Origin of the sequence: Pseudomonas sp. 3MA1, assembly GCF_029237275.1 — a bacterium.
Lineage (GTDB): Bacteria > Pseudomonadota > Gammaproteobacteria > Pseudomonadales > Pseudomonadaceae > Aquipseudomonas > Aquipseudomonas fluorescens_AP.
Map to the genome: position 1 here is coordinate 55752 of NZ_JAACFX010000009.1, position 55253 is coordinate 111004.

Below are 55253 nucleotides of genomic sequence, written 5' to 3' on the forward strand. Positions count from 1 at the left end.
GCGCCACGGCGGCATTGAGGAAGCCCAGGTCGAAGCTGCTGTTGTGGCCCACCAGGATCGCGCGTTTGCAGCCATTGGCTTTCAGGGCCTTGCGCACGCCACGGAAAATATCGGTGAGGGCGGCTTCTTCGCTGACGGCCATGCGCAGCGGATGGTCGAGCTTGATCCCGGTGAACTCCAGGGCCGCGGCTTCGATGTTCGCGCCTTCAAAAGGCTCGACACGGAAGAAGTAGGTGTGTTCGGGGAACACAAAGCCCTTTTCGTCCATGCCGATGGTGGTAGCGGCAATCTCCAGCAGGGCGTCGGTGGCCGAGTTGAAGCCACCGGTTTCTACGTCGACGACTACCGGCAGGTAACCGCGAAAGCGCGCCGCCATCGGGTGGCGGGGGCCGCCGCTGCTGCCGTCTTGTTCGTCGTCGAAATGGTCGTCACTCACGAGTGATCCTCCAGCAGGCGCCAGCGCAGTTTTTCACCGGCGCGCAGCGGAATGACTGTCAGCTCGCCGAACGGCAGGCTGGCGGGGGCGGTCCATTCTTCACGAACCAGGGTGATGCGATCGGTGTTGGCCGGCAGGCCGTAGAAGCGCGGACCGTTGAGGCTGGCAAAGGCTTCCAGCTTGTCCAGGGCGTTGCGCTGTTCGAACGCTTCGGCATACAGCTCGATCGCGGCGTAGGCGCTGTAGCAGCCGGCACAACCGCAAGCGGCTTCCTTGGCATGCTGGGCGTGGGGCGCGGAGTCGGTGCCGAGGAAGAACTTCTCGCTGCCGCTGGTGGCCGCATCCAGCAGGGCTTCCTGGTGGGTGTTGCGCTTGAGGATCGGCAGGCAATAGAAGTGCGGGCGAATACCGCCCACCAGCATGTGGTTGCGGTTGTACAGCAGGTGGTGCGCGGTGATGGTGGCGCCAACGTTGGCCGAAGCCTCCTTGACGAACTGCACGGCTTCACCGGTGGTGATGTGCTCGAACACCACTTTCAGGCTGGGGAAGCGCTCGACCACACGCCGCATGTGTTCATCGATGAAGAGTTTCTCGCGGTCGAAGACGTCGACCTCGCCGCGGGTCACCTCACCGTGGATCAGCAGCGGCAGGCCGACTTCAGCCATGGTTTCGAGCACCGGGAAGATCTTGTCGATGCTGGTCACGCCCGAATCCGAGTTGGTGGTCGCACCGGCCGGATACAGCTTGGCGGCGTGCACAAAGCCACAGGCCTTGGCCGCGCGGATCTCGTCCGGCTGGGTGCGGTCGGTCAGGTAGAGCACCATCAGCGGCTCGAAGCGGCTGCCGGCCGGGCGCGCAGCGAGAATACGCTGGCGATAGGCGTCGGCTTCCACGGCGTTGCGCACCGGAGGTACCAGGTTGGGCATGATGATGGCGCGGCCAAAGGTGCGCGCGACATCTGCGACTGTATTGGGCAACACGGCACCATCGCGAAGATGAATATGCCAGTCGTCGGGACGCAGCAGGGTCAGGCGGTCGGACATGGGAGGTTCCAGGCGGGTAAAACTCGGGGGAATGCTACCGGAAAAGACTCTTCCAGGCACTCGCTATCAAGTTTTGCGACGAGCAACCGATATCCCGAAGGTATGGCGTATTAACGCCTGTCGATTTTTCTGTTGTACACGTCAGTGGAGCCTCCCGTGCGCCAGCGTTATCTAGCCTTGCTCAGTGTGTTTGCCAGCCTGCCCGCGATGGCTCTCACTTTCCAGACTCGTCTGGAGAGCATTGAGTGGACGGTCGAAGGCGACAAATTCGAGTGCCGCTTGATCCAACCGGTGACCGATTTCGGTTCCGGCGAGTTCGTTCGCCGCGCCGGTGAGCAAGCGATTTTCCGTCTCAAGAGCTTCAACCCGATGCAGGCCGGAGGCTCGGCGACTTTGCTCGCGGCCGCCGCTCCCTGGCAGCCGGGGCGTGGCGACATCAACCTCGGAGCGGTCAAGGCCGGCAGCGATGGGGTGCTGTTCAACAGCAACCAGATGCAGGCCGGACGCTTGATCGTTGGCTTGCTGGAAGGGCGCAGCCCGGTGGTTCGGCATTTCTCTCGCGAGGGCGGGGTTTCCGAAGTGCGCTTGTTGCCTGTGAAGTTCAGCAAGGCCTATGGCGACTATCAAAGCTGCATGGCCAAGTTGCTGCCGATGAACTACGAGCAGGTCAAGCAGGCCGAGATCGGTTTCCCCGGTGGCGGCATTGACCTGGATGCCCGGGCCAAGGCCAAGCTGCAAGTGATGGTCGACTTCATCAAGGCCGACCCGACGGTCAACCATGTCGAGCTCGATGGCCACTCGGACAACAGCGGCAATCGCTTGACCAACCGTGACCTGTCCCGTCGCCGGGCCCTGGCGGTGATGGAGTTCTTCAAGGCCAACGGCCTGGCGGAAAACCAGATCGTGGTGCGCTTCCATGGCGAGCGTTACCCGCTGGCGCCCAACACCAATGCCGCCAACCGGGCGAAGAACCGCCGGGTCAATGTGCATCTGGAGCGGGTCGCCCCCACCGAAAAGCCGGCTCCGGCGCCTCAGGCCGCCTCCGGTTCCAGCGCTGCGGCGACTTCCTGATACGGCTGTCATCGTCGCGCGCTCGACATAATCTGTCGCTTGGTCGTCATAAGCTGTCGCGCCTCTGTAAATTATCGGCGTGGATCGGTAGACTTGGCGGCTTTCCGTACAACCCCGTGGAGTGATGGCATGGCGGACGTTAACAAGGTCGTTCTGGCGTATTCGGGCGGCCTGGACACTTCGGTGATCCTCAAGTGGCTGCAGGATACTTACAACTGTGAAGTAGTGACTTTCACTGCTGACCTGGGCCAAGGCGAAGAGGTCGAGCCGGCCCGCGCCAAGGCGCAAGCCATGGGCGTCAAAGAGATCTACATCGACGATCTGCGCGAAGAGTTCGTGCGTGATTTCGTTTTCCCGATGTTCCGCGCCAACACCGTCTACGAAGGCGAGTACCTGCTGGGTACTTCCATCGCTCGTCCGTTGATCGCCAAGCGTCTGATCGAGATCGCCAACGAAACCGGCGCCGACGCCATTTCCCATGGCGCCACCGGCAAGGGCAATGACCAGGTGCGTTTCGAACTGGGGGCCTATGCCCTCAAGCCGGGCGTGAAAGTGATCGCTCCCTGGCGCGAGTGGGACCTGCTGTCCCGCGAGAAGCTGATGGACTACGCCGAGAAGCATGGCATTCCAATCGAGCGTCACGGCAAGAAGAAGTCGCCGTACTCGATGGACGCCAACCTGCTGCACATCTCCTATGAAGGCGGCGTGCTGGAAGACACCTGGACCGAGCACGAAGAAGACATGTGGCGCTGGACCGTCTCCCCGGAGAAGGCACCTGACACCCCGCAATACCTGGAACTGACCTACCGCAACGGTGACATCGTCGCCATCGACGGCGTGGAAATGACCCCGGCTACCGTGCTGGCGACCCTGAACCGCATCGGTGGCGAACACGGCATCGGTCGTCTGGACATCGTCGAGAACCGTTACGTGGGCATGAAGTCCCGTGGCTGCTACGAGACTCCGGGTGGCACCATCATGCTGCGCGCCCACCGCGCCATCGAGTCCATCACCCTGGACCGCGAAGTGGCTCACCTCAAAGACGAGTTGATGCCCAAGTACGCCAGCCTGATCTACACCGGCTACTGGTGGAGCCCTGAGCGTCTGATGCTGCAACAGATGATCGACGCCTCCCAGGCCCACGTGAACGGCGTGGTGCGCCTGAAGCTGTACAAGGGCAACGTGATCGTGACCGGTCGCAAGTCCGATGAGTCGCTGTTCGACGCCAACATCGCCACCTTCGAAGAAGACGGCGGTGCCTACAACCAGGCGGACGCAGCAGGTTTCATCAAGCTCAATGCCCTGCGCATGCGCATTGCTGCCAACAAGGGACGGACCCTGATCTGATCCTGAGTGGTTGAAAAAAGAGCCCCGCCTTATGCGGGGCTTTTTTTTGCTTCATTGATTAATTCAACCGCTTGTTGCTGCTGGCCAATGCCTGGATAGAAACGTCGATGAGACAAAACCAAACTATGGATGGCGGATTTATCAACGCTTGTCGTTGGAAAAGATAGTTGGGTGTGTGATTTTTTAGTACGAAAAGTAGCTGATTTGAAGATTAATCCTAAGCGTATTTTCCGTTAAACGACCTTTATCTAATTTATTTTGTAAGGCAAATCGGTATTGTTTGTAAGGATCGTCCTCGTAGGGTCGTAGCCCCTTTTGGCACGGTGCCAGAGTCAATTCTCTGGGGTATTGTGCGGGCTCTAAAAAACTCTAAGTACGTGGATGGACCTATGAAAAGAGTATTGATCGTGGACGATCATCCTGTTGTTCGCCTCGCTGTTCGCATGTTGATGGAGCGTCATGGTTTTGAAGTAGTGGCGGAGGCGGATAACGGTACGGACGCATTAAAGTTGGCTCTTGAATATGTTCCCGATATCTTGATTCTGGATATTGGCATACCGCAACTTGATGGACTTGAAGTTATAGCGCGCCTCATGTTCAGAAGTTTGCCGATCAAGATCCTGGTGTTGACGCTGCAAGCGCCCGGGCCCTTTTCCATGCGCTGCATGCAGGCCGGTGCCGCCGGTTACGTGTGCAAGCAGCAGGACATTACCGAACTGATCAGTGCAGTGCGGGCCGTGTTGGCGGGTTACAGCTACTTTCCCAACGAGGCCTTGCACACTTTCCGTTCCAGCCAGGGCATCAGCAGTGAGGAAGAAATGATCGAGCTTCTTTCAGGGCGTGAGTTGATCGTATTGAAACAGCTCACCAATGGCATGAGTAACAAGGAGATCGCTGAAGGTCTGTGTCTGAGCAACAAGACGGTCAGTACTTATAAACGGCGGTTATTGGCCAAGCTCAATGCGCGCTCATTGGTTGACCTGATCGAGTTTGCCCAGCGCCATCAGTTGGCGTGAGTCTTGCCGTTCGAGACGATGCTGGACTGCCAGCTCTGAAAGTACGAATAGGGCCGGTCATGCCCGCAGGCTGATCGGCCGGACGTGACGGCAAGACAGGCACAAAAAAACCTCCTTGTGGAGGTTCTTTTGCGACTTAAAGGTCAAAGTCGTAATCGGCCAGTTGTTTCTGCAGACGCCGCTCTTCCAGAAGATTGTCGATGGTGCGGCGCTTGCTCAGATTGGTTTTCGCCACTTCGACCACCGGTTCGACATCGTCTGTTTCCGCGGCGATGAAGTCTTCTTCTACGTCCAGTTGTTCTTTGCCAGTGCTCATAAGGTCAACTCCAGGCTAAGACTGCCATTGGCGCTCCTTATATCGATATTCTCCTGGCGGGTAAAAAAGATTTTTTCAATCGACTCATCGACAAAATCAATGCTTCCTCAATCGTCGGAAGTCTTCTGCTTGTATTCGCACAGGTCTTCGATTCGGCAGCTGCCGCAACGTGGCTTGCGGGCCAGGCAGACATAGCGCCCATGCAGGATCAGCCAGTGATGGGAGTCCAGCAGGAACTCCTTGGGCACGAACTTGAGCAGCTTTTTTTCCACTTCCACCACGTTCTTGCCCGGGGCCAGGCCGGTGCGGTTGCTGACCCGGAAGATGTGGGTGTCCACCGCCATGGTCAACTGCCGGAAGGCGGTGTTGAGGACCACGTTGGCGGTCTTGCGCCCGACGCCGGGCAGGGCCTCCAGCTCTTCGCGGGTCTGCGGCACTTCGCCGTTGTGGCGTTCCACCAGCAGGCGGCAGGTTTCGATGACGTTCTTGGCCTTGCTGTTGTACAGGCCGATGGTCTTGATGTACTCGGACAGGCCTTCGACTCCCAGGGCATGGATCGCCGCGGGGGTATTGGCCACAGGGAAGAGTTTGGCGGTCGCCTTGTTGACCCCGACGTCGGTCGATTGCGCCGAAAGAATCACCGCGATCAGCAGCTCGAACGGCGAGGAATAGGCCAGTTCGGTCTTGGGCTCGGGGTTGTCTTCATGAAGTCGGCGAAATATTTCCAGGCGTTTGGCGGCATTCATGGGTGGTTCATTTCCTCGAAGACTGTCGTTTGAAGGGCGATGAGGCGGTCCAGGCCCGCTTTGCCGCCAGCAACAGGCCCAGCAGGATAAAGCCACCGGGGCCCAGAGTCAGCAGGCGCACGCCGCCCTGGGGCAGCAGCACCCAGCCGCTGCTGTCGCCGCTCTGGCCGACCAGCCAGCCCAGATGGCTGCCCAAGGCGCCGGTGCCCAGCAGCTCGCGCAGCGCGCCCAGCAGTACCAGTGCGCCACAGAAGCCGACGGCCAGGCGCAGCCGGTCGCGGTGCTGGAAGAATCCCGCCTGTTCCAGCATCACGCATTGCAGGGGCAGCAGGCCCAGGTACAGGCTCAACTGCTGGTGAAGTTCATAACTCAAGGTTTGCAGCGCCAGCCACAGGCAACTGCCGAGGGATGCACCAAGCAGCAGGCTGGCGAGCCACTGCTGCTGGCGTTGCAGGTGCGTTCGCAGCAGGCCCATGCCAGCCCCAAACAAGCCGAGCAGCAGCGCGGATGCCAGGGCCAGGCCCAGGGCCTTGACCCAGGAGTCGGTGGCCCCGATCAACGGTGTCAGCATCAGCAGGCCCGGCAAGGTCAGCGGCTTACTCATGGGCGGCCCCCGCCAGCAGTTGCTGGCGATGTTCGTCGAAGTAGCGCAAGGCGTCGTGCAAGGCGCTGATCACCGCGCGCGAGGTGATGGTGGCGCCGGCGATCTGATCGAACTGGCCGCTGTCCTTCTTCAAGGCCCAGGCGGCATCGCCCGGATCGCTGCGGGACTTGCCGGAAAAGCCTTGCAACCAGGGGTTGGGCCAATCAGCGATCCGTCCGCCCAAGCCGGGTGTTTCATCCTGCCTGAGGGTCTTGCTGCCCAGCAGGCGGCCCTGGCTGTCGATGGCGATCAACAGCTCGATGGGGCCGGCATAGCCGCTGACCTGGCTGCGCAACAGCACGGCGCTGGGCTGACCCTGGCGGGTGGCCAGGTAGCCCTGCAGCAAGCGGCTGTTGTCCAGCTGCACATCCTTCAGGGACAGTGGCTGGTCCAGGGGTTGGTTGTCGTAACTGGCGACGGGCAGCAGGTCGAGCAGCTTGCGCGCCTGCAGGGCCCGTTGCTCGGCGGCGATACGCGGCGCCGCAACCGAGTGCAGCCACAAGGTCGCCCCCACGCCCAGGAAACCGAGCAGGATCAGCAGAAGCAGGCCGCTGGATTTTTTCATGCTCAGGCGTTCTCCGGTTTTGCGGCGCACAGGCGTTCCAGTGCCGGCACCGTCAGATTCATCAGCAGCACGGCGAAGGCGACGCCGTCGGGGTAGCCGCCCCATGTCCGGATCAGGTAGGTCAGCAGGCCGACGCCGACGCCAAACAGCAGCCTGGCTTTTTCCGTCTTGGGCCCGGATACCGGTTCGGTGACGATGAAGAAGGCGCCGAGCATGCTGGCGCCGCTGAGCAGATGAAACAGCGGCGAGCCATGGGAGTCTGAGCCCGTGCCGTTCCAGCACAGCAGGCTGATGACCAAGTGGCTGCCCAGCATGCCCACCGGCGCCTGCCAGCCGATGACCCGCTGCTGCAGCAGGAACAGGCCTCCGGCAAGAAAACCCAGATTGATCCATTGCGCGGCACGTCCGCCGAAGTGGCCGAAGGCGGGGTTGCTGGCAAAGAGTTCGTCGAGGGTCAGGCTCTTGTTGATGCGCAGACTGTCCAGCGCCGTGGCTTGGGCCCAGGCATCCACGTGCAGACCGTCAGTGAGGCCGAAGACCTGTTGCAGTCCCGCGAGCAGATCCATGGCGTGGGGCGCGGGCCAGTGGGTCATCGATTGGGGAAAGCACAGCAAGGCCAGGGCGTATCCAAGCATCGCCGGATTGAATGGATTCTGGCCGACTCCGCCGTACACCTGCTTGCCCAGGGCAATGGCCGCGGCCGCGGCGCTGAGCGGCAGCCACCAGGGGCAGTAAGGTGGCAAGGCCAGGGCCAGCAACGTGGCGCTGACCAAGGCGCTGCCATCGCCAAGGCCGCTTGGCAGCGCACGCTTTCTCAGACGCAGCGCCAGGGCTTCCATGGCCAGGGCGCCGCACGCCGCCAGCAACAGGTTGAGCAGCACGCCCCAGCCGAACCACCAGAGCAACACCAGCAGCCCGGGCAATGTGGCCAGCAGCACGCGCTGCATGGCCTGGCGCAGGCGCGGATCGACGCCGTCAGCGGTCAGCATGGGCCTGCACCTGGCGTTCGGCTTCCTGCAGGCGCGCCTGAGCCTCAGCCAGTTGCTCGGCTTGGGTATCAGGTTGGCGCTGCAGTTTGTTCAGTTCGGCGCGGGCGTAGGCCAGTTCGGTTTTCAGTTGCCGCAGTTGGGGATCGATCGGGCGCTTCTCGATACGCGCCAGGACCGGGGCCGGTTTGCCGCAGGCGTCCTCGGCGGCGTGCAGCGCTTGTTCGGCGGCCGCCAAGGCGGCGCTCAAGGCTTGCAGCTCGGCGTCGGAGGCTTGTGCGGCCTGGGCCTTTTTCAGTTCGGCGCGGCGGCTGGCCAGCTGGATCTTGGCCCGCTTGAGTTCGGCGTCCTTGGCCACGGGGGCCGCCGGGGCGGGCGCCGCCGACTGCAACTGAGCCAGGGCCTGTTCGGCGGCTTCGAACTGACGCTGCAGAACGATGAGCTGCGTTTGCTGCTCGAAGGTCGGTGGATGACCGAAGGCCTTGAGGGATTTGTGCAATTGAGCGCGGCTCATGGCCAGCTCGATCTTGGCTTTTTTCAACGCCGCGTCGGCGGCCGCGGCTTTCTGCGCGCGGACCCGCTCGATGGCCGCCTGCAGCGGATTCTGGCTGTCGTCGACCGCCTGCGCGGCTTTCTGCGCGCGCGCCTGACGCTCGGCCAGGCGTCGGGCTTCTTCGCGTTGCAAGCGCTCGTTGCGCTGTTCGAAGCGCCGTCGCGCCTGCTCGCGCTTGTGGTTGCGGGCCTGCAGTTGCTCGGGGCTGGTGGCCAGGCCGCCAACGATCGGCACCACCTTGGCCTCGGGCAACGGCAGCATATCGATGCAGTCCACCGGACAAGGCGCCACGCACAAGTCGCAACCGGTGCATTGGTCGATCAGCACGCTGTGCATCCATTTGGCCGCGCCGACGATGGCGTCCACCGGGCAGGCCTGGATGCACTTGGTGCAGCCAATGCACTCCGCTTCGCGGATATGGGCGATCTGTGCCGGCGCCTGGCCGCGGCTGTGGTCCAGCTCCAGCACCGGCAACTTGAGCAGTTGCGCCAGGCCGGCAATGGTTTCCTGGCCTCCGGGCGGACACTTGTTGATGGCCTCGCCATTGGCGATGCCCTGGGCGTAGGGCTTGCATCCGGGATGGCCACATTTGCCGCACTGGGTCTGGGGCAGCAGGGCATCGATGCGTTGAATCAGACTCATGTTTTGATCAGTCCGTTGAAGCCGAAAAACGCCACTGCCATCAGGCCGGCGCTGATCAGGTCGATCGGCAGGCCGCGCCAGGGCAGGGGAATATCGTTGGTGGAAATACGCTGGCGCAGGTCGTTGAACAGGCTCAGCACCAGCCAGAAACCCAGTCCGGCCCCCAGGCTCATGGCGCTGAGGGTGGCCAGGTCCAGATCGTCCCGGGTGCCGATCAGCAGCAGGCCGAGCATGCCGGCATTGCCCAGAAGCAAGGGCCAGAGGCCGTCGAATGGCAAGCGCGGCAGGGCGCGGGACAGCAGCCTCAGCAGCGGCTTGATCAGCAACAGGCTCAATGGCAGCCAGATGAACAGTTGCAGCGCCTCCAGCCCCCAGGGCTGCAGCAACCCACGATAAAGAACATGCCCCAGCACGCTGCTGAGCAGCATCAACCCCGTGGTTGCCAGCCCCAGCGCATGAACCCGTTGCCGGTTGCTGTCCGCCTGCAACAGCGGATCGACGCCCAGCGGCCATTGCAACACGAAGTTGTTGATCAGGACGGTGCTGAAAAGGGCGAGCAGGAAGTGGGTCATGGTGGCGGCCGGTGCGAGCAGGCTATCCCTCAAGAGTAGGCAAACTCTGCGCGCACGCAGGGTCGCCAGATATGCAAATCCCCCCGTTGCGCCTGAGCGCGACGGGGGGATAGGGGAGGCAGCGTGGAGGCTTACTTGATCCGCTGGCCTGGCTTGGCGCCGCTGTCCGGGCTCAGCAGGTAGATCTCTTCGCCGCCAGGGCCGGCAGCCATCACCATGCCTTCGGAGATGCCGAACTTCATTTTCCGCGGCTTGAGGTTGGCGATCATCATGGTCAGGCGACCATCGAGCTTGGACGGATCCGGGTAGGCGCTCTTGATTCCGGAGAACACGTTGCGTTGCTCATCACCGATATCCAGGGTCAGGCGCAGGAGCTTGTCGGCGCCTTCCACGGCTTCGGCCTTGACGATCAAGGCGACGCGCAAATCAACGGCGGCGAAGGTGTCGAAGTCGATTTCCGGCGACAGCGGATCCTTGGCCAGTTCGCCGTTGCCTGCTGGCGTGGCGGCACCGGTGTCGGTCTGGCTGGCGGTCAGGTCTTCTTTGGAGGCGTCGGTCATGGCTTGGACTTTTACCGGGTCGATCCGCGTCATCAGCGGCTTGAATTCATTGAGCTGATGGTTGGCCAGCAACTGCTGGTGGTCGTTCCAGGTCAGCGGGGCAACGTTGAGGAAGGCCTCGGCGTCGGCGGCCAGCAGCGGCAGCACCGGCTTGAGGAAGATCACCAGTTGGCGGAACAGGTTGATACCGGTGGCGCAGATGGCCTGCACCTCGGCCTGCTTGCCTTCCTGCTTGTTCAACGACCACGGGGCCTTGTCGGCGATCCAGGCGTTGGCGCGGTCGGCCAGTGCCATGATTTCGCGCATGGCACGGGCAAAGTCGCGGGCTTCATAGGCGTCGGCGATGCTTGGCGCGGCCGCCAGGAAGGCTTCGGTCAGCTCGGGGGCGGCATTGCTGTCGACCATCAGCCCGGCATTGCCCTTGTGGATGAAGCCGGCGCAACGGCTGGCGATGTTGACCACCTTGCCCACCAGGTCGGAGTTGACCTTCTGCACGAAGTCTTCGAGGTTCAGGTCCAGGTCGTCGACGCCACGGCCCAGCTTGGAGGCGTAGTAGTAGCGCAGGTATTCCGGCGACAGGTGCTCCAGGTAGGTGCGGGCCTTGATGAAGGTGCCGCGGGACTTGGACATCTTCTGGCCATTGACCGTCAGGTAGCCGTGGACGTTGATGCCGCTCGGCTTGCGGTAGCCGGCGCCTTCGAGCATGGCGGGCCAGAACAGGGCGTGGAAGTTGACGATGTCCTTGCCGATGAAGTGGTACAGCTCGGCAGTGGAGTCCTTGCCCCAGAACGCGTCGAAATCCAGTTCCGGACGACGGGCGCAGAGGTTCTTGAAGCTGGCCATGTAGCCGATCGGCGCGTCCAGCCACACGTAGAAATACTTGCCCGGCTCATCCGGGATCTCGAAGCCGAAGTACGGCGCGTCGCGGGAGATGTCCCACTGCTGCAGGCCGGCATCCAGCCATTCGGCGATCTTGTTGGCCACGGCGTCCTGCAAGGTTCCGCTGCGGGTCCAGCTTTGCAGCATCTGCTGGAAGTCCGGCAGCTTGAAGAAGAAGTGCTGGGAATCCTTGAGCACCGGGGTGGCGCCGGAGATCGCCGACTTCGGATCCTTCAGATCGGTCGGGGCGTAGGTGGCGCCGCATTTTTCGCAGTTGTCGCCGTACTGGTCCTCAGTGCCGCACTTCGGGCAGGTGCCCTTGATGAAGCGGTCGGCCAGGAACATCTTCTTTTCCGGGTCGAAATACTGGGTGATGGAGCGCGTGGCGATGTGCCCGGCGTCCCGCAGCTTGAGGTAGATCTGACTCGACAGCTCGCGGTTTTCTTCGGCGTGGGTCGAGTGGAAGTTGTCGAAGTCCACCAGGAAGTCGGCAAAGTCGGCGCTGTGTTCGGCCTGGACGTTGGCGATCAGTTGTTCCGGGGTGATGCCTTCCTTTTCCGCGCGCAACATGATGGCCGAGCCGTGTGCGTCGTCGGCGCAGACATAGATGCATTGGTTGCCGCGATGCTTCTGGAAGCGCACCCACATGTCGGTCTGGATGTACTCAAGCATGTGGCCAAGGTGGATGGAACCATTGGCATAGGGCAGGGCGCTGGTGACGAGGATCTTGCGTGGCTCGGACATGGGGCTCGGCTACTTGATGAAACGGAGGTCGGCCACTATAAAGCGCCAGCGCGGATTTTTCACCCTTCCGGACAGATTGTGCGCAGCAGGCTCCCTCGCCACGAAGGAGTCGGCGGCGTAGGATAGCCGGCTGATTTTCCAGTCTTGTTATCGGAGTTGCCCATGAGCGCCGTCAATCGCGCAGCGGTGGAAGCCGTCCTTCGCCAATACACCGACCCTTACCTGAACCAGGACCCGGTCAGCGCCGGCTGCGTGCGGGACATCGACGTCCAGGGCGACCGGGTCACGGTCCGCATGGAGCTGGGGTATGCCGCCGGTCTGTTCAAGAGCGGCTGGGCACAGATGCTGCAACTGGCCATCGAGGGCCTGGATGGCGTGAGCTCGGCCAAGGTCGAGATCACCAGCGTGATCGCCGCGCACAAGGCCCAGGCGCAGATCCCCGGCCTGGCCAACGTCAAGAACGTGGTGGCGGTGGCGTCCGGCAAGGGCGGCGTGGGCAAGTCCACCACCGCGGCCAACCTGGCCCTGGCCCTGGCCCGCGAAGGCGCCAAGGTGGGGATTCTCGATGCCGATATCTATGGTCCGAGCCAGGGCATCATGTTCGGCATCGCCGAAGGCACCCGGCCGAAGATCAAGGACCAGAAGTGGTTCGTGCCTATTGAGTCCCATGGGGTCGAGGTCATGTCCATGGCCTTTCTCACTGACGACAACACGCCGATGGTCTGGCGCGGTCCGATGGTTTCCGGTGCCTTGCTGCAATTGGTGACCCAGACCGACTGGGGCAACCTCGATTACCTGGTGATCGACATGCCGCCAGGCACCGGCGACATCCAGCTGACCCTGGCGCAGAAAGTCCCGGTGGCCGGCGCGGTGATTGTCACCACGCCCCAGGACCTGGCGCTGCTGGATGCGCGCAAGGGTGTGGAGATGTTCCGCAAGGTCAACATCCCGGTGCTGGGCGTGGTGGAGAACATGGCGGTGCACATCTGCTCCAACTGCGGCCATGCCGAGCATCTGTTTGGCGAAGGCGGCGGCGAGAAGCTGGCCAGCCAGTACGACGTCGAGCTGCTGGCCTCGCTGCCGCTGTCGATGCTGATCCGCGAGCAGGCCGACGGCGGCAAGCCGACGGTGATCGCCGAGCCGGAAAGCCAGATCGCCATGGTCTACCAGGAATTGGCGCGGCATGTCGGCGCGCGCATCGTGTTGCAGGAAGCCGCGGCGCCGGCGATGCCCAGCATTACCGTCAGCGATGACTGAAACCCTCGGACGGGCGAGTCATGCAGGAGCCGGCTTGCCGGCGAAGGCGGCCTCGAGATCGCTTTCGCCGGCAAGCCGGCTCCTACCGTTGCGATGACAGGATCAGACCCGCAGGCCGCCATCCAACTCCAGGATGCGTCCGGTGTAGTAGTCGTTCTCGAAGATGTACGCCGCCGAGTGAGCGATCTCTTCCGGCTTGCCCATGCGCTTGAGCGGAATGCCGGAAGTCATCTTCTCCAGGGCTTCAGGCTTCATGCCCAAGGTCATCTCGGTTTCGATAAAGCCCGGGGCAATGCCGGCCACGCGGATGCCATAGCGCGCCAGCTCCTTGGCCCAGGTCACGGTGGCCGCAGCGACCCCGGCCTTGGCCGCGGAATAGTTGGTCTGGCCGATATTGCCGGCGCGGGAGATCGACGAGATGTTGATGATCGTGCCGCTGTTGTTCAGCTCGATCATTTTTGCCGCCACTTCACGGGTGCAGAGGAACACTCCAGTCAGGTTGACGTCGATCACCGCTTGCCACTGGGCCAGGCTCATTTTGGTCATTTCGCCGTCCTTGACCTTGACCAGCAGGCCGTCGCGCAGGATCCCGGCATTGTTGATCAGGCCGTGGATGGCGCCGAAGTCCTCGGCCACCTGCGCCACCGTGTGGCTCACCTGTTCTTCATTGGCGACGTTGCACAGGTAGGCACGGGCCTCGACGCCGAGCGCCTTGCAGGCGGCGACCGCCTGGTCGAGTTTTTCCTGATTGAGGTCGACCAGGGCCAGTCGCGCGCCCTTGGCGGCGAAATACTCGGCCATGGAGCGGCCCAGACCTTGGCAACCGCCGGTGATCATGATTACTTTGTCAGTGAGTTGCATTCGCATGTCCCGCTAGCAGGTCTTGAAAGGTTGTCCTTTTGGCAGAGCCTCGACCGACCGCCGGACCTGATCTGGCTGCAGACGAGAATTGCCCCATTGGCGTAGCTGGAACAATGCTCCAGGCGCCCGTCCGTTTTCGACGGATTTTACAGAAGGAGTCATAAAGTGAGCGTTGAAGCTGCGAAGAATGCACGAGAATTGCTGCTCAAGGAATACCGCGGCGTTTTGTCGACGCACTCCAAGGCCATGCCGGGTTTTCCCTTTGGCTCCGTGGTGCCTTATTGCCTGGATGCCGAGGGGCGGCCGCTGATTCTGATCAGTCGCATTGCCCAGCACACTCACAATCTGCAGAAGGATTCCAAGTGTTCGCTGCTGGTGGGCGAGCGTGATGCCGACGACGTGCAAGCGGTTGGGCGCCTGACCTACCTGGCCGAGGCCGAGAAACTCGCGGATGAGCAGGCAATCGCCGCTGCGGCCGAGCGCTACTACCGTTACTTCCCCGAATCGCAGAACTATCACAAGGCCCACGATTTTGATTTCTGGGTGCTCAAGCCGGTGCGTCATCGCTACATCGGCGGTTTCGGGGCGATTCACTGGGTCGATCAGGTGACCCTGGCCAACCCGTTCGCCGGCAAGGCCGAGTCGAGCATGGTGGAACACATGAACAGCGATCATGCCAAGGCCATCGCCCATTACGTCCAGCTCACCGGGCTGCCTGACAGCGTGCCGGCGCAACTGGTCGGGATCGATGCCGAGGGCATGCATCTGCGCATTGCTCAGGCGCTGTACTGGTTGCCATTCCAGGCGCCTTGCAACACGCCGACACAAGTACGCGAAGCCCTGGTTTTCCTGGCTCACGCCGATCAATGGCCGAAAAAACCAGCCGTTGGCGCTTGAATTCACGAATTGGCGACGTCATTTACGGTCTACTGGAAGGCATTCTTCCGCAGAGGAAACCATTTGATGCGCCCTTTTCTGTTGCTCTTTTTGCTGTTCCCGGTGCTGGAGCTGTTCGTCTTCGTCAAGGTCAGCGCGGCCATCGGGTTTTTCCCGGCGCTGCTGCTGATCATTCTCGGTTCGATGCTCGGTGTGCTGGTATTGCGCGTGGCCGGCCTGGCCACGGCACTGCGTGCCCGTGAAAGCCTCAATCGCGGCGAGCTGCCGGCCCAGCAGATGCTCGAAGGCTTGATGCTGGCCCTGGGCGGCGGCCTGTTGATCCTGCCCGGTTTCGTCAGTGATGTGTTCGGTCTGTTGATGCTGTTGCCGATCAGTCGTCGCCTGCTGGCCAACAAGATGCGCCAGCGCGCCGAGGAGCAGGCCCTGCGCCAACGCGCTTTTGCCGATGACATGCGCGCGGCCCGCGGCGGCCCTGCGCCGCAACAGCCATTGGGCCGTGAGCCCAATGTCATCGAGGGCGAGTTCGAGCATCGCGACTCATAACTCAGCGGCTCCACTGCACGGCACCTTCGGGTGCCGTGTTCGTTTTTGGCGCAAGCCCTGTAAAAAAATCTCCGACCAGCCCTTGTAATAACCTTATGCGCCCTTATGTAACGGTCACCGCAAGGTTTCTGGTGCTTACACCAGACAGACTTCCGCGGCTCGCTTGTCGAGTCGCACCCGGCAAAGCCGGATTTGTTAACCCGCCGGTGTCGACACCGGCCGTTGAAAACCACAATTAGGAGAGATCGACAATGAAGCTTCGTCCTCTGCATGACCGCGTCGTCATCCGTCGCAGCGAAGAAGAATCGAAAACTGCCGGCGGCATCGTTCTGCCTGGTTCGGCTGCTGAAAAACCTAACCGTGGCGAAATCGTCGCTGTAGGTACCGGCCGTGTGCTGGACAACGGTGAAGTACGTGCGCTGGCCGTGAAAGTGGGTGACAAAGTGGTGTTTGGCCCGTACTCCGGCAGCAACACCGTGAAAGTCGATGGCGAAGATCTGCTGGTAATGGCCGAGAACGAGATTCTCGCTGTTATCGAAGGCTGATTTCCCGCGTATTTTCCCGCTACTACACAGTATTTAAGGAATATCGATCATGGCTGCTAAAGAAGTTAAATTCGGCGATTCCGCCCGCAAGAAAATGCTCACCGGTGTCAACGTTCTGGCTGACGCGGTAAAAGCGACCCTCGGCCCGAAAGGCCGTAACGTGATCATCGAGAAGAGCTTCGGCGCTCCGACCATCACCAAGGACGGCGTTTCCGTAGCCAAAGAAATCGAGCTGAAAGATCGCTTCGAAAACATGGGCGCGCAGCTGGTCAAAGACGTTGCCTCCCGTGCCAACGATGACGCTGGCGACGGCACCACCACCGCTACCGTTCTGGCTCAGTCGATCGTCAACGAAGGCCTGAAAGCCGTCGCTGCCGGCATGAACCCGATGGACCTGAAACGCGGTATCGACAAGGCCACCATCGCCATCGTCAAAGAGCTGAAAGGTCTGTCCAAGCCATGCGCTGATTCCCGCGCCATCGCTCAGGTCGGCACCATCTCCGCCAACTCCGACAACTCCATCGGCGACATCATTGCCGAAGCCATGGAAAAAGTCGGCAAAGAAGGCGTGATCACCGTTGAAGAAGGCTCGGGCCTGGAAAACGAACTGTCGGTCGTAGAAGGCATGCAGTTCGACCGTGGCTACCTGTCCCCTTACTTCATCAACAAGCCGGACACCATGGTCGCCGAACTCGACGGCCCGCTGATCCTGCTGGTGGACAAGAAGATCTCCAACATCCGCGAAATGCTGCCCGTGCTGGAAGCCGTTGCCAAAGCCGGCCGCCCACTGCTGATCGTGGCTGAAGACGTTGAAGGCGAAGCCCTGGCGACTCTGGTTGTGAACAACATGCGTGGCATCGTCAAAGTCGCTGCCGTCAAGGCACCGGGCTTCGGCGACCGTCGCAAGGCCATGCTGCAGGACATCGCCGTCCTGACCGGCGGTACCGTGATCTCCGAAGAGATCGGCCTGAGCCTGGAAAGCACCACCCTGGAGCACCTGGGTAACGCCAAGCGCGTGATCCTGTCCAAAGAAAACACCACCATCATCGACGGTGCTGGCGTTGAAGCGGACATCCAGGCTCGTGTGACCCAGATCCGTCAGCAAGTGGCCGACACTTCGTCCGACTACGACCGTGAAAAACTGCAAGAACGTCTGGCCAAGCTGTCCGGCGGCGTTGCAGTGATCAAGGTTGGCGCTGGCTCCGAAGTTGAAATGAAAGAGAAGAAAGCCCGCGTTGAAGACGCCCTGCACGCGACCCGTGCAGCCGTTGAAGAAGGCGTGGTACCTGGCGGTGGCGTAGCCCTGATCCGTGCTCTGCAAGGCATCAAGGACCTGAAGGGCGACAACGCCGATCAGGACGTGGGTATCGCTGTTCTGCGTCGCGCGATCGAAGCTCCACTGCGCCAGATCGTTGCCAACTCCGGTGACGAGCCAAGCGTGGTGGTGGACAAGGTCAAGCAAGGTGCCGGCAACTTCGGCTACAACGCTGCCACCAGCGAATACGGCGACATGATCGAAATGGGCATCCTGGACCCAACCAAGGTGACCCGTTCCGCGCTGCAAGCTGCATCGTCCATCGGCGGTCTGATCCTGACCACCGAAGCCGCTGTTGCTGAAATCGTGGAAGACAAGCCTGCAGCTGGCGGCATGCCAGACATGGGCGGCATGGGTGGCATGGGCGGCATGATGTAAGCCAGCCTTACCCCTGTACTGAAAAAGCCCCGCCGGTGAAAGCCGGCGGGGCTTTTTTATGCCCGAGATATGAGTGATGCGTAGATCTTCGCGGGCCAGCCCGCTCCTACAGAGGTGCATCGTTGTAGGAGCGGGCTGGCCCGCGAACGACTTCAGCGCTGGCTCAGTTCATCCGCCGCTGCCTTGGGCGCCTTCCAGCCCAGCAACTGCTGCTTGAAGCCATAACTGGCGCTCTGGTAGTAGCTGATGCCGCGCTGGATCAGCGGGTCGCTGTCCGGCACTCGGGATTCCTGGCTGGCGCCCAGGGCCTGGTCATGACGACGCAGCCCCTGGCGCGGGCTGAGAATCGCCAGGTCCTGTCCGTCGAACAGCCCCAGGTGCTGATAGTTGCCCACCAGGACCCGAGGCGGCAGTGGGTTGTCCTGCAGCAGGTTGCGCCCGAAGAAGGTCGACTCGTAGTCCAGGTTCAACAGCCCCAGCAGGGTCGGCGCCAGGTCGATCTGACTGGCCAGCTGTGCACTTTCCCGCGCTGGAATCAGCTTGGGGGCGTAGACGAACAGCGGAATCTGATAGTTGCTGATGGGCAGGTCTTCCTTGCCCGCGCTGCCCGCCGTGTGGTCGGCGACGAACACGAAGATCGTGTTGTCGAACCAGGGCTTTTGCCGCGCGGCGTTGAGGAACTCGCCGATGGCGTAGTCGGTGTATTTCACCGCGCCGTCACGGCCATTGCCGGACTTGATGTCGATCCGGCCATCGGGGTAGGTGTACGGCCGATGGTTGGAGGTGGTCATCAGTTGCAGCAAAAAGGGCCGCTGCTGGGCGTAGTCGGCATCGGCCAGCTTCAGGGTCTGGCTATAGAGGTCTTCGTCGGCCATGCCCCAGGCGTTCTTGAAGTGGATCTCGGATTCCTCGACGCTGCTCTGGTCCACCACCCGGTAGCCGTTGCCGCTGAAAAAGGCGTTCATGTTGTCGAAGTAACCGCGTCCGCCGTAGACGAACACGCTGTCGTAGCCCACGGCGCGCAGTTGCTGGCCCAGGCTGGCGAAGCCGCTTTCACGGCCGATGCGTTTGACGATCGAGCGCCCCGGAGTGGGCGGGATCGCCAGGGTGATGGCTTCCAGGCCACGGTCGGTGCGGGTGCCGGTGGCGTAGAAGTTGTTGAAGTACAGGCTCTGTGTGCGCAACGCATCCAGGTTCGGGGTCAGGTTGCGGTCGTCGCCGTTGCTACCCATGTACTTGGCGCTGAAGCTTTCCAGGGTCACCAGGACGATATTGGGCGTGCGTGGGGTGCCCGGGTTATCGATGGCGCGGCGGATATCCAGCGGGTCCTGGCCAATGAAGCGGGCATTGGGCTCGTTCAACTCGGCGCGCATCTGTCGCGCCACGACCTCGGCGGGCAGGCTGCGATAGAACTGCGAGTAGTCCAGCTCGTTGTTGCGAAAGGCGGCAAAGAACTGATACGGGCCATTGCTCGCCAGCTCATTCTGATAGGCGTTGCCGCCCTGGGCGCGCGGGCTGTCCTGGCTGAGCAGTTGCAGACTGGCCGCGGCCACCAGCAACAGTCCCAGGCCGCTGAGTAGGCGGCCGCGCAGCGACGGCAAGGGCGCATCCAGGGCGGCCTCAAGCGGCTTGCGCAGCGCCAGGCTCAGGACGATTGCTGCCAGGGCCAGCAGGCCCATGAACCATCCGATCGGATAGGACTCGAGAATGTTGTTGAGGACTTCGTCGGAGTACACCAGGTAATCGACGGCGATGAAGTTGAAACGCACGCCGAACTCGTCCCAGAACAGCCATTCCGCCACGGCGGTGAAGAGCATGGCGAACAGGCTGATGCTGAACAGGCCCTGCACCAGCCAGCGCAAGCCGCGTCGGCGCCAAAGGCTTGCCGGGCACAGCAACAGGCCCAGCCCCAGGGGCAGGGCGGCGTAGGCCAGGAATCCCAGGTCATAGAGCAGGCCGACGCCGAACACGGGCAGCCAGCCGTTACCGGCTTCGTTGAGGTGGGTCAGCAGGAGGATGCTGCGGGTCAGCAGGAAAATCACCAGCCAGGTGCCGGTCAGCAGCAGCACCAGGCGCGCGGGCGCGGTCTTGAGAAGGTCCATCGAGGGGGTGTTCCTTGTGGGCAAATGCTTCGTAGTTTGAGGTTGTCGCTGTAGTCAGGTTGTGAGCCCTCAGTGAAAAACTCGTTAAGACATTGATCGGGCAACAGGGCTGCGGCAGCGGTCAGACAAGGCTGGCGGCGAGTCGGACTTGGCCTTAAGCTGCGCGAGCCAAGACGGCCGTAACTGTGTAGGGAGAGAGTTCCGATGCGAATTCTACTGGTTGAAGACAACCGCGATATTCTCGCCAACCTGGCTGACTACCTGGGGCTCAAGGGCTACACCGTGGACTGCGCCCAGGATGGTTTGTCCGGGCTGCACCTGGCGGCCACCGAGCATTATGACCTGATCGTGCTCGACATCATGCTGCCGGGAATCGATGGCTACACCCTGTGCAAGCGTCTGCGCGAAGATGCCCGGCGCGACACCCCGGTGATCATGCTCACGGCTCGTGACCAGCTGGATGACCGGCTGCAGGGCTTCAAGTCCGGTGCCGACGACTACCTGCTCAAGCCGTTTGCCCTCTCGGAACTGGCGGCGCGAATCGAGGCGGTGATGCGCCGTACCCAGGGCGGTGGTCGGCGTGCGTTGCAGGTGGGCGACCTGAGCTATGACCTCGACACCCTCGAAGTCACCCGCGAAGGGCGCCTGCTCAAGCTCAACCCGGTGGGCCTCAAGCTGTTGGCGGTGTTGATGCAGAAGAGCCCCCATGTCCTGCGCCGGGAAATTCTCGAAGAGGCCCTGTGGGGCGATGATTGCCCGGACAGTGACAGCCTGCGCAGCCATGTTCACCAACTGCGCCAGGTGATCGACAAGCCATTCGCCAAGCCGCTGCTGCACACCGTGCACGGTGTCGGCTACCGGCTGGCCGAGGGCCGTGATGGAGTTTAAGCAAAGCCTTGCCCAGCGCATCATCATCGCCTTTGCCTTGATGAGCGCATTGGTGGCGGGGGCATTCGCCATGGGCATCGTGGCGACCGTGCACCTGGTGGAGGAAAAACTCATCTCCGCTGGCCTTGGGGGCGACCTGCAACGCTTGTTGCTGATGGATAACGTGGCCGACTGGAGCCACCGTCCCGAGCCCGACCAACTGTTCTACTACAGCGGCGGTCGTGGCGATTTCGAGTTGCCCAAGGACCTGCGCCACCTGGACCCGGGCTTCCATGAAGTGTTTCGCGAGCAGCTGTCCTACCACGCCATGGTCGAAGTGGTGGATGGTCGGCGTTACGTGCTGCTGCAGGATCAGAGCGATTTCGAAGAGCGTGAGCGGGTGCTGTTTGCCGTGGTGCTGGTGGGGTTCGTCCTGAGCCTGGCGCTGGCGGTGTTCCTGGGCTGGATCCTGGCGCGTCGGGTGATGGCGCCGGTGGTGCGTCTGGCCCGTCAGGTACGGCATCGCGATCAGTTGCTGGGGCTGGCGCCGCCGTTGGCGCCGGATTATGCCGCCGATGAGGTGGGCGAATTGGCCATCGCCTTCGACGCCACCCTGGGGCGTTTGCGCCAGGCCTTGAGCCGCGAGCGGCTGTTCACCAGTGATGTCAGCCATGAACTGCGCACGCCGTTGATGGTGTTGGCCACCTCCTGTGAGCTGCTTCTGGAAAACCCCGGGCTGGACCAGCGCGGACGGGCCCAGGTTGAGCGCATTGCCCGGGCCTGCGAGGAGATGCGCGAGCTGGTGCAGACCTTCCTGATGCTCGCGCGTGCCCAGCGGGAAGACGCCGGCATGTCGCCGCAACTGACCCTGACGCAAGCCGCCACTGATTTGATCGGCCTGTGGCGCGAGTCCATCGAGGACAAAGGCATCGAGTTGATCTTCGAGCCCGGCCATCCCGGCGACGAGCGCTACAACGCCACCTTCCTGCATGCGGTGATGGGCAATCTTCTGCGCAACGCCTTGCACTACACCGAGCGGGGCTTTATCCGCCTGAGCCTCGAGCCGGGCGGGTTTGTGGTGGAAGACAGCGGCGTGGGCATTCCCGAGGAAAAACGCGAGGCGATGTTCCAGCCCTTCGTGCGCGGCGACGAAAAGCGCGGTGAAGGCCTGGGGTTGGGCTTGTCCCTGGTTCAGCGCATCTGTGAAAACCAGGGCTGGAGCGTCAGTCTCAGTACCATGATCCCCAATGGCTGTCGTTTTCACGTTCTGCTGCAACCAGCCAAGAGCTGAGTATCTTGATCCGGCCCTGCTCTGCAGGGCCCGTCACTTGTCGTTTTTTGGCCTGCTGTGGCCCTAGGCCATTGCCCGCAGGCTGTAAAAGTCTGAAATATTTTCCCCTTGGACGGTACGAAGTTTTCACAAAGGGATGACCTGTCGCTGACATGCCGCTGCTTAAGGTGGGGCCATCAGCTACAGGAGACCTTGATGATGGCCAAGCCGATCAAGCTGGAATTTTCCGACAAATACGATGCCCAACATGCCCAGGAATACCTGCTGAAGCATCAGGATGGCCTGGCGCGTCGGTTGTCCCACTGGCGTGACGAACACCTGGCCCGCGCGGCCCTGGCCGCTGCCGGTGAGCCCGGTCTGGTGCTGGACCTGCCCTGTGGTGCGGGTCGCTTCTGGCCGTTGCTGGCGCAGAAGGCCAACCGGGTCATTATTGGTGCGGACAATTCTTCGGCTATGCTGAGCACCGCCATGGCGGCCCAGCCCGCCGACGTGGTGAGTCGGGTACGGCCTTTGCAAACGTCCGCCTTTGCCATCGATTTGCCGGACAACGCCGTGGACTGCATTTTTTCCATGCGGCTGTTGCACCATGTGGGTCAGGCCGAGCATCGGATGGCGCTGTTACGGGAGTTTCAGCGAGTGACCCGCGACAGCGTGATTATCTCGCTGTGGGTTGATGGCAATTTCAAGGCCTGGAAACGCAAGCGCCTGGAGCGCAAGCGTTTGTCCGAATCGGGGCCAGAGGCTTACCAGAATCGCTTCGTGTTACCGGCCGCCACCGTCGAAAAAGAGTTCAGGCAAGCCGGTTTTCGTGTCCAGGAGCACCTGGATTTTGTTCCGCTCTACGCCATGTGGCGAGTGTACGTATTACGCAAGAGGTAACGGATGGCTGTTGAATCTGCTTCGCAAATGGATGTTGCACCCTCGGATCGCTTCGATGATTTCTGGAACAGGCAAGGTGAATGGGTCGAGGAACCCAATCAGCGTCGAGGCGGTGAAAGCGGGGTACAGCGCATTGTGAGCAGCAGCGGCCGTCTGCTCTATGCCAAGCGACAGATCGGACACACCTATCGCAGCGTGCTGCATCCTTTCGGGCGACCGACCGTCTTGCGCGAACTCGCCGCGTTGCAAGGCCTGCGGTTGCTCGATGTGGGGGTTCCGGAACTGGTGTTCTGCGGTGCCCGGCGCGATCCGCAGAATCGCTGGCAAGCCTTGCTGGTCACGGCGGCGCTCGATGGCTTTGTGGAAATCGACAACTGGTACGCCGCCGGTGAGCGTGAGCGCCATGGTGAAGCGTTCCATGAGCGGTTGCTGGAGGCACTGGCGGGGACCCTGGCGCGCATGCACAAGGGGCGCTGGCAGCATGGCTGCCTGTACGCCAAGCATATTTTCGTGCGGGTGGTGGGCGAGGGCGAGCAGGCCCGGCCACAGATCGCCTTGCTGGATTTCGAGAAGTGCCGGCAGCGCTTGAGCAGCCAACGAGCAGCCGCCCACGACCTCAAGCAACTGCGCCGCCATTCGTCGTGGAACGACACGGATTGGCAAAAGCTCTACTACTTTTACAAAACGGCGTTTGGCAGCCCCATCAAAGGTTTATAGCTATGAAGCTAGAAATTGCACGAGGTGTTTTCCTGGCAGGAGCCTTGGCAGTTGCTTCCTTGGCCCTGGTTGTCTGGGAGCAGCCGCGAACGCAGGTGCTCAGTGCCGCTCAAGGGGAACATTGCCCTTTGCCACGGGTCGCCAAATCGACAGCCGCCGCCCGGCCCGATCATGACTTGCTGTTGTTCATGTTCGGCATGAGCCAGGGTTTGAAACCCCAGAGCTGAACCTATTCTCCCGCCCAGCCAAAGGCCTCGCCATGCGAGGCCTTTGGCTTTTCTGACGCTTGGGCATCGGCGCCGGCCGCGGGCTGGTCAGACCAGATGCAAATGGTTGTCCCAGAGCCCGGCAGGCAGTTCCAGGGGTTTTGCCACAATCTGCTGCTGGCGACAGTCATAGAAGCGGCAACGGCCTTGGCCCGAGGTCACCACGAAGCCATCGGCCACGGCGCCGACCCCGGCGCAGTCCGGCAGCGGGGCATCGACCCGCACCGCACCGCTGTCCAGATCCCAGATGAAGAAGCGGTTGCCCCGTGGGGCGGTCAGGGCCACCAGGCGCAGGTCGCTGTGCACGGCGACGCTGGCGGTGTAGTGCCCCATGGCCTGCAACTGCTGTTCGGGGACCGGGAAAGCCGTGAAGGGCTGGCCCGGACGCTTGATCGCCAACAGCTCCGAGGACTCGTGGGCGGCGCCCATGAACTGCTGACCGGTGACGATGGTGCCGTCGCTGGCGATGCCCATGTGGCGCACGCTGTTCATCTGCTGGGCCAGGGTTTCCTTGCTCAGCAGGGTGCCGTCGCGCTGCATCAGCACCAGGCTCGGCTCCATGGCGTCGAGGTTCATCTCCACCCGGCTTTCGGCCTCGGTGCGGATACCGCCGTTGGCCACCACCAGGGTTTCGCCGTCGGGCATCCACGACACCTGGTGCGGGCCGATGCCATGGGTGGACAACTCGCCGCTGTGCACCAGGCGTTCGCCTTGAAAACGGTAGACCCCCAGCAGGCCGCGCCCCGGATCACGGGTGTCGTTCTCGGTGGCGTACAGCCATTGGCCGTCCTTGTGGATCACCGCGTGGCCATAGAAATGCCGGTCAGGCTGCGAGCTCAGGGTTTGCAGCAGGGTGCCGTCCCGCAGGTCGATCAGGTAGCTCTCGGTGCCCGGGCGTCGGGCCACGAACAGCGCGATCGGCAGTTGCGGGTGATTGATGATGTCGTGGCAACGCTGGCCGACCTGGGTGGCAAACAGCTGTTTACCGTCCAGCTGATAACCGACGGCGTAGTGCTTGCCGTCCCCATCGTCCCTGGCCGAAAGCAGCAAGGGCTGCTTGCCCTTTTGCTTGAACAGCGTCCAGCCGCCCAAGGTCACCGCACTGAGCAGCAGGCTGCCCAGTGCCAAAGCCTGACGTCGCAGCATCATCAGTCACCGTCGTTGGCGTTGAAGCCCAATTGGATCCCCAGCGCCTTGGCCAGTTCGCCTTCGTGCAGGCGGTGGACCACGTTGAGGCTGTCGTACAGGTCGTTGAGTTGCTGGCGCCCGGCGTCGTCATTGAGCATTTCAGTGAGTGAGCGCTGGGTGCTGGCAAAGAGTTTCAGCGAGGCGGCGTAGGCGGCGTCGATCTTGTCGGCCAACGGCTTCTGCTCGGCGGGCAGCAGGCCACGCAGGCCCTTGTTGTCGACCCCGGCCCAGACCGTCTGTGCGGCGCTGAGGCTGGCTTCCAGGCCTTGCAGGGACGACTGGCTGCGCCAGGCGTCGGCCTGGAACGGCTGGGGGATGCCCTTGGTCTGGCGGCCCATCGGCGTGCCGAGTTTCTTCTTCAGGGTATCCAGGGCGGTGACCTGGACCCGCAGCAGGTCGGCGATGGCTTCGTGGGAGTCGGCGTAGCGCTGGTTGGGGAACTTGCTCATCTGCGCGAGCATGCCGTCATTGGTGTTCCAGCTCGACAGGATCTCTTCGGCCAGTTGCTTCTGGCGTTCACCGATGGCGGTCAGCAGCGGGCAGTAGCGGGCTTTCTGCGCGCTGTCGGCCATGTCGATCTTGCTGTCGAAGAGGATGTATTCGTAGGCCGACAGGCCTTGTACCACCACGCTGGACTTGGCCAGGGTCGCGGCGTCGATCTGCGGGGTGGCGCTGACCAGTTGCTCGACCTGACGGCCCACCAGGTTCTTCTTGTCCGGCCAGAACTGCACCTGCCAGGAGCGGTTGCCCTCGGCCAGCGGACCGATCAGCAGCGGCTGCAGCTCGGCCCAGGCCTTTTGCGCGTGGAGGAAGTCGGCACGGGCGGTGTCCAGGCTTTGCTTGCCTTCACAGAAGGCCAGGGCGCTGATGGCCAGCTGGCGGTCGGCATCGACCCAGCGGCTGTAGGTCGGCAGGATGACCTGCTTGGCAATGGCCGCCGAGGTCACGGCTTGTGGGTCCTGGGGGGCGCAGGCGCCCAGAGCGAGTGCGGCCAGGCTGGTGAACAGCAGTTTGGGGCGGAACATGTTCGGGCTCCCTTTATGGTGGAGAAAACGGTTGAGTCGAGCGTTATAGAGAATTCAGGAAGGCCAGCAACGCAGCGCGCTGCTCGGCGTTGAACGCGAGCACCTGTTGCTTCGCGCCTTCGGCCTCGCCGCCGTGCCAGAGCACCGCTTCCATCAGGTTGCGGGCGCGGCCGTCATGCAGGAACTGGGTGTGGCCACTGACGGTTTCCGTCAGGCCAATGCCCCACAGCGGCGCGGTGCGCCAGTCGCGGCCACTGGCCTTGAACTCGGTGCGGTGGTCGGCCAGGCCTTCCCCCATGTTATGCAGCAGCAGGTCGCTATAGGGACGGATGACCTGGTTGGCCAATTCGGGTTCGGCGGCATTGGCTGCCGTGGTGAAACTCGGGGTGTGGCAGGACTGGCAACCGGCCTTGAAGAACAGGTTCTTGCCGGCCAGGACCTGGGGCGAGTCGACGTCGCGGCGCGCCGGTACCGCCAGGTTGCGGGTATAGAACAGCACCAGGCGCAGGATGTTGTCACTGACCTCCGGCTCGCCGTCCGGACCATTGCCGTTGGGTGCCTGCTTGCACGCGGTTTGCGCCTCGGTGCAGTCGTCGACGGGCCGCAGGCTGGTGGTCAGGCCCATGTCGCCGGAAAACGCGTGAACATTCTGTTGATTGAGATTGGGTTGTCCGGCTTTCCAGCCAAAGCGTCCGAGCACGGTCTTTTGCTGGGCGTCATCCCAGACCCAGTTGGGGCGCCCGGCGATGGCCCGGTTGCCGGCAGCTGGTTGGGCGTTGGCGAGGATCGCCGCTTCGGGAATGGCTTCCAGCAGCCCCAGGCCGATCATCGGCGGCGCCACTCGGGCGGAGAACTGCGTCTCGGGATGCATCGGGCCGTAACCCAGATCGGTGATCTGCAGCCTGGGCTTGCGCAACTCCACCAGGCTGCCGTCCTTGAACCTTACCGGCACGCTGTCGTAATCGACCCGGACCCGGCCTTCGGGAGCGACGCCGGGAATCGCCATGTCCTGCAACTGGCCGCCGTATACCGGTTCGGGCACCACGCCGAGCTGTTCGATGACCTTGGCGTAGGCCGGGGCATCCGGGATCGACAGGCGCACCAGCATGGACACCGCGTTCAGGGCATCCGGTGCGGGCGGATGGCCGCGGCCGTCCTTGATGTGGCAGTTCTGGCAGGCATTGGTGTTGAACAGCGGGCCCAGGCCGTCGCGGGCGGTGGTGGTGGAGGGGGCGATGACCCAGGGGTTGCGAAAGAAACTGTTACCCACGCTGAAGTCCAGGCGTCGGGTGGCCGGCAGATTGGCCGAGGGCAGGGAAAACGCGTTGCGATCCGCCTTGTTGACCGTGGTGGCGCCGCCGGCGCGGGCTTCACCGGGTTCGGCCCGGGTAAAGCGTGGAGCGTCATCGCAGGCACTCAGGCCCAGGGCCATGATCAGAGCGAACCAGCGAAGCTGCGACGAAGGCATCGGACATCCTGCAAGACGAGCAAAACAAGGGCGCAAAGTCTAACAGGCTGCTGAAGTTTGAATAAGAGGAATTATCGTTTGGTTTGACGCAGGACAAGCTTGCCGAGGGACGGCTCACCCCAGGCGCTGCAGTCTCGCTGCGACAAAAAAAGGCGACCCGAAGGTCGCCTTTTTGGCTCACGCGGCGCTGATCAGAACTCGTGATCGGCGTTGTCCGGGTTCAGGTCGCTGATGCCCAGTTTGCCGGCGGCCTGCTCGATCGAACCGGTCTGCTTGACCAGGGCGGCGATGGCGTCGCGCACGATCTGGTTGCCGGATTCGTTGCCTGCGGCGATCAGTTGGTCGTAGTGCTCACCCTTGTTGGCGTGGTCGACCATGATCTGGATCTTGGCTTCGGTAGCGGCCAGATCGGCTTTCAGGGCGGCGTCGGCGGCGGGGTCGGCCTTGGCCACCAGGGACGACAGGCTGGCGCCGGTCATCTTGGTGCCGTCGACACGGGTGTATTCGCCCAGGTAGACGTTGCGAATGCCCTTGGCGTCGTAGAAGTGCGAGTTGTGGGTGTTGTCGCTGAAGCAGTCCTGCTCGTCTTCAGGCGAGTTGGCTTCCAGGGACACTTTCATCCGCTCGCCGGCCAATTCGCCCAGAGACAGGCTGCCCATGCCGAAGAGCATTTTGCGCAGGCCGGTTTCGGCCGGTTCCGCTTCCAGGGTGGCGCGGTAGTTGTCGGCCACGTCCGGTTTCCAGTTGCCGACCATTTCTTCCAGGTCGTTGACCAGCAGTTGGGTCACGGCTTTCAGATAGGCGCGACGACGATCGTTGTGGCCGCCGGTAGCACCTGCGCCCTCCAGATAGTCGGACGCCGGACGCGCGCCGGCGCCGGGACCGGTGCCGTTGAGGTCCTGGCCCCAGAGCAGGAATTCGATGGCGTGGTAGCCGGTGGCGACGTTGGCCTCGGCACCGCCCAGCTCGTTCAGGCTGGCCAGGGTTTCCGGGGTGATGTCCTTCACGTCGATCTTGTCTTCGCCGACCTGGATCTCGGTGTTGGCGATGATATTGGCGGTGGCGCCGGGGTTGCCCAGGGCGTGTTCATAGCTCTTGTCGACGTAGTCGATCAGGCCTTCGTCCAGCGGCCAGGCGTTCACCTGACCCTCCCAGTCATCGATGATGGTGTTGCCGAAGCGGAACACTTCGCTCTGCAGGTAAGGCACGCGCGCGGCCACCCAGGCAGCCTTGGCGGCCTTCAGGGTTTCGTCGTTGGGCTTGGCGAGGAAGGCATCGATGGCGGTTTGCAGGGTTTTCGCGGTGGATTCGGCGTCGCTGTAAACGGCAAATACCATGTCGGCGTAATGCGCGACCACAGCCTTGGCCGCGGCTTCGTCGACCTTGCCCGCGGCGTCGTTGGCCGGGGTGGCAGTGCTGGCAGCCGGGGTCGGCGCTTGAGCGGCAGCCTTGTCGTCTTTGCCTTCGCCACAGCCGGCGAGGGAAATAGCGATGGCCAACAGACTGGCGGTAGCCAGAGGCATACGAATCATGGCGAACATCCTGCTTCGAGAGGGGGAATGGACGGCGCGTGGGGGCGCGCAAAACTGCGACATAATGCGAAAGATTTGCATTATGTGTAAAGGGTCGTACCTGTAAATATTTCTTATTCAGCGGGGGATTGCGTCAACCGAGGGGCCGGCGCAATGCCTGTTCAGAGGATGGCCGCGTTACTGCGCTGCGCCTGTTTCAGGTAGGCGCTCAACTCCCGGGCCGGCAGGGGTTTGCTGTAGTGGTAGCCCTGACCTTCATGACAGCCTTCGGAGATGATGTAGGCCTCCTGTTCGGCGGTTTCCACGCCTTCGGCAATCACTTGCATGCCCAGGCTTTTGCCCAGTTGGATGATGGCGCGCACGATGGTGGCATCGTCGTCGTCATCCAGCAGGTCCTGGACGAAGCTCTTGTCGATCTTGATCTTGTCCAGCGGCAGGCTTTTGAGGTAGCTCAGGGACGAATAGCCGGTGCCGAAGTCGTCGATGGCGATCAGCGCCCCGGAGCGGCGCAGGCTCAGCAGGTGCTGGGCGGCGGTGCTGATGTCTTCCATCAGGCCGGTTTCGGTGACTTCCAGTTCCAGGCTGCGCGGCGGCAGGCGATAGATCTGCAGCAGGTTGTTGACCACCCGCGGCAGCTCGGCGTGGTGCAGTTGCACCGTCGACAGGTTGACCGCCATGCGCAGGTCGGTGAAGCCCATGTCGTGCCATTCCCGCAATTGGCGACAGGCCTGGTCCAGTACCCATTCGCCGATGGCGATGATGGTGCCGTTCTGCTCCGCCAGGGGAATGAACAGGTCCGGCGGCACCAGGCCGTGTTCGGGGTGCTGCCAGCGGATCAGGGCCTCGACCCCCACTACCCGATGGTCGCGATAGCTGATCTGCGGTTGATAGACCAGGAAGAACTGTTCCCGGATCAGGGCCTCGCGCAGGTCCTTTTCCAGTTCCCGGCGCCGGCGCATCTCGCTGTCGACGCTGGCGATGTAGAACTGATAACGGTTGCGTGAGCGGCTCTTGGCCAGGGTCATGGTCTGTTCGGCTTTCTGCAGGAGTTTTTCCGTGCTGTCGCCGTCTTCCGGGAACAGGGTGATGCCGATGGTGGCGCGCAGGCGGATTTCCTGATGATCCAGAGCAAAGGTGGCTTCCAGGTCGTCGAGGATGCTTTGCGCCAGTTCCGCCGCTTCATAGGGCTGTTCGATATCGGCCTGGACCAGGGCGAACTGGTCGCCGCCCAAACGCGCCAGGGCGCCGAGACGGCCGCTGTGACCACGCAGGCGGTCGGCCAGGGCCAGCAGCAACTGGTCACCGGTCTGGTAACTGAACTGTTCGTTGATGCCCTTGAAGTCGTCCAGGCCGACACAAAGCACGGCGACCCGGCGTTGCAGGCGGCCGGCGTCCACCAGGATCTTGTCCAGTTGCTGTTGCAGTTGCTGGCGATTGGGCAGGCCGGTGAGGAAGTCGTATTGGGCCATGCGCAGCAGGCTGTTTTCCGCCTCATGGCGCAAGTGGGTGTTGCGCTCGATGGAGGCCAGCAGCTGGTTGGCGGTATTGATCCAGATGCCCAGCTCGTTCTTTTCGTGGCCCTTGAGCAGGGGCAGTTGGTGTTCGCTGGGGCGGTCGGGGTTGATGGTGGTCAGGTGCTCGATGATCCGTGACAGCGGCTTGGTCAGCAGCCAGTGATAGACCAGGTACAGCACCAGGCCCATGGCCAGGGCGCGCAGGACTCCGGAGATAAAGATGATCACCGAACTGATGATGAAATCCTGGCCGTAGGTGGCGGTGTCGAGGGTAATGCTCAGGTCGCCGTAATACTCGCTGTAGGGGCCACGGCCAACCAGTTGGGTGGTGAAGGTGCGTTCCTGGCCAAGGATCAGATCCGTGAGCCAGCGACTGGGGGAATGCTGCAGCTCGCGGGATTTCTCCGCCAGCATGGTTTCGTTGGGGTGGCCAATGGAGGCCATGCGCACCGCGTCATCCTGGAACAGGCCTTCGATGACTTGCATGCCCATTTCCCGATCCAGGCTGTAGACCGCCTGTGTCGATGGGTCGCGAAACATGTCGAGAATGCGCTGGGCATCGTTAGCGACCGCCTGCCGCGTCTTGTAGGCGTCGAAGACGATCTGGGCGCAGCTCAGAACCACGCCGACGATGAGTGCCGACAGCAGCACAACCCGGAGCAACTTCACCGACAAGCTGTTTTTGAGTTCCAGCTTCAAAGGGCTATTCCTTGTTCCGTGCGTGTAGCGTCAAGTTGCCATGAGTATTGGCAATCCCGTGATAGCCGTCAAAGTGACATCAGCGCCGAAAACGGGACGTCTGCGGGCCAGGCCCGGGTGATCAGATTCAGGATTGCTATAGCTGTGGATAGTGTGTCGGTAGCGACGCCTTGCAACTTGAGGGGCGGCGTTGTTTTTTACATCAGATGAATCTTAGCGTCTCGGCTGCGCGGGACAAGATGCCAGCTTTGTCAGAGGCAAAAAAAAACCCGGCCAGGCCGGGTTTTTTGCACTGCAAACGGACTTAAGCGACGAAGTTCTTGCCTTCGAACTGCTCAGCCACGAATTTCCAGTTGACCAGGTTCCAGAACGCTTCGACGTACTTCGGACGAACGTTGCGGTAGTCGATGTAGTAGGCGTGTTCCCAGACGTCGCAGGTCAGCAGCGGGGTGTCGCCGCTGGTCAGCGGGTTGCCGGCGCCGATGGTGCTGGCCAGGGCCAGGGAACCGTCAGCCTTCTTCACCAGCCAGCCCCAGCCGGAACCGAAGGTGCCAACCGAAGTCTTGGTGAATTCTTCTTTGAACTTGTCGAACGAACCGAACGCCGCGTTGATGGCGTCGGCCAGTGCGCCGGTAGGTTGGCCGCCGGCGTTGGGGGCCAGGCAGTTCCAGTAGAAAGTGTGGTTCCAGACCTGGGCTGCGTTGTTGAAGATGCCGCCCGAAGAGGTTTTGACGATCTCTTCCAGAGTCTTGCCTTCGAACTCGGTGCCTGGCACCAGGTTGTTCAGGTTCACGACATAGGTGTTGTGGTGCTTGTCGTGGTGGTATTCCAGGGTTTCCTTGGAAATGTGCGGCTGCAGGGCGTCGTGTGCATAAGGCAGCGGCGGCAATTCGAAAGCCATGATGATTCTCCTAATCAGGTCAGTTGCGGTGAGCGCAAGGCCGATCACGGGCGGCCGGACATGCGCCGGGGAGTTTGTACTCTTTGCGGCGCAGGGACCGGATCATAGCACCGGGGGGGCGGCTTAACCACGCAACAACTGTGTGGGATAGAGGTTCCAGAGCCTTTTGGAATAAGTCACGCAGCGCTGATCAACTGCAACGCCACGCTGAACATCATCACCGCCACCAGCAGGTCGAGCATCCTCCAGGTGCCCGGGCGAGCGAGCCAGGGCGCCAGCCAGGCGGCGCCCAGGGCCAGGGTGAAGAACCACAGCAGCGAAGCGCTCGCCGCGCCGACCACATAGGCGCCTGGTTCAGTCTGCTGCGCCCCCAGCGAGCCGATCAGCAGCACGGTGTCCAGGTACACATGGGGGTTGAGCAGGGTCACCGCCAGGGCGCTGAGCATCACCGCCCGCAGCGAGCGCACGGTCTGGCCTTCGCCCTGTTGCAGGCTTTGCTTGGAGCAGGCCCGGCGCAGCGCCTGGGCGCCGTACCAGATCAGGAACGCCGCGCCGCCCCAGCGCGCCACGGCCAGCAACATCGGACTCTGGGCGAGCACGGTGGCCAGGCCGAATACGCCGGCGGCCACCAGCAGGGCATCGCAGGTGACGCACAGTGCCGCCACCGGCAGGTGGTGCTCACGGCGCAGACTCTGGGCCAGGACGAAGGCATTTTGCGTACCGATGGCCATGATCAGGCCGGCGGCCACCAACAGGCCGTTTACATAGCTTTGCCACATGATTACTGCTCCTCGCCGGCGGCCAGTTGTTGCAGGACCTGCATGGCCCGCCGGGCATCCGCCTGACCGACAAACAGGTGATCGTGGTAGTAGCCGGCGATCACGTTGCAACTGATCCCGGCCCGACCCAGCGCGCCGGCAAAGGCCGCCGTCAGGCCCACCGCTTCGAGTGCCGAATGCACATTGAGGGTGATCCAGGCGGCGACGTAATCGAAGACCAGTCCCAGGCGTTCGGCTTCCTGGCGCTGGATGATCACCGTCAGGCCTTCCTGTTCGCGAAAGCTGCCCAGCACCTCGGCGCCCTGCAACAGGCGCTGGTCAGCGAGGGAACAAAACACGTATTCGCCGTCGTTGAGCTGCGGGCTCATGCTGCGCAGCAGGGTTGCGAGGGAAGTTTCACCGGCCATGAACAGGATCCTTGAACGAAGAGGTATTACCGAAGCTTGAGGCTGGCTATTTTCCGGTTGTATGCCGTATAAGAAAAACCAATATTGCTGATCGCTCATTAGGAAAACTGATGTTTGACTATAAGCTGCTTTCTGCCCTGGCTGCGGTGATCGAACAGGCCGGCTTCGAACGGGCGGCCCAGGTGCTGGGGTTGTCGCAGTCGGCGATTTCCCAGCGCATCAAACTGCTGGAGGCCCGGGTCGGGCAGCCGGTGCTGGTGCGGGCGACACCGCCGGCGCCCACGGAAATTGGCCGGCGCCTGCTCAACCATGTGCAGCAGGTGCGCTTGCTGGAACGGGACCTACAAAGCCTGGTGCCGGCCCTGGATGAAGAAGGGCTGCCGGAGCGCCTGCGCATCGCCCTCAACGCCGACAGCCTGGCCACCTGGTGGGCCGAGGCGGTGGGGGACTTCTGCGCCGAGCACCATTTGCTGCTGGATCTGGTGGTGGAGGACCAGACCGTGGGTCTCAAGCGCATGCGTGCCGGGGAAGTGGCCGCCTGTGTCTGTGCCAGCGAGCGGCCAGTGGCGGGGGCCCGCAGCCTGTTGCTGGGGGCCATGCGCTACCGGGCCCTGGCCAGCCCGGCATTCATCGCTCGGCACTTTCCCCAGGGCGTGCGTGCCGAGCAACTGGCCCGGACCCCGGCGCTGGTGTTCGGCCCCGACGACTTCCTGCAGCATCGCTACCTCGCCTCCCTGGGCGTCAACGGCGGTTTCGAGCATCATCTGTGCCCGTCGTCCGAGGGCTTTATCCGCCTCACCGAAGCCGGCCTGGGCTGGGGCCTGGTGCCCGAGTTGCAGGTTCGTGAGCAACTGCAGCGCGGTTCGTTGGTGGAGCTTTTGCCGGATAAGCCCATCGACGTGCCGTTGTACTGGCATCATTGGCGCAACGGCGGGCAGTTGCTCGGCTTGTTGACCGAGCACCTGGCCCGTTTATCTGCACAATGGTTGGTGCCCTGGGAGCAGCCATAAGCGTCAAGCGACAAGCTGCAACTGGACAACGGCTAACGTGCAGCTTGTCGCTCGCAGCTTGCCCCTGCTTTTCTGTAGTTCGTCACTGCTTTTCTTAGGAATATTTCATGAAGATTCTGGTTACCGGCGCAAGCGGCTTCATCGGCGGGCGCTTTGCTCGCTTTGCCCTTGAGCAGGGCCTGGAGGTGCGGGTCAATGGCCGGCGTGCCGAAGCGGTGGAGCATCTGGTGCGCCGTGGCGCGGAGTTCATCCCGGGCGACTTGAGCGATGCCGATCTGGTCCGCGATTTGTGCCGCGACGTCGACACCGTGGTGCATTGCGCCGGTGCCGTTGGCCTGTGGGGACGCTATCAGGATTTCCATCTGGGCAATGTATTGGTCACCGAGAATGTGGTCGAAGCCTGCCTCAAGCAGCGGGTGCAACGCCTGGTGCATCTGTCTTCGCCGTCGGTCTATTTTGATGGTCGCGATCATCTGGGGCTGACCGAGGAACAAGTGCCCAAGCGCTTCAAGCACCCGTATGCGGCCACCAAGTACCTGGCCGAACAGAAGGTCTTCGGCGCCCAGGAGTTCGGGCTGGAGGTGATTGCCTTGCGCCCGCGCTTTGTCACCGGCGCCGGCGACATGAGCATCTTTCCGCGGCTGCTGAAGATGCAGCGCAAAGGCCGTCTGGCCATCGTCGGCAATGGCCTGAACAAGGTCGACTTCACCAGTGTGCACAACCTCAACGAGGCCCTGTTCAGTTGCCTGCATGCCGGCGGCTCGGCCCTGGGCAAGGTCTACAACATCAGCAACGGCGCGCCGGTGCCGTTGTGGGACGTGGTCAACTACGTGATGCGCCAGATGCAGGTGCCACAAGTCACCCGCTATCGCTCCTTTGGCCTGGCCTACAGCGTTGCGGCGCTCAACGAGGGGTTCTGCAAACTCTGGCCCGGGCGCCCGGAGCCGACGCTGTCGCGCCTGGGCATGCAGGTCATGGACAAGAACTTCACCCTGGACATCAGTCGCGCCCGGCATTACCTGGGCTATGAGCCCAAGGTCAGTCTGTGGAGCGCCCTGGATGAGTTCTGCACCTGGTGGAAGGCTCAGGACATCAGCTGAAATCAAAGACTGAACCCCGTTTGCCCGGTCCGGTCCATTGGCCGGGCTGATTAGCGGTTTATACTCGCCGCACTCAGCCATCACCGCGGTCCATAAAGGTTGCCCCATGCGTAACGATGCACACGATGAGTTCGATGACGTTCCAAGTCTGCGCGCCGATCCTCTCGACGACGATGTCTTCCCCACCACCCACGCTGCCCGCGAACGCACCACCGTGCATTCGCGCAGCACCCCGGTGGTCAAGGTCAAGGGGCCCGGCACCGGTCCTTTGTGGGCATTGGTCGGCGCGCTGTTCTTTGCCTTCATCGGTCTGGCCTGGTGGAGCTTCCAGCAGATCTCGCTGATGGAGCAGCAACTGGTGGCGACCCAGGAGAGCTTCGCCAGGATCAGCGAAGAGGCCGCCGGACGCTTGCAGGACATTTCCGGCAAGGTGGTGGCCAGCCAGACCAATGTCACCACCGACAGCGAAGCGTTGAAGCTGCAGATCAAGCAGCTGGAAAACCGCTTGCAGGACCAGAGCCGACAGCAGCAGGGCGTTGCAGGCCAGGCCACCGACCTGGACAAGCGCCTGGCGCAGATGAGTGCCCAGACCACTGAACAGCAGGCGGCCAACAGCCAGTTGCAGGCCCAGGTCAAAGCCCTGAGCGCGGAGCTGGCGAGCCTCAAAGGCGCCCAGACCGATACCGGCAAGCTCGACGCCCAGCTCAAGAGTCTGAATGCCGATCTGGCTGCGTTGAAAAAGCAAGGCAACCCGAGCGCCGCCATCGAGCGCCTGGAGCAGGAACTGGTGGTGCTCAAGAGCGAACAGGACAATCGTCCCGCTGCCGCGCAGAGCGGCGCCAGCACCGCCGAGTTCGATGCCTTCCGTGGCCAGGTCACCCGCAACATCAACACCCTGCAAAGCCAGATCCAGAACCTGCAGCAACAGATCAACAACCGTCCTTGAAGGCTCAGCCCTCCCGCCGCCGGTAGCGTCGGCGGAGGGCCAGCCCGGGTCTGCTGAATACTCGACCCTTTCCTGCCGCCGTCTACGCTCTTCACACGCCAACCGGAACGAGGAGTGAGCGATGAGGCGAGTACAGAAAACCACCTGGCTGGGATGGTTGTTGTGCCTATGCATGGGATCTTTGCAGGCGGCGCTACCGGCGGCCGATGATGGGGGGGCGGCCCGCGCGCTGCTGGAGAAGGCCCTGCGCTATTACCACGACCAGGGTGACAAGGCGTTCGCGGCGTTCAGTCGCCAGGGCGAATTCGTCGATCGTGATCGCTATGTGTTCGTGGTCGATACCCGGGGCGTGATGCTGGCCAGTGGCGGTCCTTCGTCGGCGCTGATTGGCCGTGATGTCTCCGAGGTCCTCGGGCCGGACCTGCGCAAGGCATTCAAGGACGCGCTGAAGATTCCCGAGGCCAACGGCATCCAGCAGGCCGAATACCGCTGGCAGAACTGGGCCGACGGCAAGATCGAGCGCAAGCATGTGTATTTCCAGCGTGTCGGCGAGCGCATCCTGGCAGTGGGGTATTACCTGCCACGGGCCTCGGCCGACCAGGCCAAGGCCTTGCTGGAACGGGCGGCCACGGCCTTGGAGCGCGACCGCGCCGGCACCCTCAAAGCCATCAATGATCTGCGCGGCGGGTTTCTCGAAGACGATCTGTATGTGTTCGTGGTGGACCTCGACAGCCGGCGCTACCTGGCCCACGGCACCAACCTGCGGCTGCTCAACACCGATTTCGCCAAGGTCAGGGATCCGCAGGGCAAGCCGGTGGGGGAACCGATCCTGGCGCTCATGGCTCGCCAGGACCAGGGGGAATACCAGTACCGCTGGAAGAATCCTGTGACCGGCAAGGTCGAAGACAAGCACGCCTATCTGCGCAAGGTGGGCCGGGTGCTGGTTGCGGTGGGGTACTACAGCCCCTGAGTCGCGGTTCCGGGCCGCTGGCGGGCAGCGGCTGGTCCCTCAGGCCTTGTCTTCACGCCCGCGCAGCAGCCGGTTGGGCATGGCAATGGCCGCCGCCAGACCCAGCAGGGAAACCCCGGCACTGACCAGCAGCAGGTGCCGGAAGGTCAGCAGCAGTTCGCTGCGCAAGGCCTCCCGCGCGGGCCCGGGGGCGGCATTCAGGCCGTCCAGCAGAGCGTTGCCGGACTGACCTTCGGCCACCAGCCCGGCGCCACTGAGGTGGGCCAGGCTGGAGTCCTGCAGCAAGGCCAGCAGCAGCGCCGACATCAGCGCCACGCCCACCGCACCGCCCAGGGCGCGGAACAGGTTGGTGGTGCTGGTGGCGACGCCGATGTCCCGCTGCTCCACCGAATTCTGGCTGCCCACCAGGGAGGTGGGGAACTGCATGCCACTGGCGATTCCGCAGAGCAACATGCACAGGCCGCTGGCCAGCAGCGCCTGGGGCGGCACCAGGGCCATGCCGAGAATGGCCACCGGCATCAGCAGCGCGCCGCCCAGGATCATGGGTTTATAGCGCCCGGTCACCGACGTCAGGCGGCCGGCGCAGTAGGCGCCCATGGGCAAGCCCATGGCCAGGGGCAGCAGATGCAGGGCGGCGCTGTCGGCCCCGGCGCCGGTGATGCTCTGGAAGCGCAGCGGCATCAGCACGATCAGCGAGATGGCCTGGAAGCTGGTGAAGAAGATCGTGCACCAGCACAGCAGCGCATTGCGGTTGGCGAACAGGTGCATCGGCAGCAGGGGCTCGCGGGCCCGGCGCTCATGCCAGACGAACAGGGCCAGGACGATGACGGCGATGGCCAGCAGGTCGAGCACCTCGGCACTGCGCCAGGAATGGCCCTGGCCCACCTGCGTGATGCCCAGCAGCAGGGCGCTCAGGCCGATGATCAGCAGCACGGTGCCGAGGTAGTCGATGATCGGTTTGCGCTGGGGCACCGGCAGCCCCACCAGGGTGCGATAGGCCACCCACCAGGCGCCCAGGCCCAGGGGCAGGTTGATCAGAAACACCCAGCGCCATGAGAGAAACTCGGTCATGTAGCCGCCCAGCACCGGGCCGGCGACACTGGCCACCGCGTACATGCTGCTGAAGTAGCCCTGGTAGCGGCCGCGTTCCCGGGGCGGGACGATGTCGCCGATGATTGCCTGGCTCACCGAGATCATGCCGCCGGCACCGATGCCCTGGAAGATCCGCGCCAGCACCAGTTGCTCCATGTTCTGCGCCAGGCCGCAGAACAGCGAAGCGAGGGTGAACAGGCCCATGCCGAACAGCATCAGCCGTCGCCGGCCATACAGATCGCCGAGCTTGCCGTAGATCGGCACCGCCACGGTCATCGCCACCATGTAGCCGGAGATGACCCAGGCCAGCAGGCTGACATCCTTGAATTGGGCGGAAATGGCCGGCATGGACACAGCGACGATGGTCTGGTCCAGGGCGCCGAGAAAGATCGCCAGCATCAGGGCGATCAGCACGCTGCGGATGGCCGGCTTGGTCGGGCCGGGTTGTTGGAAATGAGTCACGAAAGAACCTGCGGGCGGTAATTGACCCGGTGCGGCAAGGCCGGCGGGGTTAGGCGCCAGTGTACTCGATAGGAAGCTATCGGATAGCTCGGAAAACCCGGCGCCAGGCGATTTTCATGCAGGTTTTTTCAACTCGGGGTGTCGCGTCAGGCAGTCTGGGCCGGCGTGTTTGCGAAACGCTTTGTGGCACTTGCTGATGCCTGGTAATGGGACGCATTCTGTATAGTGTCGGCCCTGTGCCAGCAGCCTGAACCTTGACTGTACGAATGTTGATTCGTGTTGGCGGTGCTTGCATTTTTTCCGGGTGAACCTGTCAATTGACCGGTGGAACCTGGCGGTTACCCGAGCATTTCGCCCATTGGGGCAAATGTCCCCCCCGTTACTCTGAGGCCTGGACTGTAGTGATGAACAAGCCTGCCCTTGCGCCCATCCCCGTGTTCAAACTCTATGGCGAAAGCCTGGGCTGGCCCACCCCGGACCTGCTGCATTGCGAACCCATCAGCCAGCGCAGTCGCGAGCACCATTGGGAAATAAAGCCCCATCGACACGCCGACCTCTGCCAGTTGCTGTTTATCAGTCGCGGGCAGGCGCAGTTACAGGTTGAAGGCCAGCAACGGCTGCTGGACGAGCCGCTGGTCCAGGTGTTGCCACCGCTGTCGGTGCATGGCTTTCGTTTTTCCGAGGACATCGAAGGCTTTGTCGTGACCCTGGCCGCGCCGTTGGTCAGCCACTTGCAAGCTCAGTTGGGGGCCTCGGCAAGCGCCCTGGCGAAGTCGGGCAGCTACCCGGCCGGGGCGGATGCGCACTACCTGAACGCCCAGTTTGCCGCCCTGCAGAACGAATACCAGGGACAGCAACCTGCCCGGGAAATGCTCATGCACGCGCTGGTGAGCACGATCGTGGTCTGGGTCGGGCGCCGGGCCCTGCAGTGCAGCAGCGCCAGTCAGCGTCCGCAGCGCGCCCGGGAATATTTCAATGGCTTCATCCAGTTGGTCGAAGCCCATTACCGCGAGCATCTGAAGGTCGAGGATCTGGCGCAGAAACTCGGCATCTCGGTGTCGCACCTCAATGGCACCTGTCGCGAGCTGGCCGGGCAACCGGCGCTGCAGATCATCCACCAGCGCCAGTTGCTGGAGGCCAAGCGCCTGCTGACCTACACCGGAATGACCATCTACGAGATTTCCGATGAGCTGGGGTTTTCCGATCCCACCAACTTCACCCGGCTGTTCCGGCGCCGCGAAGGCATCTCGCCCAAGGTGTTCCGCGACCGACTCAAGGCCGATCAGGCCGCAGACGGCGTGGCCTCGCCGCTCACCTGAGGGCGTTCAGGGTGGCGTTGTGAGGGATGCAGCGTTCCAGGTTGCAACTGGCGTAGTTGCGCGGCTGCATGCGGGCCTGCTCGACGCGATAAGCCGCGGTACCGTATAGCGCCAGGGTCACGGTGCAGGTCATGAAGATGGCCAGGTACCTTCTTGTCTTGACGTTCATGGCTAAGACCTCTGAAGCAATACCCCCGTCATTTGAGGGGGTACTGTTATCAGCATAGGTCAGTTGCCGGGGCCTGCCAGACCGCTGGCCGGTCTGTTTGGCGAGGTATTCAGGGGATCGATCGAGTGGCTAGAGCCCCTCGTCCCAGAGCGGTTCCTGGGGGAACCTCAGGACCAGGAAGTCCAGCATGCTGCGCAGGGTGGCGGGCATGTGCTTGCGCGAGGCGTAGACCGCATACATGTTCATCTTGCGCGGTTCGGCATGGGGCAGCAGGCGCACCAGCTCTGCGCGCTTGATGTATTCGCCGGCCTGATAGCTGGGGAGCATGGCGATACCGGCGCCGGCCACCGTGGTGCGCAACAGGGTGCTGGCTTCGTTGGCACTGATGTTGCCCTGGACCGGGACTGACACCTGCTCGCCGTCCTGTTCGAAATGCCACAGGCTCTTGCCGAAGTAGGAGTGAGTCAGGCAGTTGTGCCGGCTCAGGTCTTCCACCCGTTGTGGCGCCGGGTGTTCGCGCAGATAGGCAGGCGATGCACAGATCACCGAGCGGCAGACGGTCAGGCGGCGGGCGATCAGGTTCGGGTCCAGGTCGTTGCTGGTGCGGATCGCCAGGTCGATGCGCTCGTCCACCAGATTCACCGTGCGATCGAGCATCTGCAGGTCGATGCTGACCCCCGGGTAGCGCTTGACGTACTCGGCCATGGCGTCCGCCAGTTGCGACTGGCCGAACGAGGTGCTGACGCTGATGCGCAGCAGCCCGCGGGGCGCGTCGTCAGGCTCGCCGACCGCGGCCTGCATGTCGCTGGACAGCTCCAGCATCTGTCGGCAGCGGGGCAGGATCTCGCCGCCGGCGGCAGTCAGGCTGAGCTTGCGCGTGGTGCGGTGCATCAACCGGGCGCCGACCCAGTCCTCCAGTTCCGCCAGATAGCGTGAAACCACCGGTCGCGAGAGATCCAGGTGGTCGGCGGCGGCCGACTGGCTGCCCAGGTCGACGACGGTAACGAAGACCCGCATTGCTTGGAGACGATCCATGATTTGCCCGCTTTCAGAAACAAACTATGTTCAAGCATCGCATTTTTTGTAACGAGTCTGGCAACTAAGCTTGCTCCACTTCTCACCCAGTCAACAGATTCCGGAGCTGCCCCAATGATCGGATTCACCTCACTCAAACGCCTGCTGCTGGCCACCGCCACCCTGGGTTTTGCCGCCCATGCCGCCGCTGCCGAGCCCAGCCTGCAGTTGGATGTCTACAACCCGGGCACCAACGCCATCTTCCCGGTGACGTCGGTGCTGGTCAGCGGCAAGAAGGACGCGATCCTGGTGGACGCCCAGTTCGGCAAGTCCCAGGCCCAGCAACTGGTGGACAAGATTCGCGCCAGCGGCAAGCACCTGACCACCATCTACATCAGCCACGGCGACCCGGATTACTACTTCGGCCTCGACACCCTGACCGCCGCCTTCCCCGACGCCAAGGTCGTGGCTTCGCAGCCGACCGTGGATCACATCAAGGCCACGGTGGACGGCAAGCTGGCGTTCTGGGGCCCGAAAATGGGCGCTGACGTGCCGGCCAAGACCATAGTGCCGGGCGTGCTCAAGGGCCACAGCCTGACCCTGGAAGGGCAGAAGCTCGATGTCATCGGCCTGGACGGCAAGCAGCCGGACCGCAGCTTTGTCTGGATTCCGTCGATCAAGGCGGTGGTCGGTGGCGTGGTGGTCGCGGAAAACATCCATGTGTGGATGGCCGATACCCAGACGCCGCAGTCCCATGCGGACTGGCTGAGCACCCTGAAAACCATCGAGGGTCTGCAGCCCAAGACCGTGATTCCCGGGCACTTCCTTGGCGACAGCGCACGTACCCTGGCCCCGGTGCACTTCACCGCGGACTACATCAAGGCCTTCGATGAAGAGACGGCCAAGGCCAAGGATTCCGCCGCACTGATCGCAGCCATGAAGCAGCGTTACCCGGACCTGGGCGAAGACAGCTCCCTGGAGCTGAGCGCCAAGGTCGCCAAGGGCGAAATGAAGTGGTGAAACCGGTTTGACCCGCTCCCTTTCGGGAGCGGATGCCTCTGTACTCTCTTAGCCAACTGGAGACATGTCATGAGCAAGATCGCAATCATTGGTGCCACCGGTCGTGCCGGTAGCCAACTGCTGGAAGAAGCCCTGCGCCGTGGTCACAGCGTCACCGCCATCGCTCGCAACACGGCGAAGATCGGCCAGCGTGCCGGCGTGCTCAGCCGCGCCGTGGATGTGGCCGACAGCGCCGCCTTGCAAGCGGCGGTGGCTGGCCACGACGTGGTGATCAGTGCCGCGCATTTTTCCACCATCCCGGCCCAAGCCATCATCGATCCGGTGAAGAAGGCCGGGGTCAAGCGCCTGCTGGTGGTGGGCGGTGCCGGTTCCCTGCTGCTGCCCGGCGGCGGCAAGGTCATCGACAGCCCGGGCTTCCCGGAGGAATACAAGGCCGAGGCCAGCGCCGGTGGCGTGTACCTGGACACCTTGCGCAAGGAACAGGATCTGGACTGGACCTTCCTCTCGCCGTCGGCGGAGTTCGTCGAGGCTGAGCGAACCGGGCACTTCCGTCTGGGCCAGGACGATCTGCTGGTCAGCGCCGAAGGCCGCAGCTGGATCAGCTTCGCCGACTACGCCATCGCCATGCTTGATGAGGTGGAAAAACCGGCCCATAGCCGTCAGCGTTTCACTGTTGGTTACTGATTAGCGGCCGATTGCCCCGGCAGCCTCCCGCTCTGGGCGGCTACCGGGGTGTTGCCCTCAGTGCCGAAGGCCCCTCGCGGGCCTTTTTGCGTTCTACCGGTATCAGTTGTTGCTCATTCAGCGCTGTCGGGCCTGCTCCACCAGCCAGTCCAGCAGTTCCTGCAGGGCCGCCGAAGGCCCCGGGCGCTCCGGGTACACCAGGTAATACGCCTGCCCCGTCGGCACCTTCAATTCAAAGGGCATGACCAGCCGCCCGGCACTCAGGTCATCGCCAATCAACGCCCAGTCGCCAATCGCCACGCCCGTGCCCTGGGACGCTACGGACATCGCCAGGTCCAGGGTTTCGAAGTGCTGGCCCTTGCCCAGGGTGTCCAGTGGCGTGCCTGCGGCCTTGAGCCAGGTCTGCCAGTCCCGTTGATCGTGGGACGGGTGCAACAGCAAATGTTGTTGCAGGTCAGCGGGGCTCTTGAGCGGCACCGGGCCCTCCAGCAGCGGCCGGGAACAGACCGGAGTCAGCTGTTCATTGAACAGGTGCCGCGAACCCAGGGTCGGGGCTGGCGGCGCGCCGTACATCACCGCCGCGTCAAACGGCTCGCGGCCGAAATCCACCCCGTGGGCAATGGTCGTGGTCAGTTGCACCGGCACCTCCGGGCGCTCCTTCTGCCATTGCAGCAAGCGCGGCAGCAGCCAGCGCATCACGCAGGTCGGGGCCTTGAGCCGCAGGTGGCGATTGCGCCCGCCAATCTCGTCCACCGCGCCATTGATCAGTTCGAACACCTGCTGCACCCGCGGCAGCCATTCCTGGCCTTCGGCCGTGAGGCTCAGGCCGCGGGCGTGACGCTGGAACAAGGGATAACCCAGGTGATTTTCCAGCCCGGCGATCTGCCGGCTCACGGCGCCTTGGGTGATGTGCAACTGCTCGGCGGCGCGAGTGAAGTTGCAGCACTGGGCGGTGACCAGAAAGGTATGCAGGGCGGGCAGGGGAGGCAGGCGTTTCATGGGCAGCCAAGGCATGACGTGGGGACATGGCTAGTATGACTTTTTATCCATTGTTGCGGCTACCGGCGCGCCGTTCCAATAGCTCTCTCCCGGCGCCCGGCACGCGTGCCCGCCGGGTATCCAATCAACAAGAAGGGCGATGAAATGGCGACGTGCGGCGAAGTACTGGTCAAGTTACTCGAGGGTTATGGCGTCGAACAGGTGTTCGGCATTCCGGGGGTGCATACGGTCGAGCTGTATCGTGGGCTGGCCCGTTCGTCGATCAATCACGTCACCCCGCGGCATGAACAGGGGGCCGGCTTCATGGCCGACGGCTACGCCCGCACCAGCGGCAAGCCCGGCGTGTGCTTCATCATTACCGGCCCCGGCATGACCAACATCACCACCGCCATGGGCCAGGCCTACGCCGACTCGATCCCCATGCTGGTGATCTCCAGTGTGCAGACCCGCAGCCAGCTGGGCGGCGGGCGTGGCAAGCTGCACGAGTTGCCCAACCAGAGCGCGCTGGTCAGTGGCGTGGCGGCGTTTTCCCACACCCTGATGAGCGCCGACGAGCTGCCGGCGGTGCTGGCCCGGGCCTTTGCCCTGTTCCAGGCCGGGCGTCCGCGGCCGGTGCACATCGAGATTCCCCTCGATGTACTGGTACAGCCCGCCGATCACCTGCTGGCCAGCGAGCCGGTGCAGATCGCCCGTGCCGGGGCCGCCCCGGCGGCTGTCGCGCAGATGAGCCAGTTGCTGGCCAACGCCAAGCGTCCGCTGATCCTCGCCGGCGGTGGCGCCATCGAGGCGGCGCAATCCCTGACGCTGCTGGCCGAGCTGCTGCAAGCGCCGGTGGCCCTGACCATCAATGCCAAGGGCCTGTTGCCGTCGGCGCACCCGCTGCTAATCGGCTCCACGCAGTCGCTGGTGGCGACCCGGGCCCTGGTGGCGGAGGCCGACGTGGTGCTGGCCATCGGCACCGAACTGGCGGAAACCGATTACGACGTGACCTTCGCCGGTGGCTTTGAAATTCCCGGCACCTTGCTGCGCATCGATATCGACCCCGACCAGACCGTGCGCAACTACCCGCCGAAAGTGGCACTGGTGGCCGACGCACAGATTGCAGCCCAAGCGCTGCTGGCAGAACTGTCCCGGCAGCCCTTGAGTGCCCGGGGCAGCGATTGGGGCCCGGCGCGGGCCGCGGCCCTGCGCAGCGAACTTGAGCGCCTCTGGGATGCTCCGACCCGGGCCCAGACCCGCTTGCTGGAAACCGTGCTCGAAGAGTTGCCGGAAATCGTGGTGGTAGGCGATTCCACCCAGCCGGTGTACAGCGGCAACCTGACCTTCAATCCCGAGCGGCCACGACGCTGGTTCAACGCCTCCACCGGCTACGGCACCCTGGGTTATGCCTTGCCGGCGGCAATTGGCGCCTGGCTCGGCGGCGGCGCGCAGCCCAGCCAGCGCCGGCCGGTGGCCTGCCTGATCGGCGACGGCGGCTTGCAGTTCACCCTCGCGGAGCTGGCCTGTGCAGTGGAGGCGCAGACCCCGGTCATCGTCCTGCTGTGGAATAACCAGGGCTACGAAGAGATCAAGAAATACATGGTCAACCGCGCCATCGAGCCGGTGGGCGTCGACATCTACACCCCGGATTTCATCGCCGTGGCCAAGGGCCTGGGGTGCGCCGCCGAGCGCATCGACACGGCCGAGCAACTGCGTGCGGCGTTGCGCACGGCGGTGGATCGCCAGGGCCCGACCCTGATCGAGATCGACCAGAACCGCTGGACCCAGGGAGTCACGGCATGAGCGCGCAAGCGGTGTTGAACGGGGTGTACATCGACGGCCAATGGTCGGCGGGCGACGCACTGTTGCAGGTCATCAACCCCGTCACCGAGGCCCCGCTGGCGCAGGTGGCGGGGGCCGGTGCCGAGGCGGTGGATCAGGCCCTGGGGGCCGCCACCCGGAGTTTTGCGCGCTGGTCGCAGAGCAGCGGCGCCGAGCGTGCCGCGGTACTGCGCACGATTGCCCGCGGCGTGGCCGAGCGCCGTGAGCGCCTGATGCACTTGCAGTCGAGCAACAACGGCAAGCCGCAGTTCGAAGCGGCGATGGACGTGGACGATGTGATCGCCACCTTCGATTACTACGCCGGGCTGGCCGAGGGCCTGGACCAGGCCCAGGACGCCGCGGTGGCGCTGCCCAGCGCCGACTTCAGCGCCCGCTTGCGGCGCGAGCCCTATGGCGTGGTCGGGCTGATCGTGCCGTGGAACTTCCCCATGGTCACCACCGCCTGGAAGCTCGCCCCCGCGCTGGCGGCGGGCTGCTGCGTGGTGCTCAAGCCGTCGGAAGTGACTCCGCTGGCGGAGCTGGAACTGGCGGCGATCATTGCCGACAGCGGCTTGCCCGATGGCGTGTTCAACCTGGTGTGCGGCACCGGCCTGGCGGTGGGCGCGCCGTTGGCGGCGGACCCGCGAGTGGCGAAGATCTCGTTCACCGGCAGCAATGCGGTGGGGGTCCAGGTCATGCAGCGGGCGGCGGAAACCGTCAAGGGCGTGAGCCTGGAACTGGGCGGCAAGTCATCCTTGCTGGTGCTGGCCGATGCCGACCTGGAGCTGGCGGTGGAGCTGGCCTGTGGCGGCGGTTTCTTCAATGCCGGGCAGATGTGCTCGGCCACCAACCGGGTGCTGGTCGCCGACGAACTGGCCGATGAGTTCCTCTTGCGGCTCAAGGCCCGAGCCGAGGCTATTCGGGTGGGCGACCCGTGCGACCCGCAGGTGGCCATGGGCCCCCTGGTCAATCAGGCGCAATACCGGCGCGTGCTGGCGCACATCGAGCGCGGCTTGAATGTCGGCGCCAAGCTGGTGTGTGGCGGCGGTCGTCCGGCGGGGTTGGCCCAGGGCTTTTTCATCCAGCCCACGGTGTTCACCGAAGTGCCGCTGGACAGCGCCCTGTGGCGCGAAGAGATCTTTGGCCCGGTGCTTTGCGTGCGCAGCGTGAGCAGCGAGCAGGAGGCAATCGCGCTGGCCAATGACAGTGAGTTTGGTTTGGTGGCCAGTGTGGTGGGGGCGGACGTGGAGAATGCCGAACGGGTCGCCAATGCCCTACAGGCCGGCCTGGTGTGGATCAACGCACCCCAGGTGATCTTTCCTCAGACCGCCTGGGGCGGCTACAAGCAGAGCAGCATCGGCCGCGAACTGGGCCCCTGGGGCTTGCAAGCCTTCCAGGAGCTCAAACACGTAATCCGCGCCCTGTAGGAGCCGGCTTGCCGGCGACCCCGGGTTACCCGCCAACCCGCAGGCGCGCCATGTCCCGCAACGGCGGCGCGCCAAACAGCCGGCTGTATTCGCGGCTGAACTGCGACGGGCTTTCATAGCCGACCCGGTAACCCGCCGCCGAAGCCTCCAGCCCCTCGGCCAGCATCAGGCGTCGGGCTTCCTGCAGGCGCAGCTGTTTCTGGTACTGCAACGGGCTCATGGCGGTCATGGCCTTGAAGCGGTGGTGCAGGGTCGACACGCTCAGGTTGACTTCCCGGGCCAGGTCATCGATGCGCAACGGGTGGACGAAATTGCCGTTGAGCCACTTGATGGCCTGGTTGACCCGGTGGCCCTGGCTGTTGGCGGTGGCGATCTCATACAGGCGGTGGCCCTGGGGGCTGCGCAGCAGGCGATAGAGAATTTCCCGGCGCACCAGCGGCGCGAGCATGGCGATGTCTTTCGGGGTGTCCAGCAGGCGGGTCAGGCGCAGCACGGCGTCGAGCATGGCCGCATCCAGGCGTTCCACATAGAGGCCGCGCCCGGTGGGCCGGGTGGGTACGCCCAGAGGGCCGGCATCGGCGATCAGCGCATTGATCTCGCCGGGGTCGATGTCCAGGCGCAGGGCCAGGATCGGCTCTTGCGGCGAGACGATCGCCACCTTGCCGCTCAGCGGCACGGAAACCGAGACCACCAGGTAATTCAGCGGGTCGTAGTTGTAGCTTTCATCGGCCAGGCGCACTTCCTTGCGGCCCTGGGCCATGATGCACAGCGCCGGCTGCGCCAGCACCGAGCCGAAGTGATGGGAGCTGCTGTGGCGCGAGACGAACAGTGAGTCGATGGCGGTGGCGTAGCTGCCGTCTTCGGCGGTGTTGCGCGCAATGATCGCAGCCAGTTCCACGCGCTGGCGTTCCATCTCCGGAGCCAGGGGCGGTGGCAGGGTATCCAGTGATGACATGGGGCGCCTCGGGTGTTTGCAATCGGCACAGCTTAAGTTTGTGCAAGAGTCGCGGGTAGGCGAATCCTGCGTAAAACTTGCCTGATCCTGCTGCTTGCGCGCGCGATAGACAAGATGAGCCGACGCTCGGGGGCTTCACTTGCTTGAAACACCGTTGTAACGCGTTTGCCCCATGCCGCTGCCCAAGCCATGGGGAAACCTGCTTGTCGCAGGATTGGGCAAATCAACGGCAGAAATCGACTAACGCGCGAAAGGGCCCGCCCCGTATCGTTGATCCTGTCGCAGCCCGTCCCTGGCTGCCTCGACAACACCCTGGGAGGGTCGCACATGTCCACGCATATTCCGGTCAGTCACATGGCCTTTGTCCGAGCCCGGGCCGGGCGTTCCAAGGAGTTGGGTGCGCGCTTGAGCAGCCTGATCGAACCGTCGCGCCAGGCCAGCGGTTGCCTGCACTTCGCCCTGCAGCATTCGCAATGCGATGCCGAGCTGTGGCTGGTGTCCGGCTTCTGGAGCAGCCAGCAGGCGATGACCGCCTATTTCAGCTCGCCGGCCATGGCGATCTTTGCCGAGCTGGTGCAGGACCTGGTGGTCAACAGCCTGGATTTTCATACCTTCAGCACGGTATCGGCGCTGCAAGCCCATGGCGAATACGCGCAACTGCAGCGCGCACCGCTGCACAAGCTGGCCAGTTGAAGGTTTAGAATGGCCGACTTTTCATTGGCCAGGACTTGCAACATGGCACGCAAAGAGTTTGCACATTACGAAGCCGTTTCCGCTGTGGTTCCCGGGGAGGGCGGCTACAGCGCCGCCATCGCCGTCAAAGCCCTCGGAGCATCGGGCGCCCCGCGTTTTCATAAAGTCCTGAACGAGCAGAAGTTCAAGACCGCCCATGACGCCGACCAGGCTGCCGCACAACAACTCGAACAGTTGGCCGACGTCGATCAGGACGGCGAATTGAGCTGGAAAGCCGACTGATTCGCCGCGCTACTTGACCGCCCCCGGGCGGTGCATCTTGAACAACGCTTCCGGCCCCAGCTGGAAGTAATCCGCCGGCCCGCCGCCGCGCAGAATCGGCTCTGCCGCGGCGGTGTCGTAGATCCCGTCCTTGAGCAGCCACTGGGCGATATGCACGGCGACCACCTCGCCGAGAATCAGCCAGCTCGGCACCAGCTCTTTGTCCGCCCGCTGCAATTGAATGATCTGGGTGACCTTGCACTCGAAGGACACCGGGCTCTCGGCTACCCGCGGCACACTGATGATCTTCGAGGCCACCGGCGTCAAGCCGGCCAGGGCGAACTCGTCGACCTCGGGCGCAACCGCGGCGCAGCTCTGGTTCATCTGCTCGGCCAGCGGCCGGGTGGCCAGGTTCCAGGCGAATTCACCAGTGGCCTCGATGTTGTTCAGGCTGTCTTTGCGCCCGACGCTGGAGAACCCGATGATCGGTGGAATGTAGTTGAAGGCATTGAAGAAGCTGTAAGGCGCCAGGTTCAGGCGGCCTTGTGCATCCTGGGAGGAGATCCAGCCGATGGGACGCGGGCCGACGATGGCATTGAACGGGTCATGGGGCAGACCGTGGCCCAGGGCGGGTTGGTAGAAGTGGATATCGTCGGACATGGCTCAAGGTTCCTGCTGTGGGGCGAGTGAAGGGCGCCATAGTGCAGTGCGTCATGCGCGAATTCCAGCGTTGCGCCCCTGGTTGAGGCCGCTGGTGGAGCCGGTTGGCGGAGCACAAAAGACTAAGCCCGGCCGAAGCCGGGCTGTGATGTCAGGTGAATCGATCAGCTGATGGTGGCGGAACCAGTGCGGTCGTAGCCATCGGCGGCGAAGGTGGCGGAGCCGGTGCGGTCGTAGCCGTCTTCAGCGAGGGTGGCGGAGCCGGTGCGGTCGTAGCCGTCTTCAGCGAGGGTGGCGGAACCAGTGCGGTCGTAGCCATCGGCGGCGAAGGTAGCCGAACCGGTGCGGTCGTAGCCGTCTTCAGCAAGGGTGGCGGAACCAGTGCGGTCATAGCCATCGGCGGCGAAGGTGGCGGAACCAGTGCGGTCGTAGCCATCGGCGGCGAAGGTAGCGGAACCGGTGCGGTTGTAGCCGTCTTCAGCGAGGGTGGCGGAACCAGTGCGGTCGTAGCCATCGGCGGCGAAGGTAGCGGAACCGGTGCGGTTGTAGCCATCTTCAGCGAGGGTGGCGGAACCGGTGCGGTCGTAACCGTCGGCAGCGAGGGTGGCGGAACCGGTGCGGTCGTAACCGTCGGCAGCGAAGGTGTTGGCAGCCAGTACCGACAGGGTCAGGGCGAGGATCAGTTTGGTTTTCATGGCGGTGTCTCCGGGTTCGTTGAGGTGTTTGCGTTGGGCTTGATGTGAATCCTACTCCGATAAAGTTGATTAAAAAGCGCAAATAAATGCTTATTAAAATCTAACTTATCGATATGTATAAGGGCGTCACTCACCGCCGATCAGCGCATTCAGGCCTCACTACAGATACGCACCAAGTCGCAACTTGGATTCAGTAGCAGCCTAAGGAGCCGGCATTAACTGACCGTTAATGGCCCAGTCCACGGGCAGCAAAGGATCAAAAAAACCATCAACGGTTTTTTCATTCGGCCCCGACCTATTTTTCACTCCCGAGCGTTCAGCCTTCGCGCAGGCCTGCAACCCACGACAGGCCATTTCGAATGCGACCCTTGGAGCTCCTTGATCAATGAACAAACTTCCCCAGATCACCCTGGCCTTCTGGGTCATGAAAATCTGCGCGACAACCTTGGGGGAAACCGCCGGTGACCTGCTGTCGATGACCCTGAATGTCGGTTACGCCATCAGCTCGATGATCCTGATCAGCGTGTTCCTGCTGACGCTGATCACCCAGCTGCGGTCCAAGACCTACAACCCGGTGCTGTACTGGATCGTGATTCTCTCCACCAGTACCGCCGGCACCACCCTGTCGGACTTCATGGACCGCACCCTGGGCCTGGGCTATGCCAGTGGCTCGTTGATCCTGATCGGGATGCTGCTGGCGATCTTCGCCGCCTGGCGCCTGAGTGGCGACTCGCTGAACGTCGACAAGATCCAGACCTTTCGCGGCGAGCTGTTCTACTGGATGGCGATCCTGTTTTCCAACACCCTGGGCACCGCTCTGGGCGATTACCTGGCGGACGATTCGGGGCTGGGCTTTGCCGGCGGGGCGTTGCTGATCGGCTCGACCATTGCCCTGGTGGTCCTGCTCAAGTACTGCACCAGGCTCTCGTCGGTGCTGCTGTTCTGGGTGGCCTTCGTGCTGACCCGGCCGTTCGGCGCCACTTTGGGCGACTTCCTCACCAAGCCCCATGAAAAGGGTGGCCTGGACTTCGGCACCATCGGCTCGTCGGCGGTACTGGCGGGGATCCTGCTGGTGATGATCGTCGGTGCGTCCTGGGCGCAGAACCGCTACGCGCGCCAGGGTGCCGCCGAGCTCTCCTGATCTGTAGCAGTCGGCTTGCCGGCGCAAGCCTCCCCACAGATCGCGAAACAGCGCCCGGGCCTTGCACCCGGGCGCTGTCGTTTTCAGTCGGTTTCGATCCGCGAATGCTTGCGGGTGTCCTTCATGGTCGCGTAGACCAGCAGCGAACAGGCGATACAGGCGGTGACGTACCAGTAGTAGCCGGTTTCCATGCCGATGCTCTTGAACCACAGGGCGATGTATTCCGCGGTGCCGCCGAAGATCGACACGGTCAGTGCGTAGGGCAGGCCCACGCCCAGGGCGCGGATTTCCGTGGGGAACAGCTCGGCCTTGACCACTGCGTTGATCGAGGTGTAGCCGCTGACGATGATCAGCGCGGCCATGATCAGGAAGAACGCGCCCCACCAGGTCTGGATGGTGTGCAGGGTGGTGAGGATCGGCACGGTGAACAGGGTGCCGAGGATGCCGAAGGCAATCAGGATCGGCCGCCGGCCCACTTTGTCCGAGAGCGCACCGATCACCGGTTGCAGGCACATGAACAGGAACAGCGTGGCGGCGGAAATGGTGGTGGAGTCGGAGATGCTCATGCCGACGGTGTTCACCAGGTATTTCTGCATGTAGGTGGTGTAGGTGTAGAAGGCCAGGGTGCCGCCCATGGTCAAGCCGACCACAGTCATCAACTCCTTGGGATGACGCATCAGGGTGCGCATCAGGCTTTCTTTCGGCTTTTCCTTCTTCTTGGTGAAGGATTCGGTTTCTTCCATGCCGCGACGCAGGTACAGGGCCACGACCGCACACAGGGCGCCGATGCCGAACGGAATCCGCCAGCCCCAGGATTGCAGCTCCTCGGTGGTCAGAATGTTCTGCAGCACGATCAGTACGCCCAGGGCGATGAGCTGACCGGAGATCAGGGTCACGTACTGGAAGCTGGAGAAGAAGCCGCGACGCTCCTTGGTCGCCATCTCGCTGAGGTAGGTGGCCGAGGTGCCGTATTCACCGCCCACCGACAGGCCCTGCATCAGGCGCGCCAGCACCAGCAGGATGGGAGCGCCGACGCCGATGGTTTCGTAACCCGGAGTCAGGGCGATGATCAGCGAGCCGAAGCACATCAGCAGCACCGAGGCCATCAAGGCGGCCTTGCGGCCCTTGCGGTCGGCGTACAGGCCCATCAGCCAGCCACCGATCGGGCGCATCAGGAAGCCCACGGCGAAGATCGCCGCAGTGTTCAGCAGTTGTGCGGTGGTGTCGCCCTTGGGGAAGAAGACCTTGGCGAAGTACAGCGAGAAGGCAGCGTAGACGTACCAGTCGTACCACTCGACCATGTTGCCCACGGAACCGCTGAAGATCGACTTCAGACGGCTGGCGGTGGTCTTTTCGGTGGCGGATGCGGCCGCCGACCCGGCAGGCAGGGTATTAGAGATATCCATGACGGATCCTTCTATTCATTGTTTTTGTGGAGCGCGCGCAAGCGCAGCCTGCTGGGGCTATAGCAGGACCTGTGCCAAGGGCGAGAAGCCCGGGCTAGAGGGGTTTGGCTGGGGTGGATAAGCGGAAATCCGCCTATCAAGGGCTTTGGGGTAGGCGGGAAATTGCCGAAAGGCGCGCGGCCCCTGGGGGACGCGTTCGGGCGGCGTGCCGTTTGCGGGTGTGGGTGTGGCTGCACCTGGCTTGAGGGCCTGTTCGCCGGCAAGCCGGCTCCTACAGGCGGGGGTTATTGGTCCTTGAGGAACATTTCCCGGGTCAGGCGGTGACGCTGCATTTTTTCATTCAGGGTTCGGCGCGGCAGTTGCAGTTCGTTGAGCACGGCCTTGATCTCGCCCTTGTGGCGGGTCAGGGCGGCGCGCAGGCATTGGGCTTCGAAGGCTTCTTGCTGCGCGGCCAGGGATTGGCCGGCTTCCAGGACTTCGGCCTGCGGCTCCCCGAGGCCCAGCACCTGACGCTCGGCGGCGTTGGCCAGTTCGCGCACGTTGCCAGGCCAGTCGTGACTGAGCAGGCGGCTCAACTGGGCGCCACTCAAGGGCGCGACGCTGCGCCCCAGGCGCTCGGCGGCGGACTGGGCGAAGTGTTCGTAGAGTTGCGGAATGTCTTCGCGGCGTTCGCGCAAGGGCGGCAGGCGCAATTCGGCCACGGTCAGGCGATAGGCCAGGTCTTCGCGGAAACGTCCGGCCCGTGCCTCTTCCAGCAGGTCCGGCTTGGTGGCGGCGATCACCCGCAGGTCGACCTTGATGCTCTGGTTGGCGCCCAGGCGTTCCAGCTTCTGTTCCTGCAACACCCGCAGCAGCTTGACCTGTTGGGCCAGGGGCATGCTTTCGATCTCGTCGAGAAACAGCGTGCCGCCGTCGGCGTATTCCAGCTTGCCGATGCGCTTGCCCTGGGCGCCGGTGAAGGCGCCACTTTCATGGCCGAACAGTTCGGCCTCGAACAGCTGCTCGGGGATCGCCGCGCAGTTCAGGGCGACGAAGGGCTTGCCGGCCCGGGGGCCGAAGTCGTGCAGGCAGCGGGCAACCAGCTCCTTGCCGCTGCCGGTTTCGCCACGGATCAGCACATTGACTGGCAGGGCAGCCAGGTCCAGCACCTGGCGGCGCAGGGTCTGCAAGGCTTTGGAAACCCCAAGCAAGGTGGCATCGAGCTTGGCCCGGCTGTCGGCCTGTTGGTGCAGGTGGCGGTTTTCCAGGACCAGGCGCCGCTTGTCCAGGGCCCGGCGCAGGCTGCTGAGCAGGGTATCGGGGCTGAAGGGTTTTTCCAGGAAGTCATAGGCGCCGTCGCGCATGGCCTCCACCGCCATGGGCACGTCGCCGTGGCCGGTGAGCAGGATGATCGGCAGATCAGGGTCCAGGCGCTGGACTTGGGCCAGCAGTTCCAGGCCGCTGATACCGGGCATGCGCACGTCGCTGAGGATCACCCCGGGAAAGTTCTTCGGCAGTTGCGCCAGGCAGTCCTCGCCACGGCTGAACAGCTGCACGCTGAACCCCGAGAGGCTCAGCCACTGTTCGACGGCGGTGCGGATACTGGCTTCGTCATCCACCACGATCACCGAGTTCAGCATTGGATATGGGCCTCCAGGTCGATGGGCAGGCTCAGGGTGAACACGGCGCCCTGGTCGCGGTTGGCGGCACTCAAGCGGCCCCCCAGTTCATGGACGATGGCGTAGGACACCGCCAGGCCCAGGCCCAGGCCATCGCCCACCGGCTTGGTGGTGAAGAACGGGTCGAACACGCTCAGCAGGTGCTCTTCGGCGATCCCGCCGCCGGTGTCGGCCACCCGCAGTTGCCACAGCTGGTCCTCGGCTTCGAGGCTGATCTGCAGG

55 protein-coding genes (2 of these 55 cut by a window edge) are annotated in these 55253 nt (G+C 63.2%); 25 read left to right on the forward strand and 30 right to left on the reverse strand.

From position 1 onward, the window contains the following. Positions 1-436, reverse strand: the 5' portion of a protein-coding gene (rnt, locus tag GWQ44_RS22530; RefSeq protein ID WP_016965320.1) for a ribonuclease T. Its footprint begins 236 nt before the window's first position; 436 of the gene's 672 nt are visible here — the first part of the coding sequence; the start codon lies at positions 434-436; the stop codon falls past the left edge of the window. Next, entirely contained in the window at positions 433-1479 is a 1047-nt protein-coding gene (gene pyrC, locus GWQ44_RS22535; protein WP_275928298.1) for a dihydroorotase, read from the reverse strand. Before pyrC ends, rnt begins: the two co-directional genes overlap by 4 nt. Before the next feature lie 156 nt (positions 1480-1635). On the opposite strand from pyrC, the gene GWQ44_RS22540 reads away from it, so the two are divergent. From GWQ44_RS22540 to GWQ44_RS22550, 3 genes are all read left to right on the forward strand, one after another. After that, positions 1636-2550: an OmpA family protein gene (locus GWQ44_RS22540; RefSeq protein ID WP_016965322.1), complete on the forward strand. Its 915-nt coding sequence runs from the start codon at positions 1636-1638 to the stop codon at positions 2548-2550. Between the two features lie 129 nt (positions 2551-2679). Next, complete coding sequence (locus GWQ44_RS22545; protein WP_016965323.1) at positions 2680-3897, forward strand: argininosuccinate synthase; 1218 nt, start codon at positions 2680-2682, stop codon at positions 3895-3897. 389 nt (positions 3898-4286) lie between these two features. After that, positions 4287-4913 carry a response regulator transcription factor gene (locus tag GWQ44_RS22550; RefSeq protein ID WP_016965324.1) on the forward strand — a complete coding sequence of 209 codons (627 nt, stop codon included), beginning with the start codon at positions 4287-4289 and terminating at the stop codon, positions 4911-4913. A gap of 136 nt (positions 4914-5049) precedes the next feature. On the opposite strand, the gene GWQ44_RS22555 is transcribed toward GWQ44_RS22550, so the two are convergent. The 8 genes from GWQ44_RS22555 to metG form a co-directional block, all read right to left on the reverse strand. Beyond that, positions 5050-5229 carry a hypothetical protein gene (locus tag GWQ44_RS22555; RefSeq protein ID WP_016965325.1) on the reverse strand — a complete coding sequence of 60 codons (180 nt, stop codon included), beginning with the start codon at positions 5227-5229 and terminating at the stop codon, positions 5050-5052. Positions 5230-5336: 107 nt separating this feature from the next. Next, positions 5337-5975 carry an endonuclease III gene (gene nth / locus GWQ44_RS22560; protein ID WP_016965326.1) on the reverse strand — a complete coding sequence of 213 codons (639 nt, stop codon included), beginning with the start codon at positions 5973-5975 and terminating at the stop codon, positions 5337-5339. A 7-nt stretch (positions 5976-5982) separates the two neighbouring features. Next, positions 5983-6579 carry an Rnf-Nqr domain containing protein gene (locus GWQ44_RS22565; protein WP_047305865.1) on the reverse strand — a complete coding sequence of 199 codons (597 nt, stop codon included), beginning with the start codon at positions 6577-6579 and terminating at the stop codon, positions 5983-5985. Then, a complete protein-coding gene (locus GWQ44_RS22570) occupies positions 6572-7183 on the reverse strand; it encodes an RnfABCDGE type electron transport complex subunit G (RefSeq protein ID WP_047305941.1) in 612 nt (203 codons plus the stop codon). Before GWQ44_RS22570 ends, GWQ44_RS22565 begins: the two co-directional genes overlap by 8 nt. Before the next feature lie 2 nt (positions 7184-7185). Continuing rightward, positions 7186-8172: an RnfABCDGE type electron transport complex subunit D gene (locus GWQ44_RS22575; RefSeq protein WP_275928299.1), complete on the reverse strand. Its 987-nt coding sequence runs from the start codon at positions 8170-8172 to the stop codon at positions 7186-7188. Then, entirely contained in the window at positions 8159-9364 is a 1206-nt protein-coding gene (rsxB, locus tag GWQ44_RS22580) for an electron transport complex subunit RsxB (RefSeq protein WP_275928300.1), read from the reverse strand. Before rsxB ends, GWQ44_RS22575 begins: the two co-directional genes overlap by 14 nt. Further along, on the reverse strand, positions 9361-9936 hold the full coding sequence (locus GWQ44_RS22585) for an Rnf-Nqr domain containing protein (protein ID WP_047305862.1): 576 nt from the start codon (positions 9934-9936) through the stop codon (positions 9361-9363). The genes rsxB and GWQ44_RS22585 overlap by 4 nt, the downstream gene beginning before the upstream one ends. 131 nt (positions 9937-10067) lie before the next feature. Next, positions 10068-12119: a methionine--tRNA ligase gene (metG, locus tag GWQ44_RS22590; protein ID WP_179600078.1), complete on the reverse strand. Its 2052-nt coding sequence runs from the start codon at positions 12117-12119 to the stop codon at positions 10068-10070. A gap of 162 nt (positions 12120-12281) precedes the next feature. Between metG and apbC the strand changes: the two genes are divergently transcribed. Beyond that, the gene (apbC, locus tag GWQ44_RS22595) at positions 12282-13376 is read left to right on the forward strand and encodes an iron-sulfur cluster carrier protein ApbC (RefSeq protein WP_047305860.1); all 1095 of its coding nucleotides are present in this window, start codon (positions 12282-12284) and stop codon (positions 13374-13376) included. A gap of 102 nt (positions 13377-13478) precedes the next feature. On the opposite strand, the gene GWQ44_RS22600 is transcribed toward apbC, so the two are convergent. Next, the gene (locus GWQ44_RS22600; RefSeq protein ID WP_275928301.1) at positions 13479-14237 is read right to left on the reverse strand and encodes an SDR family oxidoreductase; all 759 of its coding nucleotides are present in this window, start codon (positions 14235-14237) and stop codon (positions 13479-13481) included. Positions 14238-14402: 165 nt separating this feature from the next. Here GWQ44_RS22600 and GWQ44_RS22605 point away from each other — a divergent pair, with 165 nt between their 5' ends. The 4 genes from GWQ44_RS22605 (at position 14403) to groL (ending at position 17915) form a co-directional block, all read left to right on the forward strand. Next, positions 14403-15134 carry a HugZ family protein gene (locus GWQ44_RS22605; RefSeq protein WP_016965562.1) on the forward strand — a complete coding sequence of 244 codons (732 nt, stop codon included), beginning with the start codon at positions 14403-14405 and terminating at the stop codon, positions 15132-15134. Between the two features lie 66 nt (positions 15135-15200). Continuing rightward, entirely contained in the window at positions 15201-15677 is a 477-nt protein-coding gene (locus GWQ44_RS22610) for an FxsA family protein (RefSeq protein WP_016965561.1), read from the forward strand. Positions 15678-15928: 251 nt separating this feature from the next. Continuing rightward, entirely contained in the window at positions 15929-16222 is a 294-nt protein-coding gene (locus GWQ44_RS22615) for a co-chaperone GroES (protein ID WP_011063093.1), read from the forward strand. A 49-nt stretch (positions 16223-16271) separates the two neighbouring features. Next, a complete protein-coding gene (groL, locus tag GWQ44_RS22620; protein ID WP_016965560.1) occupies positions 16272-17915 on the forward strand; it encodes a chaperonin GroEL in 1644 nt (547 codons plus the stop codon). 152 nt (positions 17916-18067) lie between these two features. On the opposite strand, the gene GWQ44_RS22625 is transcribed toward groL, so the two are convergent. Then, positions 18068-20017: an LTA synthase family protein gene (locus GWQ44_RS22625; protein ID WP_275928302.1), complete on the reverse strand. Its 1950-nt coding sequence runs from the start codon at positions 20015-20017 to the stop codon at positions 18068-18070. Between the two features lie 204 nt (positions 20018-20221). Here GWQ44_RS22625 and colR point away from each other — a divergent pair, with 204 nt between their 5' ends. The 5 genes from colR to GWQ44_RS22650 all read left to right on the forward strand — a co-directional run bounded on the left by colR (position 20222) and on the right by GWQ44_RS22650 (position 23998). Then, a complete protein-coding gene (gene colR, locus GWQ44_RS22630) occupies positions 20222-20905 on the forward strand; it encodes a two-component system response regulator ColR (protein ID WP_047305857.1) in 684 nt (227 codons plus the stop codon). Then, on the forward strand, positions 20895-22175 hold the full coding sequence (locus GWQ44_RS22635) for a HAMP domain-containing sensor histidine kinase (RefSeq protein WP_275928303.1): 1281 nt from the start codon (positions 20895-20897) through the stop codon (positions 22173-22175). The genes colR and GWQ44_RS22635 overlap by 11 nt, the downstream gene beginning before the upstream one ends. Before the next feature lie 198 nt (positions 22176-22373). After that, a complete protein-coding gene (locus GWQ44_RS22640) occupies positions 22374-23054 on the forward strand; it encodes a class I SAM-dependent methyltransferase (protein WP_042941222.1) in 681 nt (226 codons plus the stop codon). Between the two features lie 3 nt (positions 23055-23057). Further along, the gene (locus tag GWQ44_RS22645) at positions 23058-23771 is read left to right on the forward strand and encodes a lipopolysaccharide kinase InaA family protein (protein WP_265532796.1); all 714 of its coding nucleotides are present in this window, start codon (positions 23058-23060) and stop codon (positions 23769-23771) included. A gap of 2 nt (positions 23772-23773) precedes the next feature. Continuing rightward, positions 23774-23998 (forward strand): hypothetical protein, encoded by a 225-nt coding sequence (locus GWQ44_RS22650; RefSeq protein ID WP_103741451.1) that lies wholly within the window; start codon positions 23774-23776, stop codon positions 23996-23998. 87 nt (positions 23999-24085) lie between these two features. Here GWQ44_RS22650 and GWQ44_RS22655 read toward each other — a convergent pair whose 3' ends face one another. The 8 genes from GWQ44_RS22655 to GWQ44_RS22690 all read right to left on the reverse strand — a co-directional run bounded on the left by GWQ44_RS22655 (position 24086) and on the right by GWQ44_RS22690 (position 33550). Then, positions 24086-25183 carry a DUF1513 domain-containing protein gene (locus GWQ44_RS22655; protein ID WP_047305939.1) on the reverse strand — a complete coding sequence of 366 codons (1098 nt, stop codon included), beginning with the start codon at positions 25181-25183 and terminating at the stop codon, positions 24086-24088. 2 nt (positions 25184-25185) lie between these two features. Continuing rightward, on the reverse strand, positions 25186-26250 hold the full coding sequence (locus tag GWQ44_RS22660; protein ID WP_016966192.1) for an imelysin family protein: 1065 nt from the start codon (positions 26248-26250) through the stop codon (positions 25186-25188). A gap of 43 nt (positions 26251-26293) precedes the next feature. Then, positions 26294-27718: a di-heme oxidoredictase family protein gene (locus tag GWQ44_RS22665; protein WP_275928304.1), complete on the reverse strand. Its 1425-nt coding sequence runs from the start codon at positions 27716-27718 to the stop codon at positions 26294-26296. A gap of 191 nt (positions 27719-27909) precedes the next feature. After that, positions 27910-29250, reverse strand: a complete 1341-nt coding sequence (locus tag GWQ44_RS22670) for an imelysin family protein (RefSeq protein WP_016966194.1) — start codon at positions 29248-29250, stop codon at positions 27910-27912. A gap of 161 nt (positions 29251-29411) precedes the next feature. Further along, positions 29412-31463: a GGDEF domain-containing phosphodiesterase gene (locus GWQ44_RS22675; RefSeq protein WP_016966195.1), complete on the reverse strand. Its 2052-nt coding sequence runs from the start codon at positions 31461-31463 to the stop codon at positions 29412-29414. A 304-nt stretch (positions 31464-31767) separates the two neighbouring features. Then, on the reverse strand, positions 31768-32364 hold the full coding sequence (locus tag GWQ44_RS22680) for a Fe-Mn family superoxide dismutase (protein ID WP_016966196.1): 597 nt from the start codon (positions 32362-32364) through the stop codon (positions 31768-31770). A 176-nt stretch (positions 32365-32540) separates the two neighbouring features. Continuing rightward, positions 32541-33143 (reverse strand): LysE/ArgO family amino acid transporter, encoded by a 603-nt coding sequence (locus tag GWQ44_RS22685; protein ID WP_047305852.1) that lies wholly within the window; start codon positions 33141-33143, stop codon positions 32541-32543. 2 nt (positions 33144-33145) lie between these two features. Beyond that, a complete protein-coding gene (locus GWQ44_RS22690; protein ID WP_016966197.1) occupies positions 33146-33550 on the reverse strand; it encodes an ACT domain-containing protein in 405 nt (134 codons plus the stop codon). A 110-nt stretch (positions 33551-33660) separates the two neighbouring features. On the opposite strand from GWQ44_RS22690, the gene GWQ44_RS22695 reads away from it, so the two are divergent. The 4 genes from GWQ44_RS22695 to GWQ44_RS22710 all read left to right on the forward strand — a co-directional run bounded on the left by GWQ44_RS22695 (position 33661) and on the right by GWQ44_RS22710 (position 37576). Further along, the gene (locus GWQ44_RS22695; RefSeq protein WP_047305851.1) at positions 33661-34560 is read left to right on the forward strand and encodes a LysR family transcriptional regulator ArgP; all 900 of its coding nucleotides are present in this window, start codon (positions 33661-33663) and stop codon (positions 34558-34560) included. A gap of 107 nt (positions 34561-34667) precedes the next feature. Continuing rightward, positions 34668-35660, forward strand: coding sequence for an NAD-dependent epimerase/dehydratase family protein (locus tag GWQ44_RS22700; RefSeq protein WP_179600094.1), 993 nt, complete (start codon positions 34668-34670; stop codon positions 35658-35660). 106 nt (positions 35661-35766) lie between these two features. Then, a complete protein-coding gene (locus GWQ44_RS22705) occupies positions 35767-36606 on the forward strand; it encodes an ATPase (RefSeq protein ID WP_016966200.1) in 840 nt (279 codons plus the stop codon). 121 nt (positions 36607-36727) lie between these two features. Continuing rightward, positions 36728-37576: a cache domain-containing protein gene (locus tag GWQ44_RS22710; protein WP_275928305.1), complete on the forward strand. Its 849-nt coding sequence runs from the start codon at positions 36728-36730 to the stop codon at positions 37574-37576. A 39-nt stretch (positions 37577-37615) separates the two neighbouring features. Here GWQ44_RS22710 and GWQ44_RS22715 read toward each other — a convergent pair whose 3' ends face one another. Next, positions 37616-39130: an MDR family MFS transporter gene (locus GWQ44_RS22715; protein ID WP_016968418.1), complete on the reverse strand. Its 1515-nt coding sequence runs from the start codon at positions 39128-39130 to the stop codon at positions 37616-37618. Between the two features lie 404 nt (positions 39131-39534). Here GWQ44_RS22715 and GWQ44_RS22720 point away from each other — a divergent pair, with 404 nt between their 5' ends. After that, positions 39535-40449, forward strand: a complete 915-nt coding sequence (locus GWQ44_RS22720; protein WP_103741459.1) for a helix-turn-helix domain-containing protein — start codon at positions 39535-39537, stop codon at positions 40447-40449. Here GWQ44_RS22720 and GWQ44_RS22725 read toward each other — a convergent pair. Next, positions 40442-40618 (reverse strand): hypothetical protein, encoded by a 177-nt coding sequence (locus GWQ44_RS22725; RefSeq protein WP_016968420.1) that lies wholly within the window; start codon positions 40616-40618, stop codon positions 40442-40444. The genes GWQ44_RS22720 and GWQ44_RS22725 overlap by 8 nt on opposite strands. 129 nt (positions 40619-40747) lie before the next feature. Beyond that, positions 40748-41653 carry a LysR family transcriptional regulator gene (locus GWQ44_RS22730; protein WP_016968421.1) on the reverse strand — a complete coding sequence of 302 codons (906 nt, stop codon included), beginning with the start codon at positions 41651-41653 and terminating at the stop codon, positions 40748-40750. A gap of 114 nt (positions 41654-41767) precedes the next feature. Between GWQ44_RS22730 and GWQ44_RS22735 the strand changes: the two genes are divergently transcribed. Next, positions 41768-42652 carry an MBL fold metallo-hydrolase gene (locus GWQ44_RS22735; RefSeq protein ID WP_275928306.1) on the forward strand — a complete coding sequence of 295 codons (885 nt, stop codon included), beginning with the start codon at positions 41768-41770 and terminating at the stop codon, positions 42650-42652. Between the two features lie 69 nt (positions 42653-42721). Continuing rightward, a complete protein-coding gene (locus GWQ44_RS22740; RefSeq protein WP_016968423.1) occupies positions 42722-43336 on the forward strand; it encodes an NAD(P)-dependent oxidoreductase in 615 nt (204 codons plus the stop codon). Between the two features lie 117 nt (positions 43337-43453). Here the strand turns inward: GWQ44_RS22740 and GWQ44_RS22745 are convergent, their stop codons facing one another. Continuing rightward, positions 43454-44335, reverse strand: coding sequence for a LysR substrate-binding domain-containing protein (locus GWQ44_RS22745; RefSeq protein WP_275928307.1), 882 nt, complete (start codon positions 44333-44335; stop codon positions 43454-43456). Between the two features lie 144 nt (positions 44336-44479). On the opposite strand from GWQ44_RS22745, the gene GWQ44_RS22750 reads away from it, so the two are divergent. Together GWQ44_RS22750 and GWQ44_RS22755 are read left to right on the forward strand one after the other, a co-directional pair. Beyond that, on the forward strand, positions 44480-46117 hold the full coding sequence (locus GWQ44_RS22750) for a 5-guanidino-2-oxopentanoate decarboxylase (RefSeq protein ID WP_275928308.1): 1638 nt from the start codon (positions 44480-44482) through the stop codon (positions 46115-46117). Next, the gene (locus GWQ44_RS22755) at positions 46114-47562 is read left to right on the forward strand and encodes an aldehyde dehydrogenase family protein (protein WP_275928309.1); all 1449 of its coding nucleotides are present in this window, start codon (positions 46114-46116) and stop codon (positions 47560-47562) included. Before GWQ44_RS22750 ends, GWQ44_RS22755 begins: the two co-directional genes overlap by 4 nt. 25 nt (positions 47563-47587) lie before the next feature. Here GWQ44_RS22755 and GWQ44_RS22760 read toward each other — a convergent pair whose 3' ends face one another. Then, positions 47588-48517 (reverse strand): AraC family transcriptional regulator, encoded by a 930-nt coding sequence (locus tag GWQ44_RS22760; RefSeq protein ID WP_047305842.1) that lies wholly within the window; start codon positions 48515-48517, stop codon positions 47588-47590. A 327-nt stretch (positions 48518-48844) separates the two neighbouring features. On the opposite strand from GWQ44_RS22760, the gene GWQ44_RS22765 reads away from it, so the two are divergent. Continuing rightward, the gene (locus tag GWQ44_RS22765) at positions 48845-49210 is read left to right on the forward strand and encodes an antibiotic biosynthesis monooxygenase family protein (protein WP_047305841.1); all 366 of its coding nucleotides are present in this window, start codon (positions 48845-48847) and stop codon (positions 49208-49210) included. 9 nt (positions 49211-49219) lie between these two features. Further along, on the forward strand, positions 49220-49492 hold the full coding sequence (locus GWQ44_RS22770; protein WP_179600108.1) for a hypothetical protein: 273 nt from the start codon (positions 49220-49222) through the stop codon (positions 49490-49492). Between the two features lie 9 nt (positions 49493-49501). Here the strand turns inward: GWQ44_RS22770 and GWQ44_RS22775 are convergent, their stop codons facing one another. Continuing rightward, positions 49502-50131 carry a flavin reductase family protein gene (locus GWQ44_RS22775; protein WP_016968430.1) on the reverse strand — a complete coding sequence of 210 codons (630 nt, stop codon included), beginning with the start codon at positions 50129-50131 and terminating at the stop codon, positions 49502-49504. A 164-nt stretch (positions 50132-50295) separates the two neighbouring features. Continuing rightward, positions 50296-50826: a heme utilization protein gene (locus GWQ44_RS22780; RefSeq protein ID WP_275928310.1), complete on the reverse strand. Its 531-nt coding sequence runs from the start codon at positions 50824-50826 to the stop codon at positions 50296-50298. Between the two features lie 385 nt (positions 50827-51211). On the opposite strand from GWQ44_RS22780, the gene GWQ44_RS22785 reads away from it, so the two are divergent. Beyond that, on the forward strand, positions 51212-51967 hold the full coding sequence (locus tag GWQ44_RS22785; RefSeq protein ID WP_103741257.1) for a hypothetical protein: 756 nt from the start codon (positions 51212-51214) through the stop codon (positions 51965-51967). Between the two features lie 83 nt (positions 51968-52050). Here the strand turns inward: GWQ44_RS22785 and GWQ44_RS22790 are convergent, their stop codons facing one another. The 3 genes from GWQ44_RS22790 to GWQ44_RS22800 all read right to left on the reverse strand — a co-directional run. Beyond that, positions 52051-53373, reverse strand: coding sequence for an MFS transporter (locus tag GWQ44_RS22790; RefSeq protein WP_047305837.1), 1323 nt, complete (start codon positions 53371-53373; stop codon positions 52051-52053). A 284-nt stretch (positions 53374-53657) separates the two neighbouring features. Then, a complete protein-coding gene (locus tag GWQ44_RS22795) occupies positions 53658-54992 on the reverse strand; it encodes a sigma-54 dependent transcriptional regulator (RefSeq protein WP_047305836.1) in 1335 nt (444 codons plus the stop codon). Continuing rightward, a protein-coding gene (locus GWQ44_RS22800) for an ATP-binding protein (protein ID WP_103741259.1) crosses the window boundary here: on the reverse strand, positions 54986-55253 show its final stretch. It continues 1499 nt past the right edge of the window; the window shows 268 of its 1767 coding nt (coding positions 1500-1767); its start codon lies off the right edge, out of view — the gene reads right to left on this strand; its stop codon occupies positions 54986-54988. Before GWQ44_RS22800 ends, GWQ44_RS22795 begins: the two co-directional genes overlap by 7 nt.

Excerpts from the sequence above, each read along its gene's own strand:
- pyrC (WP_275928298.1), bottom strand. The coding sequence starts at position 1,479 with ATGTCCGACCGCCTGACCCTGCTGCGTCCCGACGACTGGCATATTCAT.
- GWQ44_RS22545 (WP_016965323.1), top strand. The coding sequence starts at position 2,680 with ATGGCGGACGTTAACAAGGTCGTTCTGGCGTATTCGGGCGGCCTGGAC.
- GWQ44_RS22550 (WP_016965324.1), top strand. The coding sequence starts at position 4,287 with ATGAAAAGAGTATTGATCGTGGACGATCATCCTGTTGTTCGCCTCGCT.
- GWQ44_RS22555 (WP_016965325.1), bottom strand. The coding sequence starts at position 5,229 with ATGAGCACTGGCAAAGAACAACTGGACGTAGAAGAAGACTTCATCGCC.
- nth (WP_016965326.1), bottom strand. The coding sequence starts at position 5,975 with ATGAATGCCGCCAAACGCCTGGAAATATTTCGCCGACTTCATGAAGAC.
- GWQ44_RS22565 (WP_047305865.1), bottom strand. The coding sequence starts at position 6,579 with ATGAGTAAGCCGCTGACCTTGCCGGGCCTGCTGATGCTGACACCGTTG.
- GWQ44_RS22570 (WP_047305941.1), bottom strand. The coding sequence starts at position 7,183 with ATGAAAAAATCCAGCGGCCTGCTTCTGCTGATCCTGCTCGGTTTCCTG.
- GWQ44_RS22575 (WP_275928299.1), bottom strand. The coding sequence starts at position 8,172 with ATGCTGACCGCTGACGGCGTCGATCCGCGCCTGCGCCAGGCCATGCAG.
- rsxB (WP_275928300.1), bottom strand. The coding sequence starts at position 9,364 with ATGAGTCTGATTCAACGCATCGATGCCCTGCTGCCCCAGACCCAGTGC.
- GWQ44_RS22585 (WP_047305862.1), bottom strand. The coding sequence starts at position 9,936 with ATGACCCACTTCCTGCTCGCCCTTTTCAGCACCGTCCTGATCAACAAC.
- metG (WP_179600078.1), bottom strand. The coding sequence starts at position 12,119 with ATGTCCGAGCCACGCAAGATCCTCGTCACCAGCGCCCTGCCCTATGCC.
- apbC (WP_047305860.1), top strand. The coding sequence starts at position 12,282 with ATGAGCGCCGTCAATCGCGCAGCGGTGGAAGCCGTCCTTCGCCAATAC.
- GWQ44_RS22600 (WP_275928301.1), bottom strand. The coding sequence starts at position 14,237 with ATGCAACTCACTGACAAAGTAATCATGATCACCGGCGGTTGCCAAGGT.
- GWQ44_RS22610 (WP_016965561.1), top strand. The coding sequence starts at position 15,201 with ATGCGCCCTTTTCTGTTGCTCTTTTTGCTGTTCCCGGTGCTGGAGCTG.
- GWQ44_RS22615 (WP_011063093.1), top strand. The coding sequence starts at position 15,929 with ATGAAGCTTCGTCCTCTGCATGACCGCGTCGTCATCCGTCGCAGCGAA.
- groL (WP_016965560.1), top strand. The coding sequence starts at position 16,272 with ATGGCTGCTAAAGAAGTTAAATTCGGCGATTCCGCCCGCAAGAAAATG.
- GWQ44_RS22625 (WP_275928302.1), bottom strand. The coding sequence starts at position 20,017 with ATGGACCTTCTCAAGACCGCGCCCGCGCGCCTGGTGCTGCTGCTGACC.
- colR (WP_047305857.1), top strand. The coding sequence starts at position 20,222 with ATGCGAATTCTACTGGTTGAAGACAACCGCGATATTCTCGCCAACCTG.
- GWQ44_RS22635 (WP_275928303.1), top strand. The coding sequence starts at position 20,895 with ATGGAGTTTAAGCAAAGCCTTGCCCAGCGCATCATCATCGCCTTTGCC.
- GWQ44_RS22640 (WP_042941222.1), top strand. The coding sequence starts at position 22,374 with ATGGCCAAGCCGATCAAGCTGGAATTTTCCGACAAATACGATGCCCAA.
- GWQ44_RS22645 (WP_265532796.1), top strand. The coding sequence starts at position 23,058 with ATGGCTGTTGAATCTGCTTCGCAAATGGATGTTGCACCCTCGGATCGC.
- GWQ44_RS22650 (WP_103741451.1), top strand. The coding sequence starts at position 23,774 with ATGAAGCTAGAAATTGCACGAGGTGTTTTCCTGGCAGGAGCCTTGGCA.
- GWQ44_RS22655 (WP_047305939.1), bottom strand. The coding sequence starts at position 25,183 with ATGCTGCGACGTCAGGCTTTGGCACTGGGCAGCCTGCTGCTCAGTGCG.
- GWQ44_RS22660 (WP_016966192.1), bottom strand. The coding sequence starts at position 26,250 with ATGTTCCGCCCCAAACTGCTGTTCACCAGCCTGGCCGCACTCGCTCTG.
- GWQ44_RS22665 (WP_275928304.1), bottom strand. The coding sequence starts at position 27,718 with ATGCCTTCGTCGCAGCTTCGCTGGTTCGCTCTGATCATGGCCCTGGGC.
- GWQ44_RS22670 (WP_016966194.1), bottom strand. The coding sequence starts at position 29,250 with ATGATTCGTATGCCTCTGGCTACCGCCAGTCTGTTGGCCATCGCTATT.
- GWQ44_RS22680 (WP_016966196.1), bottom strand. The coding sequence starts at position 32,364 with ATGGCTTTCGAATTGCCGCCGCTGCCTTATGCACACGACGCCCTGCAG.
- GWQ44_RS22685 (WP_047305852.1), bottom strand. The coding sequence starts at position 33,143 with ATGTGGCAAAGCTATGTAAACGGCCTGTTGGTGGCCGCCGGCCTGATC.
- GWQ44_RS22690 (WP_016966197.1), bottom strand. The coding sequence starts at position 33,550 with ATGGCCGGTGAAACTTCCCTCGCAACCCTGCTGCGCAGCATGAGCCCG.
- GWQ44_RS22695 (WP_047305851.1), top strand. The coding sequence starts at position 33,661 with ATGTTTGACTATAAGCTGCTTTCTGCCCTGGCTGCGGTGATCGAACAG.
- GWQ44_RS22700 (WP_179600094.1), top strand. The coding sequence starts at position 34,668 with ATGAAGATTCTGGTTACCGGCGCAAGCGGCTTCATCGGCGGGCGCTTT.
- GWQ44_RS22705 (WP_016966200.1), top strand. The coding sequence starts at position 35,767 with ATGCGTAACGATGCACACGATGAGTTCGATGACGTTCCAAGTCTGCGC.
- GWQ44_RS22710 (WP_275928305.1), top strand. The coding sequence starts at position 36,728 with ATGAGGCGAGTACAGAAAACCACCTGGCTGGGATGGTTGTTGTGCCTA.
- GWQ44_RS22720 (WP_103741459.1), top strand. The coding sequence starts at position 39,535 with ATGAACAAGCCTGCCCTTGCGCCCATCCCCGTGTTCAAACTCTATGGC.
- GWQ44_RS22725 (WP_016968420.1), bottom strand. The coding sequence starts at position 40,618 with ATGAACGTCAAGACAAGAAGGTACCTGGCCATCTTCATGACCTGCACC.
- GWQ44_RS22730 (WP_016968421.1), bottom strand. The coding sequence starts at position 41,653 with ATGGATCGTCTCCAAGCAATGCGGGTCTTCGTTACCGTCGTCGACCTG.
- GWQ44_RS22735 (WP_275928306.1), top strand. The coding sequence starts at position 41,768 with ATGATCGGATTCACCTCACTCAAACGCCTGCTGCTGGCCACCGCCACC.
- GWQ44_RS22740 (WP_016968423.1), top strand. The coding sequence starts at position 42,722 with ATGAGCAAGATCGCAATCATTGGTGCCACCGGTCGTGCCGGTAGCCAA.
- GWQ44_RS22745 (WP_275928307.1), bottom strand. The coding sequence starts at position 44,335 with ATGAAACGCCTGCCTCCCCTGCCCGCCCTGCATACCTTTCTGGTCACC.
- GWQ44_RS22750 (WP_275928308.1), top strand. The coding sequence starts at position 44,480 with ATGGCGACGTGCGGCGAAGTACTGGTCAAGTTACTCGAGGGTTATGGC.
- GWQ44_RS22755 (WP_275928309.1), top strand. The coding sequence starts at position 46,114 with ATGAGCGCGCAAGCGGTGTTGAACGGGGTGTACATCGACGGCCAATGG.
- GWQ44_RS22760 (WP_047305842.1), bottom strand. The coding sequence starts at position 48,517 with ATGTCATCACTGGATACCCTGCCACCGCCCCTGGCTCCGGAGATGGAA.
- GWQ44_RS22765 (WP_047305841.1), top strand. The coding sequence starts at position 48,845 with ATGTCCACGCATATTCCGGTCAGTCACATGGCCTTTGTCCGAGCCCGG.
- GWQ44_RS22770 (WP_179600108.1), top strand. The coding sequence starts at position 49,220 with ATGGCCGACTTTTCATTGGCCAGGACTTGCAACATGGCACGCAAAGAG.
- GWQ44_RS22775 (WP_016968430.1), bottom strand. The coding sequence starts at position 50,131 with ATGTCCGACGATATCCACTTCTACCAACCCGCCCTGGGCCACGGTCTG.
- GWQ44_RS22780 (WP_275928310.1), bottom strand. The coding sequence starts at position 50,826 with ATGAAAACCAAACTGATCCTCGCCCTGACCCTGTCGGTACTGGCTGCC.
- GWQ44_RS22785 (WP_103741257.1), top strand. The coding sequence starts at position 51,212 with ATGAACAAACTTCCCCAGATCACCCTGGCCTTCTGGGTCATGAAAATC.
- GWQ44_RS22790 (WP_047305837.1), bottom strand. The coding sequence starts at position 53,373 with ATGGATATCTCTAATACCCTGCCTGCCGGGTCGGCGGCCGCATCCGCC.
- GWQ44_RS22795 (WP_047305836.1), bottom strand. The coding sequence starts at position 54,992 with ATGCTGAACTCGGTGATCGTGGTGGATGACGAAGCCAGTATCCGCACC.